Below are 57,671 nucleotides of genomic sequence, written 5' to 3' on the forward strand. Positions count from 1 at the left end.
CGCTCCCGCGTGGTGTTTAATAAACAGTGTTAGAACACTGTTTCTCACTCACGACCAGCCGCGGCAGACTCAGTAGCTGCGGGGGGTCCAGACGATGCCGTTTTCGGCGCGGGTGCGGGACGAGCCCACGATCAGCAGGCAGCGCATGTCCACTGTGGACGGGTCGAGGTCGCCGAGTGTGGTGATGCGGATGTCCTCCTCCGGGCCGCCCACGTCACGCGCCACCACGACCGGGGTCGAAGCAGCGCGGTGGCGGAGCAGCACGGCACGGGCGTCCGCGAGCTGGGTCGTCCGGGTCCGGGACGCCGGGTTGTACAGCGCCAGCACCAGGTCCGCCGCGCCCGCCGCGTCGAGGCGCTTTTCGATGATCTCCCACGGCTTCAGCCGATCCGACAGCGAGAGCACGCAGTAGTCGTGCCCCAGCGGCGCTCCCACCCGGGACGCCGCCGCCTGGGCCGCCGTCACACCGGGCACGATCCGGACGCGGACGCCCGTGCCGTGGCCCGCGGACACCTGCTCCAGCACCGCCGACGCCATCGCGAACACCCCCGGGTCCCCCGAGGACACGACCGCGACCCGGGCGCCGGAAGCAGCCAGGTCCAGCGCCTCGCGCGCCCGGTCCGCCTCGACCCGGTTGCCCGACGCGTGCCGCTGCTGGCCCGCCTTCTGCGGCACCCGCGCCACGTACGGCCCGTACCCGACGACGTGCTCGGCGGCCGAAAGTTCCGCAGCCGCTTCGGGCGTCAGCCACTCCGGACCCGCCGGGCCGAGGCCCACGACGACGACTTCGCCGCCCGCAGAAGGCGCGGGAACCGAGGCCGCGGGCGAAACCCGGGACGCATAACCCGGCGAAGGCAGCAGCGCCAGGGAGAAGTACGGCACCGTGGCGGGATCCACCGAACCCAGGGGCTCGATCCGCTGCTGCCCCCAGGTCGCGCGCTCGACGTACACGGCGTCGTCCAGCTTCCCGGCCTCCGCGAAGGCCTCGCGCACCGACGAGAACGTCCGGCCCAGCTTCAGGACCGCCGCCGCGTCGGTGTCCGCCAGGCGGCGGGCCAGCTCCGGGGCCGGGAGGGTGCCTGGGAGCACCGTCAGGACCTCGTCGCGCTGGACCAGCGGGCGGCCGACGACCGACGACGCCGCGCTCACCGACGTCACGCCGGGGACGACCACCGTCCCGAAGCGGTCGGCCAGCCGTTCGTGCATGTACATGTACGAGCCGTAGAAGAACGGGTCGCCTTCGCAGAGCAGGACCACGTCACGGCCCGCGTCGAGGTGCTCGGCCAGCCGCTTCGCGCTCAATTCGTAGAAGTCGGCGATCGCGCCTTCGTAACCGCCCGGGTGGTCGGTCGTCTCCGTCGTGACCGGGTAGACGAGCTTCTCCTCGATCTGCCCCTCGCGCAGGTACGGCTCCGCGACCGACCGCGCGATGCTGCGCCCGTGCCGCGCGCAGTGGTAGGCGATCACCGCCGCCTCGGAAATCAGGCGCGCTGCCTTGACCGTCATCAGTTCCGGGTCGCCGGGGCCGAGCCCGACGCCGTACAGCGTGCCGGTCATTCTTCGGCGCTCGCGAGTGCGTTGATCGCCGCGACGGCCATCGCGCTGCCACCCCGGCGCCCGTGTACCACCAGGTAGGGCGCGGGCGCCCGCTGGGCGAGCTCCACTTTGGACTCGGCCGCGCCGACGAACCCGACCGGGACGCCGATGATCGCCGCGGGCGCGCCGACGCCTTCGTCGAGGATCTCCAGCAGGCGGAACAGCGCCGTCGGCGCGTTGCCGATCGCCACCACCGAGCCGGGCAGCTTGTCGCGCCACAGTTCCAGCGCCGCCGCCGACCGCGTGGTGCCCATGCGCTCGGCGAGACCGGGCACCGAAGGGTCCGAAAGCGTGCAGAGCACCTCGTTGGCCGCGGGCAGCCGACGCCGGGTGACGCCGCTGGCGATCATCTGCGCGTCGCACAGGATCGGCGCGCCGGCTTCCAGCGCCGCGCGGCCCGACTCGACGACGTCGAGCGTGTAGCGCAGGTCGTCGACCAGATCGACCATGCCGCAGGCGTGGATCATCCGGACCGCGCATCCGGCCACGTCGTCGGGCAGGATCGCCAGGTCCGCCTCCTCGCGGATCGTGGCGAACGAGTGCCGGTAGATCTCGGCACCGTCCCGCAGGTAGTCGATCACAGATTTCCCTTCAGCTCGTCGAGCGGCACCCAGCGGCCGTCGATGCGGTAGCCCCCCGCTTCGGCGACAACGTCCACATGGGACTGCGACGGCTTCCCGCACCGCCGTTCGCAGCCCGAGAAGTGCGCGCGCAGGCCCGGCCGGAATACCGCGTCGGCCCGGACGTCGGCGCGCGACTTCGCGCAGCCCGGCCGGCCGATGCACGCGGTCGTCCCCCAGGCGGACTCGCCGAAGCCCAGCCGCGCGAAGACGTCGGCGGGCACGTCCGGCAGGACCACGGACTTCCACGGCGTGACCAGCACCGTCCCGAACTCCGCCAGGGCCCGCGCTTGCGCCGCGGACAGCTGCCCGAAGCGCGGCACAACCCCGGCGGCGAAGCCACCGTCCCGCTCGATCAGCCCCGCCGGGACTTCGAGCGAGGTCCGCGAAACCGGCGTCCCGCGCCAGGCCGGGTCGTCGAGTTCGGCGACGCGCCAGGCGGACCCGCGCGCCCGGCCGAACGCCAGCGCGACCTCGGCCAGCACCGCGACGGCGTCGGCGCGAGCCACCCGCCGTCCCGTGTCGCCGCCCGCGAACAGCAGCGTGCCCTCGGAGGGGCCCACCGCGAGCCAGCAGACGTCGGCGCCTTCGCCGGCGACGTCACCGCGGCCGTCGTCGAAGGCGAACAGGAACCGCCCGGGCAGCGACGCCAGTTCCGGCGTCGCGCACAGCACCTCGTCCAGCGCAGCCGCCAGGCCGCGGACGTCGGCGAGACCGCCGCGCACCCCGCTCAACGGCGACGCGAGGACGTTCCGGACCCGCTCGTGCGACGGCGACGGCAGCAGGCCGGCGTCGGTCAGCCGCGCGGCGAGGCCGGGCCGGGTGACGCCGCGCAGCTGGACGTTGCCGCGCGAGGTGAGGTGGAGGTCGCCGTCTCCGCACGCTTCGGCCGCTTCGGCCAGCGCGTGCAGCTGCGCTGCGGAAATCGTGCCGCCGGGCAGGCGCACCCGCGCGAGTGGGCCGTCGGCGGCGTCGTGGGGTGCGAAAACACCGGGGCACGCGTCGGCTCGCACACGTGCTGGGGTCGGCATGAGGTCACTGTAGCTGGCGGTTTTCCGGCTCTCGCGGCTCCGGACGCGGCCGGAGCCGGGCCGTTCCGGCGTCCAGGTCCACGTCACGCCGGGGTGGCGCGCCGTCGGCGTCCTGCTCGACGAGCATCGACACCGTTTCCCGGTGTTCCAGCTCACGCCGCTTGGTCCCGTAGAGGAACGCGGTGGTCTCTTCCAGGTAGGTCGAGGACAGCCGCGCCTTGAAGCGCGAGCCGTCCCTGCGCGGGCGCAGCTCGATCGCCGCCATGACCAGCAGGATCACCACGCCGCCCGGGAGGGCCAGGCCCAGCCAAGTTCCCATGCCCGGCGAACCGGGTGACCGGCGGTCAAGTTCCCGGCGCAGCAGAAGTCTCATTGAATGTAGTAGATGTGCTACATTCGATCGCATCAGTCAGATGGGGGTAACCGAGATGAGAGATCCTGACGATCCCGTCGTCCGCGTGCGCGGGCTGCGGATGCGGTACGGCGCGAACGACGTGCTCCACGGCGTCGAATTCGAGGCGTACCGCGGGGAGGTCGTCGGCCTGCTCGGGCCGAACGGCGCGGGCAAGACGACGACGATCGAGATCCTCGAGGGCTTCCGCATGCGATCGGCCGGCGAGGTGAGCGTGCTGGGCACCGACCCGGCACACGGCGGCGAGGACTGGCGGGCACGCCTGGGGGTCGTGCTCCAGTCCTGGCGGGACCACGGGAAGTGGCGCGTCCGCGAGCTGCTCGGCCACCTCGGCCGGTACTACGGGCCGTACTCGACGGCGTCGCACCCGCGGCCGTGGGACACCGACGAACTGATCGAAACGGTCGGGCTCACCGAGCACGCGCACAAGAAGCTCAAGCAGCTCTCCGGCGGCCAGCGGCGGCGGCTCGACGTCGCGATCGGCATCGTCGGCCGGCCCGAGGTGCTGTTCCTCGACGAGCCGACCGCGGGCTTCGACCCCGAGGCCCGGCGCGAGTTCCACGACCTGGTGCACCGGCTGTCCGACGAGCTGGACACCACGATCCTGCTGACCACGCACGACCTCGACGAGGCCGAGAAGCTGGCCGACCGGATCCTCGTCCTCAACGGCGGCCGGATCATCGCCGACGGCTCGGCCGACGAGCTCAGCCGGCGGATCTCCGGGGAGGCCGAGGTCCGCTGGAGCGTCGGCGGGCAGCGGTTCGTCCACTTGACGACCGAAGCGACGAAGTACGTGTACGACCTGTTCAAGCAGCACGGCGACGCCGTCGAAGACCTCGAAGTCCGGCGGGCGTCGCTGGAGGACACCTACATGACGCTGGTCCGCCGCGCGGAGACCGGCGGCGAAACGGAGCTCGGCCTCCAGGAAGCGGGTGCGCGATGAACCCCGTCGCGCTGCGGGCCGGGCTGGCCCGCGGCTGGATCGAGTTCAAGCAGACGTGGACCAACCTCGACGACGTGATCGGCCAGGTCGTCTTCGTCCTGCTCTTCCTCGGTACGTTGTTCTTCATGCGCAACGCCACGCTGCCCGGCACGTCGTTCTCGCTCGGCGCGGCGACCGTGCCCGGCGTGCTCGGCGCCGGCATCGTGTTCCAGGGCCTGACCGGCGCGGCCGGCTACCTGGCCGTCGACCGCGAGGACGGCACGCTCCTGCGGGCGAAGGCGACGCCGAACGGGATGCTCGGCTACCTGGTCGGGAAGACGACGGCGCTGTCGCTCGCCCAGCTCGCGGCCATGGCCGCGGTCCTGGTGCCGTGCCTGTTCGCCTTCTCCGCGCTGGCTCCCGACGGCGTCTGGTCGTACCTGCACCTGCTCGGGGTGCTGGTGATCGGCATGGCCGCGACGATGCCGATCGGCGCGGCGCTGGGGTCGCTGGCCACCAGCCCGCGGGCGATCGGGCTGATCACCCTGCCGGTCATGGGCATGGGCGCGATCTCGGGCATCTTCTACCCGATCACGGCGCTGCCGGGCTGGCTCCAGGACGTCGCGCAGGTGTTCCCGATGTACTGGCTGGGCCTCGGGATGCGCTCGGCACTGCTGCCGGACGCCGCCGTCGTCGTCGAGATCGGCCAGTCGTGGCGGCCGGTGGCGACGGTCGCGGTGCTCCTCGCCTGGGCGGTGCTCGGCTTCGCGCTGGCCCCGGTCCTGCTCCGCCGCATGGCGCGGCGCGAGGCGGGCTCGTCGGTGGCGCAGCGGCGGCAGAAGGCCATGCAGCGTGTGGGGTAGTGATGAGTGAGGTCGTCTACAACCGGATCGCGATGCTGCGCGCGGAGCGGTCCATTTCGCGGCGGCAGCTGGCCGAGGCGCTCGGCGTGCACTACCAGACGATCGGCTACCTGGAGCGCGGCGAGTACAGCCCTTCGCTGTACCTGGCGCTGCGGATCGCGGACTTCTTCGAGGTGTCCGTCGAGGTGCTGTTCTCGACGAAGCCGTTCCCGCGGCTGGGCGAGCGGTCCGCCTAGGGTTTGCGCAGGTCGGCTTCGGCGAGCGCGTCGACGACGGCGTCGCGGCGGGTCTCGCGGGTGGTCCGGTTGAGCTCGACGTGCAGGAACGGCGTCCCGGCGGCGGCCTGGCTCTGGACGTTCGTCGTCCCGGCCAGGCCGCGGCAGGGCTCGGCCCAGGCCCGGCAGACGCGGAACCCGGCGGCTTCGAGCCGGTCCGCCGCGCGGCGGGCCGCGTCCCCGACGTCCGCCGCCCCGGCCGAGAGCACGACGTCGGCTCCGGGCAGGGTGCGGTCGTTGAAGCCGTGCAGCTGGACCTGCGGCAGGCCGCGCCGGGCCAGCAGCGTGGTGACGACGTGGAAGACGGTCCGCGGGTCGTGCGCGGGATCCTCCCGCCGCCGGTGAGCGCCGTTGACCGCGAGGACGGCACCCGGCGTCCGCCGGTACAGGGCCAGGCCGACCAGCTCGGTCCGCAGGTCGGAGGCGGCGTGCGGCACCTCGACGACCAGGGACGGCGGCGCGGATCTGTCGATCGCGTAGAGCCCCCAGGCGCGTTCGGTACCGGGTTCCTGGACGATCGCGTCGCCGTCGGCGGAAAAGCCCAGGTCGGCGAGGCGGTGGGGCCGGCCGTCGAGCAGGGCGGCGAAGCCGGTCCGGGCGGTTTCGAGCTCGGCGGCCGTCGGGCGGCGGTACGGCTGCCGGGTCGACTGCGCGGCGGTGAAGCTCCGGAGAAGGGATTCCAAGCCGTCAGGTTACCCGGGGCAACGTCACCTTGACGCGCCTCGACCGGCACCGGAGAGTGGGTGCGATACCCACGCGTCGGCAGGTGGAGGAACCCGGTGAGAGTCCGGGGCGGTCCCGCCACTGTCATCGGGGAGCGATCCCCGGGAGCCAGGAACTCCGGCCGGCGCGCCCGTCGACCCGGGGCGCGGACCCCGAGGAGGAACCTCGTGATCCTGCTTCTGTCCACTTCGGACACCGACCTGCTCAGCGCCCGGTCGAGCGACCGGGAGTACCGGCTCGGCAACCCCGCCCGGCTCGACGTCGCCGAGCTGCCGGGCCTGCTCGACGGCGTGCGCATCGTGATCGCGCGGATCCTCGGCACCCCGCGCAGCTGGCAGGACGGCCTCGACACGCTGCGGGCGTCGGGCGCGCACGTCGTCGTCCTCGGTGGGGAGCAGACGCCGGACGCCGAGCTGATGAAGCTCTCCACCGTCCCGGCCGGCATCGCCGCCGAGGCCCACGCCTACCTCGCGCAGGGCGGCCCGGCCAACCTCACCCAGCTGCACCGGTTCCTCTCCGACACGCTGCTGCTCACCGGCGACGGCTTCGAGCCGCCCGCTCGGCAGCCCGCGTGGGGCGTCCTCGATCGGCCCGTCACCAGCAACGACGGCCCGGTCATCGGGATCCTGTACTACCGCGCGCACCACCTGTCCGGGAACACCGCGTTCGTGCACGCCCTCGCCGACGAGATCGAAGCCGCCGGCGGGCGCGCGTTGCCGATCCACTGCGCGTCGCTGCGTACGCGCGAGCCCGAGATGATGGCCGAGCTGGGGTCCGTGGACTCCCTGCTGGTCACGGTGCTCGCGGCCGGTGGCACGCGGCCGTCCGAGGTCGGCGCGGGCGGGGACGACGAGGCCTGGGACGTCGCCGAGATGGCCGCGCTCGACGTCCCGATCCTGCAGGCGCTGTGCCTGACCAGCGACCGCGAGACGTGGGCAGCCAACGACGATGGCCTTTCGCCGCTCGACGCCGGGAACCAGATGGCCGTCCCGGAGTTCGACGGGCGGCTCATCACGGTGCCGTTCTCGTTCAAGGAGCTCGACGAGGACGGCCTCCCCCGGTACGTGCCGGACGCCGAACGCGCGTCCCGCGTCGCCCGCATCGCGCTGGCGCACGCCCGGCTGCGGCACACGCCCACGTCGGAACGCCGCATCGCGCTGATGCTGTCCGCGTACCCGACGAAGCACTCTCGCGTCGGCAACGCGGTCGGCCTGGACACGCCCGCGTCGGCCGTCGAGCTGCTGCGGCGGATGCGCGACCTGGGCTACGACCTGGGGCCGGACGCCTTCCCGGGCGTCGACCCGACCGGCACCGACCAGCCCGACGGCGACGCGCTGATCCACGCGCTGATCGCCGCCGGCGGACAGGACCCGGAGTGGCTGACCGAGGAGCAGCTGGCCGGGAACCCGATCCGCGTCCCGGCCGCGCGGTACCAGGAGTGGTTCGACGCGCTCCCGGCCGAGCTGCGCGAGGGCGTCGAGGAGCACTGGGGCCCGGCGCCGGGCGAGCTGTACGTCGACAACGGCGACATCGTGCTGGCGTCGCTGCAGAGCGGCAACGTCATCATCATGATCCAGCCGCCGCGCGGGTTCGGCGAGAACCCGGTCGCGATCTACCACAACCCGGACCTGCCGCCGAGCCACCACTACCTGGCCGCCTACCGGTGGCTGGAGGAGGAGTACGGCGCGCACGCCGTCGTCCACCTGGGCAAGCACGGGTCCCTGGAGTGGCTGCCGGGCAAGACCGCAGGCCTTTCGGCGTCCTGCGCGCCGGACGCCGTGCTCGGGAACCTGCCGCTGGTGTACCCGTTCCTGATCAACGACCCCGGCGAAGGCGCGCAGGCCAAGCGGCGGGCGCACGCCACGATCGTCGACCACCTGATCCCGCCGATGGCGCGCGCGGAGTCCTACGGCGACATGGCGCGGCTGGAGCAGCTGCTCGACGAGCACGCGAACATCGCGGCGATGGACCCGGCGAAGCTGCCGGCCGTGCGCCAGCAGATCTGGACGCTGATCCAGGCCGCGAAGCTGGACCACGACCTCGGCGTCGAGGAACGCCCGCACGACGCGGAGTTCGACGACTTCCTGCTGCACATCGACGGCTGGCTCTGCGAGGTCAAGGACGCGCAGATCCGCGACGGGCTGCACATCCTCGGTGCGGCGCCGACCGGCGAGGCGCGCGTCAACCTGGTACTGGCGATGCTGCGCGCGTCGCAGATGTGGGGCGGCAAGCAGGGCGCGGTGCCGGGTCTGCGGTCGGCACTGGGGCTCAAGGAAGACGCCCCGATGTCCGAAGTGGACGCGGTCGAGAAGACGGCACGCGAGCTCGTCCAGACGATGGAAATGCGGGGCTGGGACGCGACCGCCGTCGAGTCGGTCGCCCCGGACGCGCAGGTGGCGAAGGTGCTTTCGTTCGCGGCCACGGAAATCGTGCCCCGGCTGGCGGGGACGACCGCCGAACTGGACGCCGTGCTGCACGCCCTCGACGGCGGGTACATCCCAGCGGGGCCGAGCGGGTCGCCGTTGCGCGGGCTGGTCAACGTGCTGCCGACCGGGCGGAACTTCTACACCGTCGACCCGAAGGCCATCCCGAGCCGGCTGGCCTGGGAAACCGGGCAGGCGCTGGCGGACTCGCTGCTGAAGCGCTATCGCGAGGACACCGGCGACTGGCCGCGGTCGGTCGGGCTCTCGGTGTGGGGCACGTCGGCGATGCGGACGTCCGGCGACGACGCGGCGGAAGTCCTGGCGCTGCTGGGCGTCCAGCCGGTGTGGGACGAGGCGTCCCGGCGCGTCACCGGCATCGAGGCGATCCCCCTGGAGGAGCTGGGCCGGCCGCGGATCGACGTCACGATCCGGATCAGCGGCTTCTTCCGGGACGCTTTCCCGCACGTGATCACGTTGATGGACGACGCCGTACGGCTGGTGGCCGCTTTGGACGAACCAGCCGAGGAGAACTTCGTCCGGGCACACGTCTCCGCGGATTTGGCCGCGCACGGCGATTCCCGGCGCGCGACGACCCGGATCTTCGGGTCGAAGCCGGGCGCGTACGGCGCGGGCCTGCTGCCGCTGATGGACAGCGGGAACTGGCGCGACGACAAGGACCTCGCGGAGGTGTACGCGGTGTGGGGCGGCTTCGCGTACGGCCGTGACCTGGACGGCCGCCCGGCGCGCGAGGACATGGAGAGTTCGTACAAGCGGATCGTGGTGGCAGCGAAGAACACCGACACGCGCGAGCACGACATCGCCGACTCCGACGACTACTTCCAGTACCACGGCGGGATGATCGCGACGGTCCGCGCCCTGACCGGCTCGGCCCCGGCGTCCTACGTGGGCGACAGCACCTCCCCGGACGCGGTCCGCACGCGGACCTTGGGCGAGGAGACGGCCCGGGTGTTCCGCGCCCGCGTGGTGAACCCGCGGTGGCTGGCGGCGATGCGGCGGCACGGCTACAAGGGCGCGTTCGAGCTGGCGGCGACGGTGGACTACCTGTTCGGCTTCGACGCCACGGCGGGTGTCGTCGGCGACTGGATGTACGAGAAGCTGACCGAGTCGTACGTGCTGGACGAGGTGAACCAGGAGTTCCTGCGGCAGGCCAATCCGTGGGCGTTGCGCGGGATCGTGGAGCGGCTGAACGAGGCGGCGGACCGGGGGCTGTGGGAGGAGCCGGATCCGGACCTGCTGGCGAAGATGCGCGAGGTGTACCTGTCGCTGGAGGGCGACCTCGAGTCGGAGTGAGGCTGCAGCCGGCGGGAAAGAGGGCCGCGGGTCTCCCCCGCGGCCCTCTTCGGCCTTGCTCAGGTGGCGGTGTGCTCAGTTGTGGACCGTGTTGCAGGCACCTTCGTGGCCGCCGCCGACGTAAGCCGTGGCGCAGTAGTACCCGGCGGTGACGTAGTCCTGGGGCCACCAGTACCAGTAGTGGTGGCCCGCGCTCGCGGTGAACCAGCCGCTGTCGGTGATGACGCCGCCGGGCCCGTTGATCTGCAGGTCGATACCGCCCGCACGGCTGATGTAGGTGTCGTTTTCCATGTGGTCGACGTAAAGCCCGCTGCCCTGGATGGTGAGGCAGACGCTGGGGTTGGAACCGGCGCAGCCGTGGGACGAAAACGGTCTCACGCCCGCCGGCTGACGCGGTGCGGCGCCCTCGAAGACTTCGAGCGTCCCGCCGGCCGTGGCGACTCGCTTGACGAGCACCGCACCGTCGGCGGCCTCCTGGCCCGGGCGGGCCTGCACCGCGGTGGCGGCGTTCGCGTTCCCGAACGTCGCCCCGGTCAGGGCGAGCGCGGCGATGCCGATGGCGGCCGCGGCCCGGCGTGCGAACACGGAAATGTTCTTCATTGACTCCCCAAATTTCTCGGCAGAAGATCGGCTCGTGTCGGCCGACATCCGTCAGCGTTTCAGCGCCCGGTTCCCGGCCGGTACCTCGCCGATACCCCGCCGGTACCCTGCGGCCTGCCCGAACGCGGATCGGTGACGGCGGGCTGCTCCCGCGGCCGGCCGGCAGCCCGGACGGAGAACGCGACCCCGCCTCGTCGCAGCTCGTCCCGTGGACAAATTTCGGATATTCTGGCGCTTTTCGCCCACGGAATCCCCCGAACCGACCTTCGTGCCTTGACTTCGTCAATGGTCTAGTCCAATGATCTGTCCACCTCGATCCCCACCGGGAGGACAGATCATGCGCAGGAGCAGACTGGCCGCCGCCGGGCTCGCCGCCGCCACCTTTGCCGCCACCGCCGTCAGCCTCGTGCTCGGCGCACCGTCGGCGACCGCGGCGTTGAGCAACAACTGGTACGCCGCGGCGCCGTACCTGATGCCCCAGAGCAACAACCCGCCCGACCCGGTCACCGTGATGAACGCGACCGGGCTCAAGGCCTTCCAGCTCGCGTTCATCCTCGCCCCGAACGGCGGCGGCTGCAGCCCGACCTGGGACGGCACGTCGGCGGTCTCCTCCGACACGGCGGTCGCGAACGTCATCTCGCGGATCCGCGGCGCGGGCGGCGACGTCTCGGTGTCCGTCGGCGGGTACGGCGGCACGAAACTCGGCCAGACCTGCGGCACGGTGGCCGCGACCGCCGCCGCCTACCAGCAGGTCATCACGAAGTACTCGCTCAAGGCGATCGACTTCGACCTCGAAGAACCCGAGTACGAAAACACCGCGGCGATCGCGAACGAACTCGGCGCGGCGAAGACGCTGCAGGCCGCCAACCCCGGCCTGTTCGTGTCGGTGACCATGCCGGGCACCGCGGCCGGCACCGGCTGGTTCGGCACGCAGCTGCTCGACCAGGCGAAGTCGATCGGCTTCACGCCGAACAACTTCTCGATCATGCCGTTCGACGGCGGCTTCAACGGCGGCTCGTCGCAGGTGTCGGCGCTGGAGGCGCTGCACGGCCTGCTCATGTCGCACATGGGCTGGGACAGCGCGACCGCGTACTCGCACGAGGGCTTCTCGGGCATGAACGGCAAGTCCGACGCGGCGGAGATGTTCTACACCTCGGACTTCCAGACGGTGTACGACTACGCGACCAGCCACGGTCTCGGCCGCTTCACGTTCTGGTCGGTCAACCGCGACCGCGCGTGCGTCGGCACCACGGACAACGGCGTCTGCAGCAACGTCCCGCAGAACGACTGGGACTTCACGAAGTTCAGCGTCCGGTTCGCCGGCGCGACCCCGCCGCAGACGACGCCGCCGGTGACGACGACCCCGACCACCCCGGGCGGCGGCACCTGCACCGCGGCGGAGTGGGACCGGACGAAGGTCTACGTCAAGGACAACGTCGTCTCGCACAACAGCCACAAGTGGACGGCCAAGTGGTGGACGCAGGGCGAAGAGCCCGGCACCACCGGCGAGTGGGGCGTCTGGCAGGACAACGGCGCCTGCTGAGGTTCAGAAGGTGAGGTGGGTGTTCTCGCGCTGGACCTCTGGCGTCAGCGCGGGAACCTCCACGACGTGCCGCCCGGCTTCGCGCAGCAGCTCGGTCCCCCGGGCGTCGACGAAGACGGGCGGCTCGCGCCACGCGAAGACGACCCGCGGGATCCCGGCGTCGAGGACCAGCCGGGTGCAGCTGCGCGGGTGCGAACTGCGGTGGCTGCACGGTTCCAGTGAGCTGTAGATGGTCGCGCCGGCCAGGCGCGGGTCGCCGGTGCACTTGGCGAGGGCGGCCTCCTCGGCGTGGTTGGCGGGGTCGCCTTCACCGGAGTGCCCGGTGGCGACGACCTCGCCGTCGGCGTCGGTGATCACGGCCCCGACCCGGAAGGTGTGGCTGGGCGGGCACAGCGCGGCGAGCGCGATGGCCTCCTTGAGGCGCTGGACGTCCCGGCCGGTCGGTTCGGCGGCGGCGCGGTATTCGAGGATCGCCATGCCCTGCAGTTCCTTCGCGCTGGCGAGGGTCAGGGGCCGCGGGTAGAGGCCGGGCCCGACGAACCGCGGCGCGTCCGGCTGCCCGACGAAGAACGGCGCGATCGCGAGCCGCAGTTCGTCGGCGAGCCCTTCGGTGAGGAACCGGGTGTGGATCCCACCGCCGCCCTCGACCAGCAGGGTGCCGATCCCGCGCGCCCCGAGGTCGTCGAGCACGCAGCCGAAGTCGGGCGGGTCCCCGGCGTCGACGACGGTGGCGACGTGCTTCAGCGCGTCGGCGGCCCCGGGTGGCGCGTAGACGATCTTTTCGGTGTCCCCGACGGTGAAGAACTGCGCGTCCGGGTCGAGGCCGCGGGTGGTGACGGTGACTTTGACGGGTTGTTCGGGCTTGCCCCGCGCCAGCCTGTCCCGCCGCAGCTGCGGGGACCGGACGAGCAGCCGCGGGTTGTCGGCCCGGACGGTCCCGGCCCCGACGAAGACGGCATCGGCCTCGGCACGCAACCTGTCCACGACGGCGAAGTCGTCCTCAGTGGACAGCACCAGCCGTTCGGGTGAGGTGTCGTCGAGGAAGCCGTCGAGCGACTGCGCGGCGGACAGCAGGACGTGCGGCCGGGAGATCACCGGACCCAGTATGCCGTAACGCCGCGGCCGATCCGGGCGTCCTACGACGTATCCCTGTCGAGCCCATCCCCCGGAGCTTTCTGAACATGACGACGCGAGGCTGGTACAAGGAGCGGACGCTCACGACGGTCGACACGGTCGGCCGGGAGGTGTCGGTGACCACCGGACTCACCCGCGACCCCGAAGGCCGCCTGGTCGCGGCCATCGCGATCAGCGACGGCCCGACGGCCATCTACCGCTACGCCGGCGACCCCGGAGAGGGCACCGAGCTGGTGACCAACGCGGCGGACACGGTGAAGGAGCTGCGAAAACTCGCCGACTTGCCACCGACGCGGTGATCGGTCTGTGCCGGGCCGCGGCTTTGCGGAAGCTCGCCGTTCTATCGCCGACGCCGTGATCGGTCTGTGCCGGGCCGCGGCGTTCTGGCTGCGGCCCGGCCTACCGGCAGCTTCTGGCCGCCGGCCGCGCCGCAGGCGGTCAGGCCGGCAGAACCGCGTACTGGCGGACGTAGAGGTCCGTGTACGTCACCGGGCCGCGGGGGCCGGGGACCTTGTCGAGGTTGATGCCGGTTTCCGGGACGGCGAGCAGCTTGAAGCCGTCGAGGAGGCGGGTCGGGGCGTTCCAGAAGACGCCGGTTCCGGTGTAGCCGTCGAAGAACGCGTCGGCGGCGGACTCGTCCTCGGTGGCGATGCCGGCGGCGAGGCCCGAGGTCTGCTCGTTGGCGATCTGGACGGCGTCGGCGAGCGAGCCGACCTTGGCCACCGTGACGGTCGCCTCGCGGTCGGAGTCCAGGGCCCACTCGTACCCGATGGGGTGCTCGTGCGGCGCGAGCGAGGGCGTGACCCCGCGCTCGGCGAGCGCCTCCGAGAGCGCGGGCCAAGCCTCGTCGTGGAGGTCTTCGTGGATGAGCAGCAGGTTGAGCCGGTTGCAGACGCCCAGCCGGTCGAGGCTCGCGTGGACGAGGTCCCGGGTCTTGGTGACGTCCGCGCCGCGGTCGACGTAGAGGACACCGCCGCCGTCGGCGTGGGCGAGCGTGCGCACGCCGTGGACGGCCGCCTCGGTGGCGAGGGCCCGGGTGCTGTCGCCGCTGCCCCGCAGGATGACCAGCGGCACGAGGCCGGGCAGCCGCACGAGCGCGGACGCGGCCTCCCGTTCGACCCGCGGCACGAGCTGGATGCAGTCGGCGTCGATGCCCGCCTCGCTGAGCGCGGGGGCGATGACGACGTCACGCAGCCGCTGGGCCGACCCGAGCGCGGCGGAGCCGGTCCGCAGGACACCACCGTTGCGCGACTTGACCAGCTGCGACGCCACGTCGACGGTCACGTTCGGCCGAGCCTCGTAGTTCGCCCCGATGACCCCGACGGGCCGCCGCCGCTCGACGAGCCGCAGCCCGCCGTCCAGGGTGGACACGTCGACGGAGCGTTCCTGGTGCGGCGCGCCGGCGAGCAGCCGCAGCTGTTCGGCCATGCCGGTCAGCCGCTCGGGGGTGATGGTGAGCCGGTCGAGCAGGCCCGCGCTCATCCCGTCGGCCGTGGCCCGTTCGACGTCGGCCCGGTTCGCCTCGAGGATCGCGTCCCGGTGCGCGAGCAGCCGCTCGGCCATCCCGGTGAGAGCGGCGTCAACGGCTTCGGCACGGGCGGCAGCAAGCGACGGAGCGGCGAGCTTTGCCGCCCGCGCGCACGCTTCCACGGCCTTCGCGACCTCGTCCATCGTTCGTCTCCCTCCGCGCGGACCAGCGAGCGCCCAGTCTGCCGCATGCACCACCCCACCCCGGCGACGCCCCTGACGGCGGCCTCTTAGGTCGCGACCGGCTCCAGCAGCCACAGCCCGCCGGCGAAGAGGCAGCTGACCGTCGCCACGGCGAAGACGAGCACCCACAGCACCGGCGGGACCGCGGTGAGGCGGCCCAGCTGGTCGGCGTCGGAGTCGCGGGCCTGGCCGCGGCGCCGCTTGGCCTGCAGTTCGACCACCGGCCGGACGCCGCCGAAGAGCAGGAACCACGTCAGCAGGTAGCTGAACGGCGCCTGCACCTCGACCGGCGCGACGAACGCGACCAGCGCGAGCACCACCGCGCTCGCCACCACGGTGAACACCCCGTAGGCGTTGCGCACCAGCACGAGTACGCCGAGCAGCAGCAGCGCGATCAGGACGAGCACCGTGCCGACCAGGTCGGCGCCCAGCAGGCTGGCGAACAGCAGCCCGAGCACCGAGGGTGCGAGGTACCCGGCCATCGCGGTGAACGCCATGCCCGGCCCCTCGGGCTTGCCGCGCGAGACGGTGACGCCCGAGGTGTCCGAGTGCAGCTTGATGCCCTGCAGACGCCGTCCGACCAGCAGCGCGGCCAGCGCGTGCCCGGCTTCGTGCACCATCGTGACGACGTTGCGCGCCCGGCGCCACGGCGTCCCGCCGACGAGCACGACCAGGAGCGCCACCCCGCCGGCGACCAGGGTGATCACCGCGGGGGTCTGGGCCTGTTCGAGCAGGGAACCGGCCGGCGAGGTGCCGGCGGCGGCCGCACGGAGGGTTTCCCCGGCCGGGCCGCCGAGCGCGAGAGGAACGGGCGAGCTCACCCGAACACCTCACCACAGGCGACATCTGGCTACTGTGAGTCCCCACCGGTTGGTGGTTTGCGGGTTCCGGTATCGGTCGATGCGGGCTCCTCTCGTTTCGGTGGACTCGGCGTGGCGGGGTGGGTTCGGAGGCATCGGGTGGCCCCGACGGCCGGCCGCGGTTGGCTCGCGGTGGGGGTGGCTCGCCACGGGGGTGACCGCGCCGCAGGGCCGGCCGCCGCGGGTTGGCCCGCGCAGGGCTGGCCGCAGCTGGGTTGGCCCGCGCGGGGTTGGCTCGCCGCTGGGCTGGCTCGCCACGGGATTCGCCCGCCACAGGGGTGACCGCGCCGCAGGGCTGGCCGCCGCCGGGTTGGCCCGCGCGGGGTCGGCTCGCCGCCGGGCTGGCTCGCCCGGACGCCTGCGGGCGCGAGACGGGCCGATCGGCAGCGCTGCCGCCTGCGCCGCCGGCGGCGCAGGGGCCTCACCGAGCGAGCTGCGCTTCCCCGGCAGCCAGCGACAGGCAGTCCAGCCCCGACCGGGGCCTCCCCTCCCCGGGCAACCGGCCCCGGGCTCTCACGTCATCGCGACTCCCGCATCCGGGCCTCGCCCTCCACGCGGAACAGGAACGACACCCAGCTCCGGAACGGTGCCCACGCCTCCGCGATCTCCGTCAGCTCCGCCTCTCCCGCGTCCGGGCAGTGGTAGGCGTCGCGCATGATCTCGTGGAGGCGGGTTTCGGCGCGGGGGAAGATGTCCGGGTGGCCGGCTCCGCGGATCAGGATCAGCTCCGCGCTGAACCGGCCGATGCCCGGCAGGCTTTGCAGCTGCTTCAGCGCCTCCTCGGCCGGCATGGCCCGCAGCGCTGCCGCCTCCAGCACGCCCTCGGCCGCCGCCTCGGCGATGGCGCGCAGGCGGGGCAGCTTCGGGCCCGGCAACCCCGGCAGGTAGTCCACCTTCGCCAACGCCGCCGGGGCCGGGAACGTCCTCAGGCTCGTTCCCCCCACGTCGACCTCCGTGCCGTGGCGCTCGGTCAGGCGACGGCGGAGGCGGACCGCCTGGGTCATCCAGATGCGGTGGCTCAGCACCGCCCAGCACGCCGCCTCGTACGGTGACGCGAACAAGACCGGGCGCAGGCCCGGGTGGATCACCTGCAGCAGCGACACCACCGGATCGCGGGCGCCCGCCCCGGCGAACGCGGTGCCGTCGATGTCCAGCGAACACATGCGCCGCACCTGCGCCACCACCGCCTCGGTGTGCTCGGGCGGGCCGTGGACCTCGACCGTGACCGCGCCGGGCGATCTCTGCCGCAGCACCGCTCCCACCGGCGTCCAGGCACCTTCGAGCGGGAACGCCACGCGGAGTGCGCCCGGCTCCGCCTCCGGTTGGCCGGCCGGGGCGAACCCGGTCAGGAACCGGGCCGCCGCGGCCAGGTCGAACTCTCCGCGGACCTCGATCTCGCCGCACCGGCGGGAAACCTCCGTCGTCGTCATCTTTTCCTCCTCGGATCGCCGTTCGGGATCTCGCCTGCGACGTTAGGAAGGACCACCGACAATTCCGGGGCTCGAACGCCTGATCCCGGTTTTCTTCACTCGATCGGGTGGCCGCCACCTTGACATACTGCCGGTATCCGAACCGGAGGGAGAGTCCGTGCCATCCAGCACCACCGCACTCCAGCGCCTCGGCGCCCTGCTCGAAACACCCGCGGCGGCCGGCGACGGCTACCTCGACCTGCTGGGTACCGCGAACCAGGCCGGGCCGCCGACCGGGCTCACGCAGCGCCTGATGCGCACGACGCTCCTGCCCCTGGTCTACGAGCAGTACTGGCGCCCAGCCCTCGGCCGGGCCCTGAAGGGACCGTTCGGGCCGAGCATGGCCGGAGAAATCCGGCTCGCGACGAAACTCCTCGAACTGCAACCCGGGTACACGGTCCTCGACGTGGCCTGCGGTACCGGGCGGTTCACCCGCGCGTTCGGTTCGGCCGTGAGCCCGGACGGCCTCGCGATCGGGCTCGACGGCGCTCGCGGCATGCTCGCCAAGGCCGTCGCCGAAGGCGGCCCCGACACCGTTGCCCACCTGCGGGCCGACGCCGTCCGCCTCCCGCTCAAGACGTCCACTGTGGACGGCGTCTGCTGCTTCGCCGCCCTCCACATGTTCGCCGAGCCGGAGACCGCGCTGGACTCCTTCGCGCGCGTCCTCAAGCCCGGCGGCCGGATCGTGCTGCTCACCAGCGCGCGGCGCGGCTGGCAACCCGCGCGAATCGCGGAGTCCGTCGGCGGGCTCCTGAGCGGCCAGAAGATGTTCGACCGCGGCGAAATCGCGGCGAGCCTGCAAGCACGCGGCTTCACGAAAATCACCGAACGGTACGCCGGCGTCACGCAGATCGTGGCGGGCCGGCTCGGCTGACCGGCCCGAACTGTCAGGGGTGCCGGTTAGCATCGCCCCATGACCCACGCCGAACCCGTCCCGCCCGACGACAGCTACCTGCGTTCCCTGGTCGAGGCCACCGCCGACGCCGTCGCGGCCGCCGAACCGCTGTCCTCGCCGCACGCCGGCGCGGACGAGGCGACGCGGGCCGAAGTGACCTCCGCGGTCGAGCGCGTTTCACCCGATCTGGTGGCGTTGAGCCAAGATCTGCACGCCCACCCCGAGGAGGGTTTCGCCGAGCACCGGTCGGTGCGCGCACTGGCCGATCTGCTGGAACGCCACGGACACGAACCGGAGATCGGCGTCGGCGGCCTCGAGACCGCGTTGCGGGTGAGCACGAAGGCGCAGGACGGCCCGCACATCGCCGTCCTGGCCGAGTACGACGCGCTGCCCGGGCTCGGGCACGCCTGCGGCCACAACGTCATCTGCACCACCGCCGCGGGCGGCTTCCTCGGCGCCGCCACCGTCGCGGCGCGGCTCGGCGGCCGCGTCAGCCTGATCGGCACTCCCGCCGAGGAGGGCGGAGGTGGCAAGGAGATCCTCGCCCGGGCCGGGGTGTTCGACGACGTCGACGCGGCGATCATGCTGCACCCGTTCAGCCACGACATCGCGCTGCACCCGTTCCTCGGCCGCCGTCAGCTGGAGATGGTCTTCCACGGCGTCGGCGCGCACGCGAGCGCCCAGCCGTTCATGGGCCGCAACGCGCTCGACGCCGCCGTCGCCGCGTACCAGGGCGTCTCGGCCCTGCGCCAGCAGCTCCCGCAGAGCGACCGCGTCCACGGCGTGTTCACCGACGGCGGTGCCCGCCCCAACGTCATCCCGGCCCGCGCCGCGCTGCTGTTCTACCTCCGGTCCCAGACCCCGGAGACGCTGCGCGACCTCGCCACCCGGATGACGTCGATCGCCGAGGGCGCGGCGGCGATGACCGGCTGCGGCGTCGAGCTGATCTGGGACGCCCAGGCGGCCTACCTGCCGATCCGGTTCAACACGGCGCTGGCCGGCCGCTGGACGGCCAACCAGGTGATCACCGGCCGCAAGCCGCTCCCGCCGGGCATCGTGCCGGAGTCGCTCACCGGCTCCACGGACCTCGGCAACATCTCCTACCGCGTCCCGTCGCTGCACCCGATGCTGGCGATCTCGGGGCCGACGGTGGCGTTGCACACCAAGGAATTCGCGGCCGCGGCCGGTTCGGGCACCGGTGACGCGGGCGTCCGCGACGGCGCGCTCGGCCTGGCCCTGACCGCCGCCGACTACCTCGGGGACGCCGGACTGCGGACGGCGGTGCACGACGAGTTCGAGGCGGCGGGAGGAGCACTGGACGTCCCGTCGTTCTTCGCCTGACGCCTGAGGATTCGCTGAGTTTTCTCAGCTGATTCTTCTCAGCAAAGCCTGAGGTGTTTCCACAGGCTGCTCACAACCACGGGCGCGAACCTTGAGCCATGACCGAGAACGAGAGTCGGCCCGGCCCCGCCTCACCCGGTGGGCACCAGCCGCACCACAGCACCCAGCAGTACGGGCCGTACGCGCAGTACGCCTACCAGCAGCAGGCCGCGCCGAACCCTCTGTTCACCCCGCAGCCGCCGCCCCCGCAGGCGCCCACGGCCCTGAAGACCAAGCCGCGCAAGGGCGGCCGGGTCGCGATGATCGTCAGCGCGACCGCACTCGGCGCCGCACTGGTCGGCGGCGTCGGCGGCGCGGCGATCGTCGGGCTCACGACGACCTCGGCGGACGGCGCCACGACGTCGGTGAGCACGCCGGCCGCGAACGGGCAGACGGTCGCCAACTCGACCACCGGTGACGTCAGCGCCGTCGCGGCGAAGGTGACGCCGAGCGTCGTCCAGATCAACGTGACGACCGCCCAAGGCGAAGCGATCGGCTCCGGCGTCATCCTCACCGCGGACGGCCGGGTCCTGACCAACGCCCACGTCGTCGACGGCGCCCAGAACGTCGTGATCACGACGTCCGACGGCAAGAAGTACCAGGCCAGCGTGGTCGGCGCGGACACCAAGGCGGACATCGCGGTGGTCCAGGCGCAGAACGCGAGCGGCTTGACGGCGGCGTCGCTGGGTGACTCGAGCAAGCTCGTCGTCGGCCAGGAAGTGGTCGCGATCGGCTCGCCGGGCGGCCTGCAGAACACCGTCACCACCGGCATCGTCAGCGCGCTGAACCGGAACCTGTCCGACATCGGGCAGGGCGAGCAGCAGCAGCGCTCGCCGTTCAGCCGTACGTCGAACCAGAGCAGCGACTCGCCCAGCTACACCGCGATCCAGACCGACGCCGCGATCAACCAGGGCAACTCCGGCGGCGCGCTGGTCGACGCGCAGGGCAACGTGATCGGCATCAACTCCGCGCTGTACAGCCCGGCGGCGTCGGCCAACGGCTCGGCGGGCAGCGTCGGGATCGGCTTCGCCATCCCGATCAACGACGCCAAGAAGATCGTCGACCAGATCGTGAACAACTAGGACGCGGACGGGCCGTGGTCGGGGCGGTCCGTCCCCCGCTTCGGGGAGCGGGAGAACACGCGAAGGCCGTTTCGAGAGTCTATCGGGGGCTCTCGAAACGGCCTTCGCGCTGCTCAGAGGCTGTAGGTGAGGGTGAAGAGGTGGTTCTTCTCCTCGTCGATCTCGATGCTCGCCGTCCCGGAGATCCCGGCCAGCTCGCCGAAGCCCGAGCCGGTGAGGATCTTCAGCGTCAGGCCGGTGTCGTCGGCCGAGTGGTGCAGGACAAAGCCACCCTTGTGGCCGTCGACCGAGACCTCGAGACGTTCGAAGGCGACGTACGCGCGCGAAGTCGCGTTGGACGCCGTCAGCATCTCGACGGTGCTCGTCCCCTCGACCGCGCCGCTGAACGTCTTGGCGATCGCCACCCGGGCGAACTCGGAGCCCCCGGCCTCGTCGGTCGCCTGCGGCTCCCACTTGTCGAGGACGAACGACGCGGTGGCAGTGCTGGTCATGACTGGTTTCCTTTCGCAGGTGGCGCCAGCCTGCCAGCCATACCTGACAGCTCGCGTCAGGTTTTTCAGCGCCTCCGGTTGCCGAACAGCCCGCGCGTGATCTCCCGGCCCAGCGCGCTCGCCGCGGACCGCATGAACGACTTCACGGCCGGGTTCTTCATGGCGGACTCGATGAACCCCGGCTCGTCCTTCCCCGGAGGCGGCGGCGCCGGAGCCGGAGCCTCGGGAGCAGCTTCCGGAGCCGGCGCGGCGGCGACCTTCGCGGCCAGCTTCTCGTAGGCCGACTCGCGGTCGATCGTCTCCCCGTACTTCGCGTGCAGGTCGGACGACACGACCGCGGCGGCGACGGCCTCGGCGCCGATCGAGCCCATCTTCGACCGCGGCGCCCGCAGCCGCGTCCACGCCACCGGCGTCGGCGCCCCGCGTTCCGACAGCACCGTCACGATGGCCTCGCCGATGCCCAGCGACGTCAACGCGGTGTCGAGCTCGTAGAACTTCGTCTTCGGGTAGGTCTTCACCGTCTTGGCCAGCGCCGCCTGGTCGTCCGGGGTGAACGCGCGCAGCGCGTGCTGAATCCGGGCGCCGAGCTGCGAAAGCACGTTGTTCGGGATGTCCGTGGGCAGCTGCGTGCAGAAGAACACGCCGACACCCTTCGAGCGGATCAGCTTCACAGTCTGCTCGATGCGCTCGAGGAACGCCTTCGACGCGTCGTTGAACAGCAGGTGGGCCTCGTCGAAGAAGAACACGAGCTTCGGCTGGTCGAGATCGCCCTCCTCGGGCAGCTCCTCGAACAGCTCGGCCAGCAGCCACATCAGGAACGTCGAGAACAACGCCGGCTTCGCCTGGAGGTTGTCCAGCTCGAGCAGCGTGACGACGCCCTTGCCGTCGGCCTGGCGCATGAGGTCGTGGACGTCCAGCTCCGGCTCACCGAAGAAGTCCTCACCACCCTGAGCCTCCAGGTTGGACAGCGACCGCAGGATCACGCCGGCCGTCGCCGCCGAGACCCCGCCGATGCCCTTGAGGTCCTCCTTGCCTTCGTCGCTGGTCAGGTGCGTGATCACCGACCGGAGGTCCTTCGTGTCCAGCAGCGCCAGGCCGCGCTGGTCGGCCCAGTGGAAGATCAGCCCGAGCGTCGACTCCTGCGTCTCGTTCAGCCCGAGCACCTTCGACAGCAGCACCGGCCCGAAACTCGTGATCGTCGCCCGGATCGGCGCGCCCTTCCCGCCGGTGCCCAGGGACAGGAACTGCACCGGAAACGCCGCCCCCGCCCAGTCGTCGCCGAGCTCCTGAGCCCGCTTCGCGACCTTGTCGTTCGCCTCCCCAGCCGCGGCCAGCCCGGACAGATCACCCTTGACGTCGGCGAGCACCACCGGCACCCCGGCCGCCGACAGCTGCTCCGAGATCAGCTGCAACGTCTTCGTCTTGCCCGTGCCGGTCGCCCCCGCCACCAGCCCGTGCCGGTTCAACGTCGCCAACGGCAACCGCACGGCCGCCGCCGCGTCCACCTGCCCGTCGACGACGACCGCACCCAGCTCCAGCGCGGCACCCTCACTCGCGTACCCAGCGGCGATCTCCCGCGCCGGCGGCTCCTGCTCGGTCACTCGCAGCTCCCCGATCGTGTGTCCTGGACCACACCGCGAGCGTAACGCGCCGTACGCGCAGGTAACGCCCTTCACATCCCCGTGTCGGGTTAGGGTCACCAGGTGACCGACCGCCTAGTCTGGATCGACTGCGAAATGACGGGGCTCGACCTCGGCAAGGAAGCGTTGATCGAAATCGCCGCCCTCGTCACCGACGCGGAACTGAACGTGCTCGGCGAAGGAGTCGACATCGTCATCCACGCCGACGAGGAAAAACTCGCCGGGATGCCCGAAGTCGTCCGCGAGATGCACGCCCACTCCGGCCTCACCGAAGAAGTCCGCCGCTCCACCGTGACCCTCGAAGAAGCCGAACGCCGCGTCCTCGACTACATCCGCGAGCACGTCCCCGAGTCGGGCACCGCCCCCCTCGCCGGCAACTCCATCGCCACCGACCGCGGCTTCATCGCCCGCGACATGCCGGCCCTCGACGCCCACCTGCACTACCGCATGGTCGACGTCTCCTCCGTCAAGGAACTCGTCCGCCGCTGGTACCCGCGCATCTACTACGCCAAGCCGGAGAAGGGCCTCGCCCACCGCGCCCTGGCCGACATCCGCGAGTCCATCGGCGAACTCGACTACTACCGGCGCGTCGCCTTCGTCCCCCAGCCCGGCCCGACCAGCGAAGAAGCCAAGGCCGCCGCCGCTGAAGTGCAGGAACACCACCAGAGGTGACCCCCTGAAAACCAGTCGAGGGCACCCGCTACGATTACTCCCAGCGAGGTGATCGCAAGCGGATCCCCTCGGCGATGGTGGGCGTAGCTCAGCTGGTAGAGCACCTGGTTGTGGTCCAGGAGGTCGCGGGTTCGAAACCCGTCGCTCACCCCAATTGCCCCAGGCTGGTCGGTTGCTTCGCAACCTTCCCTTGCCTGGGGTTTCGCCTTTTTGTGGGGGTCGAACCCCCACGCCCCCGCCGGGGGCTAGCCCCCGGACCCCCGTCCGTGTGGTCGGCCTGCGTTGCCGGGTGCGGGTTGGGGGGCGGGGTGGGGGGGGGTTGGGTTGGTCCGTTGGTGGTAACGCTCACGACTGGATGGCTCAGCGTGCGAGGTTCTCGGATGCGTTGCACCGTTTAGGGCGTGGAACGTTCAGCACCGAAGGTTCGGGGTCGTAAGAAGAAGCTGCGGTATGAGGACATCACCGTTGTCGATCGGTCGTTGCTCAAACGGGCGGTGGGGGCCGCCGCGCTGGGGAACGCCATGGAGTGGTTCGACTTCGGCGTGTATGCCTATATTGCCGACACCATTGCCGAGGTGTTCTTTCCGGCCAGTGTGTCGCCGGGGGTTCGGCTCATCGGGACCTTCGGGGCCTTCACCGCCGCCTTTTTGATGCGACCCCTTGGCGGCCTCGTGTTCGGGCCGCTGGGAGATCGGATCGGGCGGCAGAAGGTTCTCGCCGTCACCATGATCATGATGGCCATCGGCACCCTCTGTATCGGGTTGATTCCGTCGTACAGCTCGATCGGGGTCTGGTCACCCATCCTGCTGGTGGTTGCCCGGATGGTGCAGGGGTTCTCCACCGGTGGGGAGTACGGGGGCGCGACCACCTTCATCGCCGAGTACTCGCCCGACAAGCGGCGGGGATTCATGGGGTCCTGGCTCGAGTTCGGGACACTTTCGGGGTACGTGCTCGGGGCGTCCGTCGTCACCGGGATGAAGGCGTGGGTGCCGCACGAGACCCTGCTCGACTGGGGATGGCGGGTTCCGTTCCTCGTCGCCGGACCGCTCGGCGTCATCGGGCTCTACATGCGGCTCAAGCTCGAGGAGACGCCCGCGTTCCAGAAGCACGCCGAGGAGGCCGAGAAGCGGGGACGGTCCGGCGAGCCGTTCTGGAAGATGTTCACCGAGTACTGGCCGGCGCTGCTGATCTGCGTCGGGCTCGTGCTCGTGTTCAACGTCACCGACTACATGCTGCTTTCCTACATGCCGACGTACCTGTCCGAGCAGCTGCACCTCGACGCCACCCACGGGCTGCTGCTGATCATCGTCGTCATGGTCGTGATGATGCTGATCATCATGGTCGGCGGGCGCATCACCGACCACGTCGGGCGCAAGCCCGTCATGATGGCCGGCTGCATCGGGTTCCTCGTGCTGTCCTGGCCGCTGATGCTGCTCGTGCACGACGGCGGGCTCGTGCTCACCTTTCTCGGCCTGATGGGGCTCGGGTTGCTGCTGCTCTGCTTCGAGGTTTCGATGCCGGCGGCGCTGCCCGCGCTGTTCCCGACCGCCATCCGGTACGGCGCGCTGTCCATCGCGTTCAACATCTCGGTGTCGCTCTTCGGCGGCACGACACCGCTGGTCATGCAGTCGCTGATCTCCGCCACCGGGCACGACTTCTGGCCGGCCTGGTACCTGATGGCCGCCGGGGCGATCGGGGCCGTGGCCGTCTTCTTCAGCCGGGAGACCGCCAACAAGCCGCTGTGGGGGTCGGGGCCCGCGGTGGCGACGGAGGCCGAAGCGCGGGAACTCGTGCGCGACTCGGGCTAGTTCGGGGCCGTCCGCCACTCGTCCCAGGACAGCTGCCAGACGCTCCAGCCGTCGGTCGGCTCGAGCTTCGGGCCGCCGCTGTTCTGCACCGTGACGACGTCACCCTTTTTGGACGTGTCCATCAGCCACTTCGTGTTCTCGGTGGACAGGTTCAGGCAGCCGTGGCTGACGTTGCTGTGCCCCTGCTGCCGCACCGACCACGGCGCCGAGTGGTAGAAGATGCCGCTGTAGGACAGGCGGACGGCGTACTGGACGAAGGTGCTGTAGCCGCCGGGCGCGTCCTCGGGCACGCCGTAGGTGGCGGAGTTCATCGTGTAGCCGGTGTGCTCGCTCATCACGGTGTAGGTGCCGGCGGGCGTGTTGTGCCCCGGCTTGCCCATGGAGGTCGGCATGGTCCTGACCTCCTTGTCGTTGATCGTCACGGTCATCTGGTGGGTCTGGCCGTCGGCGACGGCGACGAGCTTGTCGCCGACGGTCGCGCTCGCGCCCTTGTCCTCCCGGCCGTAGCTGCCGTTGCCGAGCGCCTTGCCGTAGACGGCGGCGTCGACCTTGATCTTGGTGCCGCTCTTCCAGTAGTCCTTCGGCCGCCAGGTCACCTGCTTGTCGCCGAACCAGCGGAAGCCGCCCTCGGTGGCCGGCTCGGCGGTGACCTTCAGCGCCTTCTCGGCGGCGGCCTTGTCGGCGACGTTGCCGGTGAAGGTGAAGATCAGCGGCATCCCGACCCCGACCGTCTCGCCGTCGACGAGGTTCACGGAGACCCCGAGCTGCCGCGCGGGCTTGGCGGTGCTGAAGCTCGACTCGGCGGTGACGGGCTTGCCGTCGGAGCCGGTCGCGGTCGCGGTCAGCTTGTAGGTCTTGTTGTAACCGAGCGGCTCGGCGGAGTCCCACCCGGAGCCGTCGGCACGAGCCTTCCCGGCCACGACCTTGCCGTCGGCCCCGGTGAGGCTGACCTCGCCGACCTTCCCGTCCGCAACGGTGACACTCACCGGCTCCCCTGGCGCGACGTCCTTGGCGTCCTTACCGGGCGCAAAGGCGAGCACGGCAGGCTTCGGCGCGGGCTTGGCCACGCTGCTGGACGGAGCGGGTTGCCGCGGCGGTTCACCCGAAGGGCTACTGCTGCAGCCACCCACCGTGAGCCCGATCACCACAGCGGCCCCCAGCAGCCGCGCCCCCACGTTGGCCGAACCCCGCATGCCCACCCGCCTGTTTCGTCGTCGATGTCCAGCTCCAGTGTGCCCGACCAGCCCGGACACCGGCGCGGCAACACCGCAACCCGGGGAAGGGGACCCCCCTGAAACGGGCCTCCGAGGCGGGTGCTAATGTTTTCCACGTCGCCGAGGGAAACCTCCGGCAGACACCGGCGCCATTAGCTCAATTGGCAGAGCAGCTGGCTCTTAACCAGCGGGTTCGGGGTTCGAGTCCCTGATGGCGCACAGTCGGAAAGCAAAGCCCACCAACGGTGACCCAGGAACTGCAGGCAAACCGTTGGTGGGCTTTGCTCGTGTGTGCAGCCCGGGTGCAGTCGATGTGTCACCCCGGTTCAGTGACTGCACGTAACCAGCCGTGCCCGTGGCGAGCCACTGCGTTGCCGGGGCACCACGACCTTGTGGATCTTGGCCCCGCGCTGGTACCCGGCGCGCCGGACGAGTTCCGCCGTGGCATCCGCCGCCTGCTGCGCCAGGCAGGGCAGGACGCTGGTGTAGGTGTCCGCGGTGAGCACGATGCTGGAATGCCCGAGCAATGCCTGCACCACCCGCAGCTCGGAACCGGCCGCCAGCGACAGGGTCGCCGCACCATGCCGCAAGTCATGGAACCGGATCGGCGGCAGGCCGGCCTCGTCCACCACGACCCGGAAGGTGCGGGAGACGTAACTCGGGCTCCACGACCGGCCCTGATCATGAGAGAACACCCAATCACCGGCCGGATCATGCCGGGCGAGCCGGCGCAGTAGGGCGGTCGTTCCCCGGTCCAACGCGACGGTCCGGCAGCTGGCGTCGGTCTTCGGCAGGCACACGCCGCGGCCATCACGTTCAACCAGCTGCCGCACGACCGCCAGTGTCCGGTTCGCCAGATCGACATCGCACCACCGCAGACCGACCGCCTCTCCGCGTCGCAATCCCAGCAGGGCCGCCACGTGATACAGCGGGTATAGCTGATGATCGCAGACCTGCTCGAGGAATCTCGCGGTCTGCTCGGCCGTCCACACCGCGACAGCAGGACGTTCCCCGGTCCTGCTCCACAGCTCGACCCGGGCTTCGGTCCACACCACCGCTCGAAGCCGACGCGCCGAGGGCAACTCCACCACCGCGCCGGATTGTGCGTGATCAATCCACGCCGGATCGCGCTGTTGAGCGCGGCCCGCAGCACCTCACGAATCCGCTGCACCGTGGTCGACGACAACGGCCACGACCGCATCGCGTTCGCTCGCAACAGGGCCGTGAACGCCGCCTGCACCGTCCCAATCGTCAGCTCCGACAGCGCGAGCCCACCCAACCGAGGCTGCAGATAGTCACGGATCAGTTGCTCATACAGCCGCCGTATCGACGGTCGGAGGGCGTTCCTCTTCGCCAGCCACACATCCAGCCACTGGCCCACCGTCACCAGGGCCCGCCCGAGATCCACATCGTCACCCAGCCCCCGCGCACGTTCCGCCGCGGCTCGCGACGCAAACCCGCCGCGCTGCACCCGCCGACGACCACCGTCCCGGCCGACCGCCAGTTCAACCGCGAAATACCACCGCCCGTGACCACGCTCACCCAGCCGCGGACAACGCAACCTCACCGGCGACCATCATCCGGATTGACACAACCACACCTTTGAACACCCGCCCACCTGATCGCTTCGTCATTCTTCCTCCGGCCACAGAGCACACCAACGCATCAACGATGCGCGTGTCATGAGCGACTCTCTAGTTGGACGACGAGACGAACTGCGCGAAAGCGTCCAGCACCTGCGAGCCCGGACATCCGAGGCAAGGCGAAATGAGGTGTACCCGATACTGTCGGCCTACACCCACTCACTCGTTGCACCTGCTCGACCGGCCCAGGACGCACAGACTGTGTAATCGCCCGAGCTGCACACGGTGACTACTGTCGACGTTAGTTACGCATCAGAGCCGAGATCGCCACGCGCGATCTGGTTCGCAGGTCAGAGGCGGTCTGTCGTGACGGTCAGTCGTCACGGGTGCGGGCAAGCCCGGCTCTTCGGGGCGTCGTAGCCAAAGGGCGGATCGAAGACGCGAAAGGCGAGTTGCGGGTCAGCGAGCTGTTGATCACTGCCGGAGAATCGCCGCCAGCCGAAGATTTCTCACCTGGACCGTCGCACTTGCCTAGCATCAATCCTCGGCGATCCCAGCCTGGCCGGGTGCGGGATGCATCGAGTCGGCCACCAGGACAGCAGCCGACCCGGCGCATACCGCTGCTTCTCAAACGGTCCGGCAGCTCCGGAACGACGTCGTGGGCTTGGGGCGTGCCGGGGTCGTCGGGCGGCCGGGGCGCTGGCCCTTACGCGGCGGCCAGGACGGCCGGCGGTCGCCCAGTCGGCCGACCACACCTTGGAAATGACGGACCTTCTGCACTTGGTTCTCCTTGATCTTCAATATCCTGATCTTCCTGCTGGGGTTCTGGCAGGTCACGTCATCGTTGCAGGTGTGCGGCGCCGGGTATTCGCCGCGGTCGTGGGGCGAACATGGGTCGGACGTGGGCCGACGCGCTAGCCACCGGATGCGAAGTGGTGCGAGGATCTGGCATCGGTTCGGTCGCACCCAGTCGCCGAACAAATCTTCCCGATTGTCAAGAGGGGTAGATGGAAATCCGCCTTTTGGGCCCCTTGGTGGTCTGTGTCGACGGCCGCCAGGTCGTCATATCGTCGCCGATCGCCAAAGGCCTGCTCACTGTTCTCGTCCTCGCCCCGAACCGCACGATGCGCCACACCGAGATCGTGACCAGGCTCTGGCCGCATGACCGGGCTCCGCTCGATCGGGTCCGCGAGGCGCGGCGAGCGCTCGGCGAACGGCTGCCGGCGGTCAAGCCCAGGAACAAGAACCAGCAGTGCATGATCGACCTTTCGGATTGGTCAGTCGACTTCATCCGGTTCACGAGCGGACTGACGGAGGCGAAACGGCTCGAGGGTCACGACCGGGTGGAACGTCTGCGGAAGACCCTTGCCGAATGGCGGTCTGAGCCGCTCATGGAGGCGGATCTCGAGAAGTTCGACCTGAGTCGGGAACGCGAATACCTGGACGACCTGCACCGAGCGGCCTCTTGCGAACTCCTTCAAGCGATGTCGGACTGCGGCGATATGAAAGGGTTTCGGAACACGGCGCACGACATCGTCCGTCGTTGGCCTCATGACGTCCCGTTGCTGAGTCTGGCCACCGACGTCCTGGCCGATGCGGAATCTGGCGCCCGGGCAGGAACCTTCCTGGACAGGCACATCCAGGAGCACGGCGACCCGCACGGCCGCCTAGCCGAACTCCGGCCCCGGTTCGGGCCGCGGCCACCGACCTCGGCACCGCTCGCCGCGGTTCCGCATCAACTCCCCGGCTGCGACCCGGTGCTGGTCGGGCGGCAGGCGGAACTGGACGCCCTGAGCGAAGCACTCGTCTCGACCGACGACGGCGACACTCGTATCGCCGTGGTCTCCGGCATGGCGGGTGTGGGCAAAACCAGCCTGGTCCGCACTTGGGCCAAGGGTGTCGAGGACACCGCGTTCCCGGGAGGGACGTTGTACGCGGACCTCAACGGATTCGGTGCGCTCTTACCAGAAAACCCCGAGCAGATCCTGGCGAGGTTCCTCAGGGACCTCGACGTCGAGGCACCGACGAGCACTCTCGACGGGTTGATCACGACTTTCCGAACGGCGACCGCGGGCCGGGCGGTCCTCGTCGTGCTCGACAACGCCCGGGATTCCGCCCAGGCCAGGCCCTTGCTGCCTGGAGCCGGCTGCTCCGTCGTCGTCACCAGCCGGCTCCGGTTGGAGAGCCTGATCGCCCGAGAGGGAGCACGGCCGCTCGTTGTGCGGCCCTTGGCGCGGCCCGAAGGGGTCACCATGTTGTCCGGGTCACTGGGTGCGGACAGGATGCGCCACGCCGGGCACCTGGTCGGCGAAATCGCGGAGCTGGTGGGTGGGCTCCCTTTAGCCCTGGCCGTGGTGGCCGCGCGCCTGGCCAGGCACCCCGCCGACGCGGTTCGCTCCATCCGCGACGCACTCCGCGAGACCAAGACCAGGCTCGACGCACTTTCCCTGGGGCGCGAGCCGGACCTGGACGTCCGGGTCGCGTTGTCCTACTCCCACGACGGGCTGACCAGCGCGGCCGCCGAATTGTGGGCCGTGCTCGCGCTGCACCCCGGCCCGACGATCAGCCTGGACGCGGCCGCGGACCTGGTGGGCAGGACCTGTACCGCCGAGATCGCGGAGCTCGTCGCGGCACATCTGCTCGACGAGCCGGTCTATGAGCGGTACGCGATGCACGACCTCGTCCGTGACTACGGGCTCGAGCTCGCCGGCCTCCTTGAGCCACGTCGCATCGAGGAGGTCGCTTCGGCCGCCTTCGAGTACCTCCTTCACCACGCTTGGGCTTGCGACCGGGCGCTCGTGCCCGACCGGGAGCTGCCCATACCGACGCCGGCCAAGGGCGAGGTGGCGGTGCCGCCGAGTGCGCAGGACGCCATGAGCTGGCTGGATGCTGAGTATTCGACGATCACCGCTGCCCTGCGCGCAGCGGTCGAGAGCGGGGCCGACCAGTACACCTGGCTCTTGGCGATGACGCTGGTGACCTACCAGTGGCGCCGAAGCAAGTTCGCCGACGCCGACCGCTATCTGCGCGAAGCGGCCGAAGCGGCAGGGCGGGTCGCCGGCCCGGCTGACCAGGCAATGGTCTACCGCATGCTCGGTGGATCTCGCTGGAATATGAAGCAGTACACGCTGGCCGAAGGCGCGCAACGGCACGCCGTCCGGCTGAGCGAGCAGGCCGGCGATGAGCGCGGCCTCGCCTACGGACACCTCGGACTAGCGACCGTCTATTTGGCGCGCGGCGAGCACCCAAGTGCCCACTTCGAGTTCGAGAAGGCCCACATGCTGTTCCGACGGCTGGCCGACGAGACCGGCGAAGCCGACGCGCTCAGCGGCCTCGCGCGGGTCGCACTGGCCGAAGGCGAGCACGATCGTGCGGCGCAGGCATGTTCAGAAGCCCGGCAGCGGTTCGCCCAGGTCGGCGATGTGAACGCCGAAGCCGCCGTGATGGTGGTGCTCGGCGACGTGCACGCGGACCGCGGAGACCTGCCACGGGCCGCCGCGACCTATGACGTCGCGATCTCCGCCTACCGGTCCTTGACCCGGCGAAGCCACGAAGCTCGGACGTTGGTTCGCCTGGCCGAAGTTCTCCGGCTCGACGGCCGCCAAGACGAAGAGGAACAGGCCTTGCGCCGCGCCCGCGCGCTCTACGACGAACTCGGCGACACCGCTGCCTTCGAGCGGATCGACAACGTCCTGGCGAAGGCTCAGGAGGCGTTCCGATGACGCGCCAGCCAGTACCTGAGCACGGGGTCGGGTTCGCGGGCCGGCCGGGGTGGTTCAGCGGGGCCTGGGAGCAGCCTGGCCAGCTCTCGGGCGACTTCGTCCGCGCTCTGCGGGCGATCGGCGGGATCCCACTCGATCATGCGGAACCCCACCGCGCGCAACTCTGGCGTGAGCGCCGCGATGTCGGCGCTCAGCCGGTCCGGGAACGGCTGGCTCGGGCCGGGGAGCAGACCTGTCCTGTTGACATAGGGAAGATTCATGATCGCCAGTCTGAACAGTAGGCAACCCAGCGAAAACACATCCGACGCCTCAGTCGCCGGAGCGCCGTGCAGGACTTCCGGAGCGAGGTACCCGACGGTACCCCGAGGGTGGGCATCCACATCGCACCGAACGGTGCTGCCGAGATCGATGAGCCAGACCTGGCCGTCGGGAGCGATAAGCGTGTTCTCCGCCTTGATGTCCCGGTGGACCCACCCGCGCACATGCAACTCGCCGAGGGGGCCGCAGAGCTGGGCGATGATCGCAGCCGTACGTATGGACGAAACAGCACCCTCATTGTCCGCGAAATCCACGAGGTCGCGACCGCCGACATCCGGCATGACCAGATACTGCCGATTGGCGTGGTCACCGCCGGATCGAGCCCGGACCAGGCCCGGTACATCGTTCAACTGCTCCGCAACAGACGCCTCTTCGAGGATCTCGCTGCTGTATTCCTCGTACCCCGCCGTGCCTTCGAGGAACCGGGGCATCTGGATCTTGAGTACCAGCGCCGCCCCGGTCTCCAAGTCGCTGACCCGGTAGACCTCACCCGAGTTCCCATAACCGAGTACGCCGTCCACAACGTAGCGGCCGTCGACTACTTCGCCCGGATGAAACACCCCGGAATACTCTCACGGAAGAAGGAAGAAATGACGTCATGGCGCCCCCCGGCCGGGGTGTCCGGTGATTCCGGCCTGATCAAGGTCTCGGTCGGGATGCTCGGGCCAGCGCGGTATCGCTGCCCGGCGCGCGACGCACTGGCGGCCCGGCCGCGCTACCGGGCCGACACACCGGTGCCGCGCAAGCCAGAGGTGCTGGAGACCTTCGCGAATGGCCCGTTCATGGACGTGCTCGACCTCGTCGAGCACCAAGGAGCCACCGTCGAGGACGCCCTCGCGAGGGTTGCCAGGCGCTCGATGCACGATTCGGTACGGCAGTGGACCAACCATGCCGTCGACGGTTACCGCAAGGCGTTCCCGCCAGGTGAGGACGACGCGCTGAAGCCTCTGCGTGAGCGATGGGTCTACGAGACGGTGCTCACCCAGCCTGACCAGCGTGGAGCGCGGCAGTACCGGATCACCGTCTGGGGTCGCTGCTACCGATCCGCCGACGGCACCCTGCGTGAGGTGCGGCTGCCAGCGAACCGCCTCGACGGCCGGGCGAGGACCGACGCCGAGATCGCGGTCGCCGCGCTCGTCTTGGCGGCCGGCGGCCTGGGCACACCACCAGAGCACGTTACGATCCGTCAGTTCGGCATGCTCGACGGCCGTTCGGCCATCCTGTTCGACGGCTCGCGACAGGCCGCACTCGATCTGTACGCGGTGTCGGGCCGGACGGCGCTCGCCCAGCTCGTCGACGCCGGAGACCCCGTCGTCTACCGGCCGGGTGCTGCGTGTACGGATTGCCCGTTCGCCGCGGTGTGCCCGGAACTTCGCCGGACCCCGGGCCTCCTCGGCGTCCGAAACCGCCGGCGTCCCCGTCGGAGCTGGTCCGCCACTTCGGCGCGCAACCACGCCACCTGCCCGGCTCGTGACTACGGCCGCAGACAGCGTCTGCCCGTCGACCAGCAGGTCGAGCGCGGGCCGGCCGCCGAACGCGGGCGAGCCGTGCACCGGTACCTCGAGAACAGGCACGCTGGAACCGCGTGCCGTTGCGACACCCGGATCCCCGTGGACTGGGTACCTCCCGGTTTCAGCCTGACCGAAGAAGACCAGAAACTCGGCGCGGTGCTCCTTCGCCACCACGCGGTCGTTTGCCCGGTCCGCCACACGAGCAAGCCCGCGGACCTCCGGGTGGAACCCGACCTCGTCTTCGACGACACCGACGCCGACACGGTCGTCCTGGCCAAGCCCGACCTCCTCTATCACGACGGGACCGCCTGGGTCTGGCGCGAAGTCAAGACCTCCGCCTCGGGGCGCCGTGGGACACGACCATGGATCGAGCAGTACCCACAGCTCGCCCTCGCCACGGTCCTCGCCGCCCGCGCCGAATTCGGGCTGGGGATCGGCCGGGTCGAGCTGGAGGTGCTCCGTCCGGCGGGCGCCGACCTCTACACGCTCGACCCGAGAACGCCGGAGGTGCTCGCGCATGCCGAGGCCGTGGTACGCAAGTCCTTTAGCAGTTGGCAGAACGACGACAGCTTCGTCCCCGTGCCAGGACGCCACTGTTCCGGATGTGAAGTGGCCCAGTGGTGCACCGCAAAGGAAACGACCGAAGGTGCAGGATGACGGACGTGACGACCTTGCTCCACCACGTCGCCCGCGGCGTAAACGCTCTGTCCGATCGCGACAGTGCGGGGCCGTCGGTCCCGCCGTACCCGGACGAGAGCCAGTACGCGCTGGACTTGGTCGTCAGGGATTGCCTCGACCACGAACGCACGCCCCCGGCCGGAATACCGGAGCTCATCCGGTGGTGCACGGACCTCACGGCGCAGCACTGGCCCGCTCCATTCGGGCCTGCGTACGGAGGTCTCGCCCTAGTCGATCCGGTCCACCGCACCCGGACCCGGGCTTGCGCCGAGCTTGCCGGGCTGGCGGCCGTCGCCGACGAGATCATGACGGAGACGCTCGCCGATCTTTCCGACGGTGAGGCTGCAGAAAGGCTTCGATTCCTGCAGTCACATGTACTCGTCGGACCGGACACCCAGCGGAAGCTGTTCATGGAGAATCCCAGGGAAGCGCAGGTCGTGAAATTCGTCAAACCCCTCTACCGGCCGGCCTCGGCAGCGTGGATCGTCCGGGGCCGGGTCGCCCTGTGCGACTGTGGACTCCCCGCACGGACGGACGATCTTGCGGGTGAAGACGTGAGGTGGTGCGAGCGGGAGACCTGCCCACCAGGTGGCCGGACAGCGCAGCGATTCCCCGCTGCCCGAGTGCTTCTGCTCCATCCCGCACTCCGACTCTTTGTCACGTTACCATCCACATTGGACATTCGAGTTCTCGACGGCTTCACATCGACGGGAGTCCCGGTGCGGACGGTGGATCGCCCCACGCAACGCCGTGAAGTCTGCTTTCCCGGCAAGGATCCACTGACTTTTCGTAGCTACGACCGGCTTGTTCCGTCCGCGTTGGCCCTCGATGCCACAGCCGACGGCGTAGACGTCGCAGTGATCCCGGATGGTTCCGCGATGGCCGCGCCGGCTGCTCGTCAGGCCTTCGCGGACAACCTCCCGCCCGGTTCGCGGGTCGTTCTCGCAACCGAGAGCGAACTGCTGGCCGGCGCGCTCGAAAGGAACCCTGATGCGTGACCCCGGAGTCGTGCTCGCGCCTGTCTTGCGCGACCTCGAAGAAGCAGGCCTCCGCAAAGAGCAGGCGGCTTTGCTGTGCGATGTCGAACTGGGCCTGCTGCTCCACCAAAGAATGAATCCCGACGAGGCTGTGGGCGGGGCCTGGGTCTTGTTCTGCGGCATCCCGTACGCGCGTGGCCGTGGGCTCGCGAGCACCGAGGAGGCGATGACCGCACTTCGCTCGGCGCGCTTCACGCTCTGGACGGTGCGCCGGCGCACCGCCTGGCACGATGCCTTGGCCGCCTATCAAGAACTGGCCCGGAAGTTCCGAGCCTTCGACGTGCCGCGGCCGGACGTCCGGATCGTCCGGCTGCCAACCGAAGGCATCGCCGATGACCGGTTCGCCTCGTACGGCCGGCTGCTGGCCGCGGCGCCGCCGTTCGAGGGGCGCCCGGCGACCTTCGCCCGACGCGGGCCACACCGTTTCCAGGCCGGGCGGGCGACGGTACGCGTCGACCTGCCCGACACCGGGCACCTCCCCCGGCCTGCCGCTCACGACGTCGACCTCCGCCCGACGGGCAACGGCGAACCGATAACCGTGGTCTGGAACGACTTGATCACGACGGCGGAGAGCATGGACGCCGTCGAGTGCCACCACTGGGCGCGCCGTCTGCGTTCGGTCCGGCTCCGCACGAAGGGCGACTCGACCTTCCGCCCTGACGGCGCATTCACGATCGCGGGCATCGAGCATCTCCTCGGCATCGTCGGTGCGGGGAAGAGCACGCTGCGGGACGTGCTGACGGTGCACCTCGCCCGGCAAGGACGCCGGATCACCGTCGTGGTCGGGGATGTCGCCGAAACCCTGGCGCTGGTCAGGCTCTACAACGTGTACACCGGCGGCAAGGCGGCACCTGTCCTCGGCGCGTCCGGAAAGGAACGGCACGCGCAGCGCATGCACCGCAGGCTCACCGGTCGCGGTGAGGCGAACGTCCTCGCCCACGACGACGCCGGGTTCGGGTACCTCAGCACCTCGTGCACGGTGAACGCCCTCATCGGCGACCCGGACGACGTCCTCGCGTTCAACCAGGCGCCATGTACTCGCCTGCACCGTCGCACCGTTCGGTCCGACGCCAAACGGGAGTGGTCGACGGTGCCGGTGACGTGCCCGTACTGGGCGGGGTGCCCGCGGCACCGCGGTGCGCACGAGCTGGTCTCGGCCACCATCTGGGTTTCGACCCCGGCCGGTCTGGTGGACGCCTCGGTGCCGCGGCCGCAGAACGCCGAGAAGATCCGCTACCTCGAGGCCGCCTGCCGGCGCAGCGACTTGGTGATCATCGACGAAGCCGACCGCGTGCAGATGCAGCTCGACCGGATGTTCGCCCCCGCGGTCGCCCTCGTCGGCGGCTCGGACAGCAGGTCGCTGCTCGACGATCTGGTCAGCCACAAGAACCGGGAGTTGTTCGAGGGCGCCCGCACGCAGCTGTCCCACCACGACGTCGAGGACTGGACTGCTGCGGTGAACACGATCACGACGACGACCGACAGGTTGTACGCGATGCTGGTCGCCGACCGAGGCCTCCGCGACTGGGTACGCACGGGCTACTTCAGCGCCTGGACCTTGCAGCTCCGGTTGATCGAGGAACGCTACCCCGACGATATGGTCGACGCGAACGAGCCCCGTCGACAGCTCACGGAACTGCTCGACGACTTCCGTGACAACCCGTTCGGGGATCGCGCGGGAGCCACCAACCAGGAGCTCACGGCGCTGGTCAACGAACTGCTCACCACCGGGCGCCAGCCTGCGACCCGGCGGAAACTAAGCGACTTCCTGGTGAAGTTGTTCGACCTGCCCTCGAAGCTGTCCGAGTTGCAACTGGCCTACGACGAGGATCAAGGGCGACCCGGGCCGGCAGGACGCCGACACAAGCCAGCACCGGATCCCGCGGATTGGCTGGACGAGAAACGGCGCCAGTTCGAGTTTACCCTGCTGCTCTCTGCGCTAGAACCGAAGTTGGCCCTGATGAACGCGATGTGGCCGCGGGTGGAATCAGTTCTGAAACTGGGCTTCAACGACATGTACCAGCGGCCGCCGGACTACGGCCCGATCGTCCCGGAAGCGCCGATGGGGAACGTGCTGGGCTTCCAGTTCATCGTGGACGGACCGCCGAGGCACGGAGTTCAGAGCGGAGAGCTGCGCTACTTCCGGTGCAGCGGGATCGGACGGGAGCTGCTCCGTGCGCTGCCAGAGCTTCCCCTGGTGGACGGCCGTCCTGGTACCAACGTGCTCTTGATGTCGGGGAGCAGCTGGGCGGGCAGCTCCAGCCGCTACCACGTGCCGGTGCCCGTCGGCACCATCCTGCTCCCGGAGGAAGAACACGTCGAAGCCGTGGTCGACGGTACCGAAATGCGCTTCGAATTCCTCCGGAGCGGACGCGGCACCGAAGCGCTGCAGCTGTCCGGCGCCGGTCTCGACCAGCGACCGGACGTCCTGAGCCGGATGGTGACGCGTCTGGGTGAGCACGACCACGACGGCAGCATTTTGGAGCGTGAGCTTCGCCGCTGGCCGGATGCCCGGCGGAGGATCCTCCTGCTGGTCGGCAGCTATGAGGAAGCCGAACGGGCGGCCAACGCACTGCACACCCTGAGCCCGCGGTGGCGGGGGCGGGTACTGCGGCTCGTGTCGGACGACGTCGACGTCACCATCGGAAGCGACGACGAAATGCAGGCGCCTGTTCTGCGCCGCGGCGATGTCGACACCCTTCGCCACACCGATGCGGAAGTGCTCGTGGCACCGCTGCTCGCCGTCGAGCGCGGGCACAACATCCTGAACGACGACAAGGTCGCCGCCATCGGCAGCGTCTTCTTCCTGGCTCGGCCCAACCCCCGACCCGACGATCTGGGGCTCGCCGTCCACACGGTGAACGACTGGCTGGTGCGGTTCGCCGATACCGCCGAGTTCGCCGAACGGCTGAGCGAAGCGGCAGATCTGGACGAAGGTGCCCTCGCACTCCGCAAAGAGGCACGAAGTCGCTGGTACCGGGCCCTCGCCCGATCGCTCGCCTGGACCTCGCTGGGGTCTGACCGCGATTCGGTGACGTGGGACTTGCTGGTGCTCATCTGGCAGGTCATCGGCAGGCTGGTGCGCGGCGGGGTGCCCGCCCGGGTCGTGTTCGTCGACGCCGCGTTCGCCCCGGAAACAGCCGCGGGAAGGCCCGCCGACGAGACGCCCGAGACCAGCCTGCTGCACAACATCCACGCCGTGTTGACGCCCTACCTGACACCGGACTCCGCTGTGCCAGCCCACGACCGCTACATCGTCGACGCACTCTATCGGCCGCTCTGGGCGGCGCTGGACCGTCTCCTCAACGACAGGAACCCGGAATGCACTCCTTGATCACGCCATGCGCGTACGAGCCCGATCCCAGCGCCGGCCCGTGGGTTGAAGACTTCCACGTAACGACATTCGCCGAGCAGTGGCGAAGCGAGCTGACCGACCTGTGCGCGCTGGGCTGGCGCAGCCGGGATCCGTTCGCCGGGCTGCCCATCCGGAAACTCGACGGCCTTCTTCGCGCCGTGGCGCCGGGAGTACTCGCGACCGGACGCGGCGCCGCTGCCGACAGCACCGTGCCGTGGCTCTACGCACGCGAGCCGCTCCCGGCTGACGTCGTCCTCCCCGCGTTCCTGAGCTGGGTCGCCGCGCTCCGGCCCGAGACCGAGCACCAAGCCGCTACCCGCCGCGTGCTCGACGCCGTCCGGCAGAACGAACCGGAGTGGTCAACGTCTGCGGTGGACCTGTCCGGCACCGACATCTCCCCGGGCGGGACGGCGTCACCCCATCAACGGCTCTACGCACTGCTGCCGGAACTGCTGGCGCTGCGCCTGGCAGAACGTCCTTTCCGTGCCGAGGGGCAGGATACGGACATGTGGTTTCGGGCGGTCCGGCTCGAGCACGGGGCCGAGCTCGTGTCGTGGCCTCCTCAGGCATTCCGGAATAACGGCCAGGACCACCACTACTCGGCTCGGTTGCGGATCACGCTCCACACAGTCCCGTTCGCGCCCTCGTTCCGGGTGCACGTGTCGTCGGGAATCCGCCGGTGGGCGACCCGCACCCCGGTCTGGATTCCGCGCGGTCGCGGCGCCACTGTCCTGTTCGACCTGCCGTTCCCCTGGGACGAAGAGACCGGGAAGCGCCGTGTCCGGCTCGTCGGCAATGCGATGAAGTTCTCCCCTTCCGACGGGCGCTGTATGTGGCGAGGCCAGAGCCCCATGGAGATCATCGACGATCTCGACATCGTCCGGCGGTTCCCGAAACCCGACGACCTCATCGCGAACCCGCGCGCCTGGTTGGACGGACAAGGTGACGTCACCGCGGCGGTGGTCCACAGCACCATGATGGGAAAGCACACGATCGGTTCCGGCCTGATGCCCGGGGAACGGGCTCACCTCGACAAGTGGGTCGAGGCCGGGCTTCGTCCGTGGCTCCGCCGGGTGCCATCGCTGACCCGCGCGTTCCGCGTCACCAAGCCAGTCATGCTCCCGAAGGTGCCAAGAAAGGACACTGCTCGACGTGCGACGGTCGAAATGCGAGCGGTATCCGCACGGAGGGCCACGCTGCGCGCTGCGTTGGCGGGAGCGCCACTGCACGTCGACATCGTCACCGTCTACCCGGAGACCCGCGAGCATCTGCTGCGTCAGCTTGCCGAGTTGCTCGGGGTGACTGATCTCGGCGAAGGCAACCTACGCCGCTGGTCCGTGGATGGCCTCGACGTCGACCTCGTGCTGTCCGAGTCCGGTTCTCTCGCCACGGCGCTGAAAGCCCCGCCGGACGCGCAGGACAAAGGCACCGGAGCCGATGAGGCCCACCGCGCACGACGAGCGTCCGTCGCCGCGCGGTTTCCTCTTCGCACGGGACGGCCAGGCCTCGCCTTGGTCGAGATCCCCGGTCCCGATCGATTCACCAGCCCCGGAACAGACCCGAAGTTCGCCTTGCGCCTCGGGTTCGCGGACACCGGGCGGCTCTCCCAGTTCATCAAGATCGCCGAGGACGATGCCGACGATCAAGCGATCCGTGCCGACGCCGCGTGCCGAGACGGGCTCCGCCAGCTCGGCGCCTCGTCCGCGCCAGCGCACCGGGCAGGAACGGGAGTTCCGCAGCAACTCCAGTACGTCGCATTGTGGGTGGCGCGCAAACAGGCCACCGCACAGACGAAGCGCGCCAGTCGGCACCTCGTCGCGGTGCGAATCCGGCCCGCCGACCCGGAACATCCGGTCCGGGCCTGGGACGACCGAACGCAGGACTGGATTCCCTACGCTGATTTCCTCGTCTCGCTCGCGGCCGGCTCAGATGCCGAAACCAACGATCTGTGGCGGCCTCCGACGGCCGAGGACGAGCGCGCCGACGTGGAACGGCGCGTGCGCGCCATTCTCTTCCAGGTCCGGGACCGGCCGACACTCCTGATGGCAAACGCCGGAAACATGCGGGACTCGTGGCGGTGGCTGAGCAATCGCACCCTGGTGCGGGACATGCTCGGCTTCGCGAGAGAACCGGATCAACGATTGGGCACTTTCGGCGAGCACCTGCGGATTGTCCTGCTACGCGACCGCAACGGCAGGGACGAGGTCCCGCAGTGGTATGCGCCGGGGAAGGACAACGACACGCCCGGCTTCGGCACCGGTCTCTGGGCGTCGCCGGATGCTTTGCCGGACAATCGGGTATTCGCGAGCACGGCCGACGTTCCCAGCACCTTTCCCAAGATTGCCCGTGGGCTCCGCAAGCTCGGCCGGGAGCCTGGCCGGGCTCCCTCGGCCAGGGTGACGGCGTGGAACCCGCAGTACCTTGAATTGACCGTCCTGGGTTGCACATCGCAGGACACCCCAGTGACGTGGGCAGCGATCACCCACCAAATGAGGTTCCATGACGACTACGTCCCGCTGTCACGTCCACTGCCGCTGCATCTGGCAAAGCTCGCAGCAGAGCAGTACCTGAATCCGCAGTCTGCGGAAAGAGATTCGCCAGAATGACGACGTGTGGTTGTCGCCGGTCAGCACTGCGGCGACAACCACACAGGCAAAGTCGAATTGCTACCCTTTCTTAATTGCGGCGGGCACCTGGCCTCCGACACCACCTTGTCCATCAGGTGATGATCATGCAAGCACGCACACTTACCCTCGATACTGCCGTTCTCGGATAACTGAACCGCCGCGATCACCACGTTCCCGACCTCCATGCCGGACGCGAAAGGGTTACAGGCGCGAACTTCAGCGGCGAAAGCCGCGATTCGGGTCGCGCTGCTCGCCATCATAAAATGGTTCGAACAGGAAATCCAACTCGCCGGGCGCATTGGGGCCATTCTTCGCGGACAACAAGCCAATGTGGTCCATGTCTTCAAAAAGCGCATCGTAGAGGCTGTTGAAATCGTAGTCGTACCGCGTCTCCGGCAAGCCCTGAACAAAGCTATCGATCACGTCCGGGTCCTCGAACAGGACCTCCGCCTCCTGAATCATCAGGTCCAGAGCAATCTGCTCTGACATGTCTAGCGGACGTGGCTCAACCCCGTCTTGCAGGTCGTCGGCCAGGTCATCGAAGATACGTGCCATGCGACGAAAGAACTCGACTGGCTGCTTGCGCATGATGGCAGGCACAATTTCAGTAAAGGTCGACGAATGACCGGCGTTCAACTCTTCAGCATGGTCAAAATACTGGTCTGCAAGTATCGATCCCGCCGCGGCCAGCACCCTCGCAGTGCGGGGAGTCAGATCAGGCCGGACACAGTCCGCACACGCACCTTCCTCGCATATTTCGCAATCCTGGCAGTCGTCGACACAGTTTCCGCAATTGACGCACTCACCGGACGCGCAAGACGTGGTCGGGAACATCAGGATCCCATCAATGGGGTCGCCATGCAGGTGGTCCGCCAGCCGTGCCCGTCCCAGATGTGCGCTCTGAGCAGGCTTAATCGGTAGTTGACGCACCGCCGCGACGACACTCTCAGGCAGGCCGATCAACGACTCATCGAGACGTTCAACGTGATTGCGACGACCAAGCAGATGAGAGTTGAGAGCGTCCGCCAGACGCCGCGCAGCGGTAGCATTAGAGACGGTGGCCAAGGCAAGTAACTGAGGGTGACCAGGGAAGCCGGTGATCGCCATAATGCGGTGCTTGCTGGCCGTATGGTGAGGTAAAAATGCCTCGTACCGATCGTTGTCAAGGGACATGGAGGTCTCCGATAGCGCAGGCCGACTAAGCCTTCCGCCAGCACGCGCCAACAGAAAGCCCATCAACAAAGGTCATGGTATGCACTGATGGTCCGGGTGCTTCCGCAGACCTCGTGGCGCAAAGCCACGCTAGCACAGTTCACCCGCGTCCGCACCGAACTTGGTCGACGCCCATGACCGAGGCGAACCACGACCGACTGCTGTGATCAACCTCCACGATAGTAGGAGGCTCCGGCAGTAGAGGGGTTACCGGAGGTGGCGGGTGACGGGGCAGGTGTCCCAGCGGTTGGCGTGGCGGGCTGCTTGTATGAGGCATCGGACGGCGACGAAGGCGGCGGCGATGTGCAGGTAGAAGTCGACGATGACGCCGTCGTGGTCAGTGCAGCGGCCGAGTTGCCGTAGTTGTTCATCCACGAGGCGCCACCCAGGTCGGCGCACGAAGTCGGAACGCAAGCGCGAAGACGTTTCCGAGGCGAAAGGAACGTCAACCCCACGATGACGCCCACAATCACCGTCACAATCGCAACAGCGGGATCGCGGACCCGATCCGAGGTATTCATCGCGACCACCCAACTGAGCCGACCTGACCTGCGACTCCCGGGCAGGGCCCAAGAGATCCGCCGCAACGAGCAACTGCCGCCAGCCCCTCCACAGACCGGCCCAACCTCGGCGAACCTCGCGACAGAATCCGGCACGGGCGAGCCGAGACGAGCCCGAGAGCTCCGAAACAGGAGGACATCGAACGGTATTTGCCGACACTCGCGTTCAACGACAGACGGCCCCGAGCAAACGAAAAGGTCTTGTCCGGCATCACTCGGCACCACCTGACACCCCGAAACGCGTTCTCTTAACCAGCGGTTCGGGGTTCGAGTCCCTGATGGCGCACCCCCACTCCCCAGGCCTGATCGTCTTCGGCCTGGGGTTTTGTGGTTTCCGACGCTTCCGCTCTGTCCTTTGTGATCCCCTGCAGGTGCGAAGCGCGGGATGCCTCCCGGCGACGTTGGCGGAGGTCTCATCATGAGCCTATCGACGCGGACCGGAGCGCGTGCTGGCTCTCGGCGCTGAGAGCCAGCGTGACGGGGAAGGGCAGGGTGCGGCCTGACGAGCCAGACGGGCCCGTGGCACCGATACCGACCAGCCCGGCGATCGATTCCGGCCGCCTCCAAACGAACAAGTATCTCCTCGCATCCGTTTCATCCGGCGGAGTCGCCGAGACAATAGGCGGGACACGGTCTCCCCGCTCATTCACGAGAACCTGAGCGACGCCGCCGCGCGGCTGTCTTCCATGGCGCTCATGGGCCAGCGGGCTCGCCCGCCGCGCCCCGGGCTGGCCGGGGATCCGGAGTGGGCGGCCACGGTGACGTTGCGCGGGCTCAGTTCACTGCCGGTCGCCGTGGCCTGAGCGCCGCTTCGCTGGAACGCCTACGCGGCGACCGCCGACAGTCATGACGGGCTGAGCCGAGGCGCCCGCATCACCGGACGAGGCGGAAGAACCCGCGTATCTGCTCGACCAGCGACTCCGGTTGCTCCAGCGCGGCGAAATGGCCACCCCGTGGCAGTTCCTCGAACCAGCGCAGGTCGGTGAAACGCAGCTCGGCCTCCCGCCGTGACGGGCGGGTTATGTCGCGTGGGTAGACCGACAGGCCCGATGGCGCAGTCACGCGGTCGCGGAAGTGGGCGAAACTCTCCCAGTACAACCGGGCCGACGATGTGGCCGACGCGGTGAACCAGTAGACCGAGATCTCGTCGAGGATCTTCTGGCGCGACACCGCGGCCTCGGGATGGCCGTCGTGGTCTGTCCAGGCCCAGAACTTCTCCGCGATCCAGGCGGCCTGGCCCGCCGGGGAGTCGGTGAGGCCGTAGCCGAGCGTCTGCGGCCGGGTTGCCTGCAGCGCCGAGTAGCCGCGGCCGGTGCGCTGGAACTCCTTCTCGGCCGCGAGGTTCGCCAGCTCGGACGGGGTCGGGTCGTCGAACGTGCCCGCCGCCACCGAGCCCAGGTTCAGGTGGACGCCGGCGACCCGGCCCGGTGCCACCTCGCCCAGCGCGCCCGACACCGCCGAACCCCAGTCGCCGCCCTGGGCGCCGTACCGGTCGTAGCCCAGCGAACCCATCAACGTGTCCCAGGCCCGCGCGATGCGGGTGACACCCCAGCCGGTCGTCGACGGCTTGTCGCTCCAGCCGTAGCCGGGCAACGACGGCGCGACCACGTGGAACGCGTCCGCCGGGTCGCCGCCGTGGGTGCGCGGGTCGGTCAGGGGGCCGAGGACGTCCAGGAATTCGAGCACCGAACCCGGCCACCCGTGCGTGAGCACCAGCGGGAACGCGTCCGGCTCCGGCGAGCGGACGTGCAGGAAGTGGATACCGAGGCCGTCGACGGTGTCGCGGTACTGCGGGAAGACGTTCAGCCGCCCGGGGAAACCGAAGTCGTAGTCCTCGGCCCAGCTGCGGCAGAGTTCCTGCGTGTAGGCCAGCGGAATCCCCTGTGACCAGTCGTCCACCGGCTCGGGTTCGGGCCACCGGGTCCGGCGCAACCGGTCGCGCAGCTCCGCGATCTCCTCGTCGGTGATGCCGACCTCGAACGGCTCGGCGGTCACCGCAGGTCCCGGAAGAAGGCGGTGACGTCGTCGGCGAGCAGTCCGGGCTCTTCCCAGGCGGCGAAGTGGCCGCCGCGGGGCATCGTCGTGTACCTCGTCACGTGGTACGTGCGCTCGGCCCAGCTACGCGGGGGCTGCGCGAGGTCGGCCGGGAACAGCGCGACGGCGGTCGGGACCTCGACCCGCTCGACCCGGCGGGTCAGGTTCTCGCCGTATTCGTAGTACGGCTGGAACGACGAAGAAATGGTGTTGGTGAACCAGTAGAGCGACGCCTGCGTCAGGAGGAAGTCGTCGCTGAACCGCGACGACACGTCGCCGCCGCAGTCGCTCCACGCGCGGTACTTCTCGAGCATCCAGGCGAGCAACCCGGCCGGCGAGTCGGCCAGGCCGTAGGCCAAGGTGACCGGCCGGGTGCTCTGCTGGTGCTGGTAGGCACCTTCCTTCGCCGACCAGTCCGCCACCGCATCGAGGTGGGCGCGCTCCGCCGGGGTGAGGCTCTCGTCGTCGTAGGAGACCGGCCCGGCGACGGCGAGCAGGTGGATCCCGGCCAGGGCCTCGGGGTGGGCTTCGGCCAGCCGGGAGGTGATGCCCGCGCCGAGGTCGCCGCCGTGCGCGGCGTACCGGGAGAAGCCCAGTTCCTCGTGCATGAGCCGGTGCCACAGTTCGTGCGTCGGCAAGGGATCGGTGAGCGACGGACGTTGCGGCGAGAAGGCGAACCCGGGCAGCGACGGGACGATGACGGTGAACGAGTCCGCCGCGGAACCACCGTGCTCCGACGGCGTGGCCAGCCGCCGGGCGAAGGCGGTCAGCTCCAGGAACGAGCTGGGCCACCCGTTAATCAGGACGATCGGCAGGGCGTCCGGGGCTTCGCCGTCGAACCGCAGGTAGTGCACCGGCGTTCCCGCGATGTCCGCGAAATGGTGCGGCAGGGCGTTGATGGCGGCTTCGTGCGCCCGCCAGTCGTAGCCGGACGCCCAGTGGGCGACCAGGCGCCGCAGCTCCCCGGGATCGGTGCCCGCCGACCAGCCGGGCACCGGCCACGGGGCCGGCCACCGCGTGCCGGCCAGCCGGTTCCGCAGCTCGCCGAGTTCGGCGTCAGAGACCGTGAGCACGGACATGACCACCTCCTCGCCCGGCCGGCTCGACGGCTCTTTCGATGGTCGCCCGCACCGCCTCCCGGGACCGCGGGCCGGCGGCCAGCAACGCGTGCATGATCATCCCTTCGAGTAGTTCGTCCAGGTCCACGGCGGCTTCCGCGCCGACGAAGCGGGCCAGCACCGCCTGGCTGCTCCTCGTCCACGCCTCGGCCAGCACGCGCAGCTCCGGGTTGCGCAGGGCCGCCAGGTGCAGTTCGAAACCGAGGACCGCGCTGCGCCGGCGGGCCGGGCTCGCGTGGACGAGGTCGACGAGCACCGCGACGAACTCGTCACGGGTGCCGATGCCGTCGAAGAGCGACTCGAACGCCGCGTCCTGCAGCTCGACGAAACGCGCGAACGCCTGCGCCCGCAGCTCGGCCAGGCCGGCGAAGTGGTACGTGACCGACCCGAGCGGCACGTCGGCCCGGGCGGCCACCTGCCGGTGCGTCATCCCGGCCAGCCCGTGCTCCACCAGGACGTCCAGCGCGGCGTCGAGGATGCGGGTCCGGCGGCCGGGATCGTGCCGGCGGGGCCGGCGACGGGTGTCACCGGCGGGTGACCCGGGAAGAGTCATGAGAACGAATGTACACTCCGATAAGAACGGATGTACACATCGATCCACCCGGGCGAGGGAGCTGACACGTGGCACGTCTTCACGTCGGGTGCGCCATGTGGACCCACAAGGCGTGGCCCGGGCGGTTCCTGCCGCCGTCGCTGCCGGCCAAGGAACGGCTGCACGCCTACGCCGGCTGGTGCAACGCCGTCGAGGGCAACACCACCTTCTACGCCACGCCCGCGCGCGAAACCGTGGCGAGCTGGGCGCAGCAGACCAATGACGGCTTCCGGTTCGTCGTCAAGGTGCCCAAGGTCGTCACGCACGAACGGCGGTTCGCCGGGGTCGAGCGGGAGATGCGGGCGTTCCTCGACGCCGTCGAGCCGCTCGGGGACCGGGCCGTTCTGTGGACCCAGCTGCCCGGCTCCTTCGGGCCTTCGGACGTCGATTCGCTCGGCCGGTTCCTGCGGCGGCTGCCCGGCGGGCTGCGGCGGGCCGTGGAGGTGCGGCACCCCGAGTTCTTCACCGATGCCGGCTCGGCGTCGCTGGAGGACGCCCTGGCCGTCGCGGATGCCGAATGGGTGCCGTTCGACACCACCGTTTTCTTCGGGCGGCCGCCGTCCAGCCCGGCCGAGGAGGACGCCTGGGGCAAGAAGCCGCGGCTGCCGCGGCGGATGCGGGCGCTGACCGACCGGCCCGTCGTGCGCTACCTGGGGCGGGACTCCGTCGAGGAGACCGTTGCGGGGTGGCAGCCGTGGACGACCGTCGTCGCCGGGTGGCTGCGGGAGGGGCGGTCGCCGACCGTTTTCGTGCACACGCCCGACAACGACGACGCCCCGGCGCTGGCCCGGCGCTTCCACGACGACGTGCGTGCGCTCGTGCCCGGCCTCGACCCGCTGCCCGAGCCGGCGCCCGTCGAGCCCGCGACCCTGTTCTGAGCGGTCGGCGGCACCCGTCTCCTCCACGCTGAGGGACAAGGATCGCGCGCGCAGACACAAGCCGCGGGGTGCGGGCCGTCCCATACTTCCGGTCCAGGCCGGGCGTGGTGGTCCGGTGGAGCGAGGAGCAGCCATGAGCCGAACCGATTCCGCGCCGGACAGCACTTCCCTTGCCGAGAACGTTCTCGGCGTGCCGGGCATCGTCTTCCTGGTGCTGGCCGCGGTCGCGCCGCTGACCGGGATGGTGGTGATCGCGGCCATCGGCATCGCCGTCGGGAACGGGGGCGGGATGGTCGCCGCGTTCGTCGTCGCCACGGTCGTGCTGCTGCTGTTCGCGGTCGGCTACGCGCAGATGTCGAAGGTCCTCACCAGCGCGGGCGGGTTCTACGCCTTCGTGGTCAAGGGCCTGGGCCGGACCCTGGGCCTGGTCGCGGGGTTCGTCGCGATGCTCGGCTACAACTGCTTCGTCGCCGGGGCCATCGGGACCAGCGGGTTCTTCACCGGCACCGTGCTCAAGGACGTCTTCGGGCTGGACCTCGACTGGGTCGTCTGGAGCGCGGTCTCCGTCGTGCTGGTCTTCCTGCTCAGCCGCCGCGGCATCGACGTCAGCGCGAAGGTGCTGGGCGTCTCCCTCGTCCTCGAAGTGTCGATCCTGCTGGTCATGGACTTCGCCGTGCTGTTCCGGCACGGCTTCTCGTTCGACGTCTTCCGGCCGTCGGTGATGCTCCAGGGCGCCGGTGGGCTCGCGTTGCTGTTCGCCGCCAACGCCTTCATCGGGTTCGAGGCGACCGCGCTGTTCGGGGAGGAGGCGAAGAACCCGAAGCGGACGATCCCGCGGGCGACCTACCTCGCCATCGGGTTCATCGGGGTGTTCGCCGCCTTCACCACCTGGGCCGTGGTCACTGCGATCGGGGTGGCGCAGGCCCAGGACGTCGCCGCCGCGCACCTGTCCACCGGGGACCTGGTGTTCTCCGTGTCGCAGGACTACCTCGGCGGCGCGCTGACCAAGGTGATGATGCTGCTGCTCGTGGTCAGCCTGTTCGCCGCGCTGCTGGCCCTGCACAACTCGGCCACGCGCTACCTCTACGCCCTCGGGCGGGTCGGTGTCCTGCCGCGCGTGCTCGGCCGGACCCGCGCCCGCAACGGCGCCCCGCAGCACGCCGCGATCGTCCAGCTGGTCTTCGGGTCGGTGGTGGCGGTGGTGTTCCGGCTCGCCGGCCTCGACCCGGTCGCCGACCTGACGGCCAGCATGACCGGCTTCGGCACGCTCGGCATCCTCGCCCTGCAGCTGCTCGCGGCGCTGGCGATCCTGGTCCACTTCCGCCGGGCCCGCGACCCGCGGCTGGTGCGGACCCTGATCGCCCCCGGGCTGGGCGCGGTGGGCCTCGGGCTCATCGTGACACTGGCGATCCTCAACTTCCCGACTCTGGCCGGCTCCAGCAACGGGGTCGTCCCGCAGCTGCCGTGGCTGCTCCTGGTCGTCGCGCTGGGCGGGCTGGTGGTCGCGGTGTGGCTGCGCCGGCGCCGCCCGGCCGTGTACGACGCGCTGGACGCCGATCTGGAGGCTGCGACGGAAAAGGTGGACACCTCGCCCGCCGGGCATTGAACGGCCCGTTGTCGGTAGATTTGCGGAACCGGTTTCACCGCAAATGTGCCACGCTGGTGCGATGGGGAGAACGGGACCGCTCGGCTTTCTCGGCGCCGACGTGCTGGTGAAGGTGATCGGGGCGCTGTGCCTGCGGCCGCGGTTCGGGGATCGGCCGCGGAAACTCGACGAACAGGGCGACTGGACCGATTACCAGGACGAACGGTCCGAACGGCGTGGGCTGCCCATGGTGTGCCTCGTCCGGCCGGCCGAAAACGCGGACGTGCTCGCCGCCGTCGCGGAACGGCTGCGGAACGCCAAACCGCAGGGCAGCATCCGGTACGCGCGGCCCGACCTCGCCGGGCACGAAGGGCGGGACGAGGCCGGGCCCGCGACCGCCGATTCCGTCACCGTCGTGCGGGACGTCCTGCGGGAAGCGCGGAAAGAACTCGGGGACAGCGCCTCGACGCACACGAGCCGGCTGCCGTTCCCGCTGTTCGACCTCGTCTACTGGCTCATGCTGCAGGACTACGACGGCCGGGACGATCCCGACGGGGTGCTGCGGCGGGCCATCCGGCGGATCAGCCTGGCCGAACGGTTCAGCTCGTCGGCCGAAGACGCCGTCAAGCAGCTGCCCGAAAACCAGGGCATCTGGAAGGTCTTTTCGCTGCTCGTGCGCGGGCTGACCCTGCTGACCTTCCGGATCGCCGTCACCGGGCGGGTGCCCGTGCTGTCCGGGCGGTACCGGTGGTTCCTGCGGCAGCCCCACCTCGCGCCGGAGATGTCGGGCAGCTTCGTGCGGTTCGCCCGGCGGCTCACCGAGGGGCAGTGGCAGGAGGAGGCCCCCGAATACGTCTGCCGCCTGCTGCTCAACGCCTTCCTCGAGGACCTGCGGCGCGCCTACCGGCTGCGGCCGTGGCGGGTGTGGCGGCGGCGCCGGATGACCTACCCCGTCCTGCTGCTGGACGAGGTGAGCGTCGGCAACGGCGGGTACCGGCTGCTGGAGCTGGTCAACTCCGTCCGCAACCAGGTCGGGCGGTTCGACCCGCTGCTCGTGGTCAGCGCCAGTCCCGCGCCGCCGCCGGACGCGGAGCCGACCGCGCACCGGCCGCAGTTCCAGGCCGGGCAGGCGCGCGCCGCGTACGTGGCCTGGCAGAACCAGCTCGAACGCGACCGGCGGGAACGGCGGCCGACCGCCTGGTACCTGCCGATCGGCGTCCGGCCGCCCGTGGACGCCGACGAGCCGAAGGTCCGGCAGATGCTGCAGACCCTCGGCGGCGACTACCGGTTCCGCCGTCAGGTCCGGCCGCCGTGGTGGGCCAGCCGGTGGACGCGGATCGGCGTGCCGGTCGTGGTCGTCGCGCTGGCCGCCGCGTTCGTCGCCTACCGCTCCCACGACACCTACGCCGAGCACTGCGGCTCGGACAACCCCTGGCTGACCTGGACCGGCAGCGAGTGCGTCGGCACCACGGACGGCGCCCAGGACGTCTTCCAGCCCTCGGACGCGACGATCCGGCAGGTCGAAGCGGTCGTGCTGGACCAGAACCACCGCGCGGAACAGCTGCATCAGGCCCATCCGGAACGGCCGTACATCACCCTCGTGGCGCTGGAGGCGCTGACGTCGTCCAACAACCTCGCCGAGGGGCTGACCAGCGAACGCGAATCCCTGGAGGGTTTCGCGGTCGCGCAGCTGCGGCAGCTGAACGCACCGGGCTCGGCCGACCCGATCGTCCGGCTGCTCGTCGCCAACGCCGGGCGCAACATGCGCGAAGGCGAACGGGTGGCGAACGAGCTGCGGCGGCAGGCCGAGCAGGACAAGAGCATCGTCGGGGTGGTCGGGCTGGACCTGAGCAGCGCGCCGACGCAGCAGACCATCGCCGCGCTCACCAACGCCGGGCTGCCGATGGTCGCCTCGACGCTGTCCGCGGACCCCCTGGCCGACCTCAACCCGATGTACTTCCAGGTCACGCCGCAGAACCGGCGGGAGGCGGCGGTGGCGGCCGGGTTCGCCGAGCAGCTGCCGGGCCCGCGCGCGGTGCGCGTCTACTACTCCGACGACGACGCCGACGTGTACAGCACCAACCTCCGCGACGACGTCCTGAAGTCCTTCCGGGACAAGCACTTCCAGGCCGAAGCGCGGGCGTTCACCCCGGACGGCGGCCTCGGCGGGGCGGCTTCGCACGTGCGTTACGGGGAGCCGCTGCTGGGCAACGCGGGCGCGGCGGGCCGGGACACCTGTTCCTACGACGGTCTCGTGTTCTTCGCCGGCCGGGGCGTGCCCGACTTCGGCCAGTTCCTCGGCAGCGCGGCCCAGTGCGGCAGCCGGGCCACCGTGATCGGCGACGACGACGTCACGCGGTTCGTCGCCGACCAGGGCGAACGCCAGCGCAACCGCGCGCTGCCCTACTACTACCTCTCGTTCGCCACCTCGCCGGTCACCGAGCCCAGCGGCGCGGCCCTCGACTTCTACACGACGCTGGAGCAGACGCTGTTCCCGTTCGAGCGGACCCCGGAGGGCCGCTCGTACGACGGCCACGCGGCCCTGGCCTACGACGCCGCGCAGGTGATGATCGTCGCGACGGCGTACCTGCGCGAGACGGCGGCCGAAATCCCGGTGACGCCGGGCGCGATCTGGCGCGAGATCACCGCGATCCACACCTCGCGCCCGGGCGCCGGGCAGGTCAACAAGTACCTCGAAGGTGTCACCGGCACCATCGACTACGGCGGCGACATCGGCCGGAACGTGCCGCAGAACAAGCCGGTCGCGGTGATGGGCGTGTCCGGCGGCGAAGTCGACAAGTCGGTCCACGGCTTCTGCGGCGCGGCCGAGGGGCCCACGTCGGACACCTGGTGCCCGCCCGATCCGTGAGGGTCCGGGCGGGCACCGGGGGCTAGCCGAACGTCCACTGCTGGTTGCTGCCGCCGTTGCACGTCCACAGTTCCACCGGGGCGCCGTCGGCGGTGGACGCACCCGTCACGTCCAGGCACAGTCCGGATTGGACACCCGTGACCGTGCCGGTCGAGTTGACCGTCCACTGCTGGTTGGCCTGGCCGTTGCAGGGCCACGTCACCACCTTCGTGCCCGCACTGGTGCCCTGGCCCGAGGCGTCCAGGCACAGCGTCGCGCCGCCGAGGGTGGCCGTCAGCCTGCCATCCGCCGTGCGGGTCCAGGTCTGGCCCGCCTGGCTCGCGCAGCCGGCGATCTGCAGCTGCGTGCCCTGGGCCGAGTTCGGGGCGGCCAGGCACTTGCCCGCGCCGACCGCGTGCACCGGCCCGGTGCCCGTGTTGCTGCCGCCGGTGCCGTAGCCCGACGCGACGATGTTCGCCTGGACCGCGCTCTCCGTGGCGTCCGACGGGTAGCCCGACGTCATCACGCCTTCGTAGAAGGTGCCCGCCGACCCGATGCTGTTGTCACCGCCGGTGCCGAGGATGATCGCGCCTTCCTTGCGCATCGGGTTGTAGCCCGAGACGTTGGGGCGCACGCCGTCGTAGAACGTCGACACGTCCCCGGACTGCGCGTTGCCGCCGCGGATGGCCCAGCGGTTCGCGCCGCCCTTGACGATCGCCGTCAGGTAGCGGTGGCTGATGCTGGGGTCGTTGGCGTTGTAGTGCTGGTTGACCCCCGAGAACAGGCCGTTCTCCAGGTCCGCCATGATCCACGGGCCGTTCCCGGCGCCGTAACCCCAGACCTTGATGTTGCCGAAGTAGATGGCCTCCATCGTGCCGTTGCCGTTGTCGCGGCTGTTGCGTTCGGCGTTGCCGTAGTCGAAGCAGCAGCCGCCGTTGAAGTGCGTCCCGTCGAAGATCGCGTACATGCCCTCCGGCTGGTCACCGGTCGCGACGCCGTTGGTGTTGTTGTTGCGGTACCCCGTGCCGGGGGCCACGTAGACGCCGTACGCCTTCTGGCCGCCGACCGTGGTCGGGGCGGCGGCCGCGTTGGCCAGGTTGTCGTAGCCGCCCGCGGCCGGGCCCTGGAAGCCGCCCGGCGGCGCCTGGGTGAGGTGGTTGTTGCGGCCCGACTGGTCGTAGATGACCGTGATCAGGCAGGTCGTCCCGGCGCAGAAGCTGTCCTGCGCCGCCGCGTTCGCCACGCCGCCGGCGCTCAGCACGCCGATGTCCCGCGTCGTGTTGTCCGACGCGCGGCGCACTTGGTACAGCGAGCCGCTGTAGGCGCCGTACAGCGCCCGGGTCGTCGAATGCGCGGCGACGCAGGGCGTGCCGCCCGCCGCGTAGAGGTCGCACGGCCCCTGGGTGGCGGCCTGTGACGTCGTCGCCGTGCCGGCCACCGCTCCCGCGGCGATCACCACGGCCGGCCAGAGTCTTCTCCAGCGTGCCTTCATCGTCGAACTCCTTCGTCCGCCGCGGAGGGCGGCTAGCTCCGGGTCCACTTCTGCGCGTTCCCGCCGGTGCACGTCTGCAGCGTCACCGGGGTGCTGTTCGCCGTGCCGTTCCCGCTCGGGGTGAGGCACAGCCCCGACTGGACGCCGGTGATCGTGCCGTCCGCGGCCGCGGTCCACTGCTGGTTCGTGCCGCTGCCGCAGTCCCAGATGATCACCCGGGTGCCCGGGGTGGTGGCGGCGCCCTCGGCGTCGAGGCACTTGCTGCCGTACACCTGGATCTGCTTGCCGGAGGTCACCGTCCACTGCTGGTTGCTGCCGCCGTTGCAGTCCCACAGCGTCACCTGGGTGCCGTTGGTCTGGCTCACGTTCGGGACGTCGAGGCAGCGGCCGGCCGCGGTGTTGCGCAGCACCGACGTCGACCCGCCGCCCGAGCCGGCGACCGAGAGGTTGTCGAACTGCGCGGTCTCGCCCTGGGCCGTGCCGATCCCGACCTGGCCGGCCGGGAAGGTGCCGTCGGTGACCGTGCCGATCACGCTGCCGTCCACGGAGGCGGTGATGGTGCCGCCGGAAAAGCCGAGGGACAGCTTGTGCCAGCTGTTGGTGCCCAGCGCGGTCGTCGTGCCGCTGCGCAGCGTCGTGTTCTGCTGGCTGGTGTTGTTGCGCCGCAGCGACCAGGCCCCGGTGTCACTGACCCGCAGGTAGTAGGCGTTCAGCGCGCCCTGGTTGCCGGTGTCCTGGTTGCCGGCGTGCCCGAGTAGCTCGACGTAGCCGGACTTCTCGAGCAGCACGTCCGTGCTGAGCGTGTAGCTGCTCCAGGCCACGTTGCCCAGCAACGCGTACGGATCGGTCGTCTTCTTCCACGGGATGGCCTTCTGCGGGGCCGACTGGCGCACGCACGTCCCCGCGCGGCCGGCGCCGCACGCCGACGTCTCGAACGCGCCCTCCATGTCCATCAGGTACTTGGCTTCCTTGCCCTTCGCGTACCCCTCGAAGTCGTCGCTGTAGGGCAGGTTCAGGGAGCCCTGGGCCGGGCCGGCCGCGGTGCCCTTGCCCTGCCCGGTGGTCGTCGTGATCGTGTAGAGGTAGCCGGGCTGGACGGTCAGGGAGTACGCCCCGCCGGACGGCGTGACGTCGGTGCTGTGCACGAAGTGGTCGGCGGTGTTGTTCGAGTTCAGGTTGGTCGCCCACACGTGCACCTGGCCGGTGGACAGCCCCCCGGTGACGTTCAGGTTCAGCGTCTGGGCCGAGGTGGCGTCCATCGTCTCGATGACCGTGCTGTAGTCGGAGTTGTTCGGCGACTTCAGGGTGACGTAACTGCCGTTCGAGCGGTTGCCGCCGAGGTAGCCGCTGGAGGCGTCGAGGTACTTCCAGCCCGGCGCGGTGAACTGGGTCGTGTGCGCCAGCGCCCACGCGTCCTTGCCGACCGAGTAGTAGCCCGACCACGGCTGGTTGGCGAGGATCAGGCCGACGGTCGGCCACGGGATGTTCGGCGTGGTGGCGGCGATCAGGTCCCAGTTGAGGTACGCGGTCATCTTGCCGTCGAGGTAGACGCGGTTGATGCCGCGGGCCAGCGGCTTGGCGCCGTCGTTGTAGTCCTGGGAGCCGTTTTCGCTGGACCACAGCGTCTTGCCGGTCGCGGTGACGTTCGACGGCACCCCGCAGGACGTCTGCGCGCTGAGGTAGCCGCAGGTGTAGTGGGCGCTCAGGACGTCGGTCGCGTTGCGGTAGGCGGTGTTCGTCGAGATCGCGCTCGCCGGCCCCCAGTCCCCCGGCCACGAATCACCGGAGATGACCTTGACGCCGCTGTACCCGTTGGCGTTGAGGGCGTTGCGCATGGTGACCGTCCAGTCGGCACTCCACTGCTTCTCGTTCTGGACGGTCGTGAGGTAGTCGATGGTCAGGCCGTGCTGCTTCGCGCAGCCCAGCCACGACAGGTAGTAGTCGGTGAGGTCGTTCGAGAAGAACGTGCCGTTGCCGATCCAGCCGGGCGCGCCCCACGGCAGGCCGACCAGCTTGATCCCCGGGTTGCGCGCCTTGGCCTGCTCCATCAGCCACCACTCGTACCCGCGGTTGCAGTCGAGGTCGCCGCGGAAGTGGGCGTGGCTGGGTTCGGCGCCGCTGGTGGAGTTCGTGTCGCCGCCCATCTCCACCTTGAGGATCTGCAGGGCGGCGCCGTAGCCCGGTTTGAACAGGTAGTCGAGGATCTGGCCGCGCTGCGGCTCCGGGTAGTCGATCAGCAGGCGGCTGTTGCCGCCACCACCGCTGACCGCGCCGACGCCGTCGAAGGTGCGGCCCGCGGAGCTGCCGTTGAGCGTGATGGAGGTGGCCGCCTGGGCGGGCGCGGCGGCGGCCACGACACCGGCGGCCACGACCACCGTGGCGACGGCCGCCGTGCGCAGTCTCCGGAGCAGGGTTCCGGGCATGGGAGCTCTCTCTTCCGACGGAGGGGTCAGGGGGTTCAGCGGTAGCCGGCCGCGACGATGTTCGCCTGCACCGCGGTTTCGGTCGCGTCCGAGGGGTAGCCGGCGACCATGGCGCCTTCGTAGAACGTGCCCGCGCTCAGGTTCGCCCCGCCGCCGGGCTTGCAGCAGTCGCCGCCGCTGCCCAGCACGATCGCGCCCTGCTTCTTCATCGGGCTGTACCCGCCGGGCAGGCCGCCGTCCCACATCGTCGTGAGGCTGCCGGACTGGGCGTTGCTGCCCTTGAGCGCGAACCGGGAGGTGCCGTTGTTCTTCAGCATCGCGGTGACGAACTTGCTCGGCAGCGCCCGCTGGTTCGGGTTCCACTGCTGGCTGCCGCCCGGGTACAGGCCCCACTCGAGGTCGGCCTGCACCCACGGGCCGCCGCCGCTGCAGCCGCCGAACCAGCACTCGGTGCCGAAGTTGATCGCGTCCATCGCGCCGGCCGCGTCGGCCTTCCGCGTCGTTTCGCTGTTGCCGTAGTCGAAGCAGCAGCCGCTGTTGACGTGCGTGCCGCTGGTCACCATGTACATGCCTTCGGGGGCGCTGCCGGTCGGGACGCCGGTGAGGTGGCCGTCACGCCAGTAGCTGTTGCCCGGGTTGATGTACAGCGAATACGCCTTCGTGCCGCCGACCGTCAGCGACTCCGACGTCGCCTTCGCCGGGCTGCTCTGGTTCGAGCCCGGGACGACGCTGGACCCCTGGTACCACAGGTCGTTCCCGCGGCCCGACTGGTCGTAGACGACGGTGACGACGCAGGTGCTGCCCGCGCAGAAGGAGTCCTGCGCGGCGGCGTCGGCGTTGCCGCCCGCCGCCAGCACCCCGACGTTCTTGGTGGTGTTGTCGGAGGAACGCCGGACCTGGTAGAGGTTGCCCGCGTAGGTCCCGTACAGCGCCCGGACGGTGCTGTGCGCGGCGACGCACGGCGTACCGCCCGACGCGTAGATGTCGCACGGCGCGGTGCCGGACGGGGGCGGCGGCGTGGTCCCGCCGGTCCACTGCTGGTTGGTCCCGCCGTGGCAGGTCCACAGGATGACCGCGGTGCCGTTGGCCGTGCCGGCGCCGTTGACGTCCAGGCACAGTCCCGACTGGACACCGGTGATCGTCCCGTCGGCGCCCCGCCGCCACTGCTGGTTCGCCCCGCCGGTGCAGGACCAGCTGATCACCGCGGTGCCGGGGGCGGTCCGGTTGCCGTAGGCGTCGACGCACCGGGTGCCGTTCAGGGTCCGCAGCTCACCGGCGGTGGTGAACTCGAACGCCTGCCCGGCCTGGCCGCCGCAGTCCTGGATCTCCAGCACCGCCCCCGTGGTGTCGGTGTTGCCCCGGACGGTCAGGCAGCGCCCCGACGCCGCGCCCACCAGGGACGCCGGGGCCGCCGAAGCCGGCGT

41 protein-coding genes, 2 tRNA genes, 1 pseudogene and 1 riboswitch (1 of these 45 only partly in view) are annotated in these 57,671 nt (G+C 70.1%); of the genes and pseudogenes, 21 read left to right on the forward strand and 23 right to left on the reverse strand.

What is annotated here, in order from left to right:
• Nucleotides 1-69: 69 nt before the first annotated feature.
• The 4 genes from ABZW17_RS08050 to ABZW17_RS08065 are packed head-to-tail and all read right to left on the reverse strand — an operon-like array spanning nucleotide 70 to nucleotide 3,566.
• Nucleotides 70-1,557 (reverse strand): precorrin-2 C(20)-methyltransferase, encoded by a 1,488-nt coding sequence (locus ABZW17_RS08050; protein WP_354810902.1) that lies wholly within the window; start codon nucleotides 1,555-1,557, stop codon nucleotides 70-72.
• A complete protein-coding gene (locus ABZW17_RS08055; RefSeq protein ID WP_354810904.1) occupies nucleotides 1,554-2,177 on the reverse strand; it encodes a precorrin-8X methylmutase in 624 nt (207 codons plus the stop codon). Before ABZW17_RS08055 ends, ABZW17_RS08050 begins: the two co-directional genes overlap by 4 nt.
• Nucleotides 2,174-3,247, reverse strand: a complete 1,074-nt coding sequence (locus ABZW17_RS08060) for a precorrin-3B synthase (RefSeq protein WP_354810906.1) — start codon at nucleotides 3,245-3,247, stop codon at nucleotides 2,174-2,176. Before ABZW17_RS08060 ends, ABZW17_RS08055 begins: the two co-directional genes overlap by 4 nt.
• A gap of 4 nt (nucleotides 3,248-3,251) precedes the next feature.
• Nucleotides 3,252-3,566, reverse strand: coding sequence for a DUF6191 domain-containing protein (locus ABZW17_RS08065; RefSeq protein ID WP_354810908.1), 315 nt, complete (start codon nucleotides 3,564-3,566; stop codon nucleotides 3,252-3,254).
• 109 nt (nucleotides 3,567-3,675) lie between these two features.
• Between ABZW17_RS08065 and ABZW17_RS08070 the strand changes: the two genes are divergently transcribed.
• Genes ABZW17_RS08070 through ABZW17_RS08080 form a run of 3 tightly spaced genes read left to right on the forward strand, consistent with a single transcriptional unit; the run spans nucleotide 3,676 to nucleotide 5,680 of the window.
• Nucleotides 3,676-4,602 (forward strand): ABC transporter ATP-binding protein, encoded by a 927-nt coding sequence (locus tag ABZW17_RS08070; RefSeq protein ID WP_354810910.1) that lies wholly within the window; start codon nucleotides 3,676-3,678, stop codon nucleotides 4,600-4,602.
• Nucleotides 4,599-5,444, forward strand: coding sequence for an ABC transporter permease (locus ABZW17_RS08075; protein WP_354810912.1), 846 nt, complete (start codon nucleotides 4,599-4,601; stop codon nucleotides 5,442-5,444). The genes ABZW17_RS08070 and ABZW17_RS08075 overlap by 4 nt, the downstream gene beginning before the upstream one ends.
• Before the next feature lie 2 nt (nucleotides 5,445-5,446).
• Nucleotides 5,447-5,680 carry a helix-turn-helix transcriptional regulator gene (locus tag ABZW17_RS08080; RefSeq protein WP_354810914.1) on the forward strand — a complete coding sequence of 78 codons (234 nt, stop codon included), beginning with the start codon at nucleotides 5,447-5,449 and terminating at the stop codon, nucleotides 5,678-5,680.
• On the opposite strand, the gene ABZW17_RS08085 is transcribed toward ABZW17_RS08080, so the two are convergent.
• On the reverse strand, nucleotides 5,677-6,402 hold the full coding sequence (locus tag ABZW17_RS08085) for a hypothetical protein (protein WP_354810916.1): 726 nt from the start codon (nucleotides 6,400-6,402) through the stop codon (nucleotides 5,677-5,679). The two genes, ABZW17_RS08080 and ABZW17_RS08085, sit on opposite strands and share 4 nt — an antisense overlap.
• Nucleotides 6,403-6,488: 86 nt before the next feature.
• Nucleotides 6,489-6,560, forward strand: a riboswitch (cobalamin riboswitch).
• Nucleotides 6,561-6,609: 49 nt separating this feature from the next.
• Here ABZW17_RS08085 and cobN point away from each other — a divergent pair.
• Nucleotides 6,610-10,176: a cobaltochelatase subunit CobN gene (gene cobN / locus ABZW17_RS08090; RefSeq protein WP_354810918.1), complete on the forward strand. Its 3,567-nt coding sequence runs from the start codon at nucleotides 6,610-6,612 to the stop codon at nucleotides 10,174-10,176.
• Between the two features lie 75 nt (nucleotides 10,177-10,251).
• Here cobN and ABZW17_RS08095 read toward each other — a convergent pair whose 3' ends face one another.
• The gene (locus ABZW17_RS08095) at nucleotides 10,252-10,776 is read right to left on the reverse strand and encodes a hypothetical protein (RefSeq protein ID WP_354810920.1); all 525 of its coding nucleotides are present in this window, start codon (nucleotides 10,774-10,776) and stop codon (nucleotides 10,252-10,254) included.
• A 337-nt stretch (nucleotides 10,777-11,113) separates the two neighbouring features.
• On the opposite strand from ABZW17_RS08095, the gene ABZW17_RS08100 reads away from it, so the two are divergent.
• Nucleotides 11,114-12,319: a chitinase gene (locus ABZW17_RS08100; protein WP_354810922.1), complete on the forward strand. Its 1,206-nt coding sequence runs from the start codon at nucleotides 11,114-11,116 to the stop codon at nucleotides 12,317-12,319.
• A 3-nt stretch (nucleotides 12,320-12,322) separates the two neighbouring features.
• Here the strand turns inward: ABZW17_RS08100 and ABZW17_RS08105 are convergent, their stop codons facing one another.
• Nucleotides 12,323-13,414: a dihydrofolate reductase family protein gene (locus ABZW17_RS08105; protein WP_354810924.1), complete on the reverse strand. Its 1,092-nt coding sequence runs from the start codon at nucleotides 13,412-13,414 to the stop codon at nucleotides 12,323-12,325.
• An 86-nt stretch (nucleotides 13,415-13,500) separates the two neighbouring features.
• Here ABZW17_RS08105 and ABZW17_RS08110 point away from each other — a divergent pair, with 86 nt between their 5' ends.
• Nucleotides 13,501-13,752 carry a hypothetical protein gene (locus ABZW17_RS08110; RefSeq protein WP_354810926.1) on the forward strand — a complete coding sequence of 84 codons (252 nt, stop codon included), beginning with the start codon at nucleotides 13,501-13,503 and terminating at the stop codon, nucleotides 13,750-13,752.
• Nucleotides 13,753-13,891: 139 nt separating this feature from the next.
• On the opposite strand, the gene ABZW17_RS08115 is transcribed toward ABZW17_RS08110, so the two are convergent.
• The 3 genes from ABZW17_RS08115 to ABZW17_RS08125 form a co-directional block, all read right to left on the reverse strand.
• Nucleotides 13,892-15,124, reverse strand: a complete 1,233-nt coding sequence (locus ABZW17_RS08115; protein ID WP_354810928.1) for an aldehyde dehydrogenase family protein — start codon at nucleotides 15,122-15,124, stop codon at nucleotides 13,892-13,894.
• An 86-nt stretch (nucleotides 15,125-15,210) separates the two neighbouring features.
• Nucleotides 15,211-15,984 carry a M50 family metallopeptidase gene (locus ABZW17_RS08120; RefSeq protein WP_354810930.1) on the reverse strand — a complete coding sequence of 258 codons (774 nt, stop codon included), beginning with the start codon at nucleotides 15,982-15,984 and terminating at the stop codon, nucleotides 15,211-15,213.
• A gap of 557 nt (nucleotides 15,985-16,541) precedes the next feature.
• The gene (locus tag ABZW17_RS08125) at nucleotides 16,542-17,453 is read right to left on the reverse strand and encodes a DNA-3-methyladenine glycosylase 2 family protein (protein WP_354810932.1); all 912 of its coding nucleotides are present in this window, start codon (nucleotides 17,451-17,453) and stop codon (nucleotides 16,542-16,544) included.
• Between the two features lie 157 nt (nucleotides 17,454-17,610).
• Between ABZW17_RS08125 and ABZW17_RS08130 the strand changes: the two genes are divergently transcribed.
• The 3 genes from ABZW17_RS08130 to ABZW17_RS08140 all read left to right on the forward strand — a co-directional run bounded on the left by ABZW17_RS08130 (nucleotide 17,611) and on the right by ABZW17_RS08140 (nucleotide 20,849).
• On the forward strand, nucleotides 17,611-18,366 hold the full coding sequence (locus ABZW17_RS08130; RefSeq protein WP_354810934.1) for a methyltransferase domain-containing protein: 756 nt from the start codon (nucleotides 17,611-17,613) through the stop codon (nucleotides 18,364-18,366).
• A gap of 39 nt (nucleotides 18,367-18,405) precedes the next feature.
• The gene (locus ABZW17_RS08135) at nucleotides 18,406-19,728 is read left to right on the forward strand and encodes a M20 family metallopeptidase (protein WP_354810936.1); all 1,323 of its coding nucleotides are present in this window, start codon (nucleotides 18,406-18,408) and stop codon (nucleotides 19,726-19,728) included.
• A 98-nt stretch (nucleotides 19,729-19,826) separates the two neighbouring features.
• On the forward strand, nucleotides 19,827-20,849 hold the full coding sequence (locus ABZW17_RS08140) for a trypsin-like peptidase domain-containing protein (protein WP_354810938.1): 1,023 nt from the start codon (nucleotides 19,827-19,829) through the stop codon (nucleotides 20,847-20,849).
• 113 nt (nucleotides 20,850-20,962) lie between these two features.
• Here the strand turns inward: ABZW17_RS08140 and ABZW17_RS08145 are convergent, their stop codons facing one another.
• Nucleotides 20,963-21,340, reverse strand: a complete 378-nt coding sequence (locus tag ABZW17_RS08145) for a DUF3224 domain-containing protein (protein WP_354810940.1) — start codon at nucleotides 21,338-21,340, stop codon at nucleotides 20,963-20,965.
• Nucleotides 21,341-21,405: 65 nt separating this feature from the next.
• Nucleotides 21,406-22,941 carry a helicase HerA-like domain-containing protein gene (locus ABZW17_RS08150; RefSeq protein WP_354810942.1) on the reverse strand — a complete coding sequence of 512 codons (1,536 nt, stop codon included), beginning with the start codon at nucleotides 22,939-22,941 and terminating at the stop codon, nucleotides 21,406-21,408.
• 102 nt (nucleotides 22,942-23,043) lie between these two features.
• Here ABZW17_RS08150 and orn point away from each other — a divergent pair, with 102 nt between their 5' ends.
• From orn to proP, 3 genes are all read left to right on the forward strand, one after another.
• Complete coding sequence (orn, locus tag ABZW17_RS08155; protein ID WP_003060996.1) at nucleotides 23,044-23,652, forward strand: oligoribonuclease; 609 nt, start codon at nucleotides 23,044-23,046, stop codon at nucleotides 23,650-23,652.
• A gap of 77 nt (nucleotides 23,653-23,729) precedes the next feature.
• Nucleotides 23,730-23,805, forward strand: a tRNA-His gene (locus ABZW17_RS08160).
• Nucleotides 23,806-24,053: 248 nt separating this feature from the next.
• Complete coding sequence (proP, locus tag ABZW17_RS08165; protein WP_354810944.1) at nucleotides 24,054-25,460, forward strand: glycine betaine/L-proline transporter ProP; 1,407 nt, start codon at nucleotides 24,054-24,056, stop codon at nucleotides 25,458-25,460.
• Here the strand turns inward: proP and ABZW17_RS08170 are convergent.
• Complete coding sequence (locus ABZW17_RS08170) at nucleotides 25,457-26,653, reverse strand: Ig-like domain-containing protein (protein ID WP_354810946.1); 1,197 nt, start codon at nucleotides 26,651-26,653, stop codon at nucleotides 25,457-25,459. The two genes, proP and ABZW17_RS08170, sit on opposite strands and share 4 nt — an antisense overlap.
• A gap of 167 nt (nucleotides 26,654-26,820) precedes the next feature.
• Here ABZW17_RS08170 and ABZW17_RS08175 point away from each other — a divergent pair.
• Nucleotides 26,821-26,893, forward strand: a tRNA-Lys gene (locus ABZW17_RS08175).
• Between the two features lie 107 nt (nucleotides 26,894-27,000).
• Here the strand turns inward: ABZW17_RS08175 and ABZW17_RS08180 are convergent.
• The gene (locus ABZW17_RS08180; protein WP_354810948.1) at nucleotides 27,001-27,765 is read right to left on the reverse strand and encodes a site-specific integrase; all 765 of its coding nucleotides are present in this window, start codon (nucleotides 27,763-27,765) and stop codon (nucleotides 27,001-27,003) included.
• A gap of 1,499 nt (nucleotides 27,766-29,264) precedes the next feature.
• Between ABZW17_RS08180 and ABZW17_RS08185 the strand changes: the two genes are divergently transcribed.
• The gene (locus ABZW17_RS08185) at nucleotides 29,265-31,979 is read left to right on the forward strand and encodes a tetratricopeptide repeat protein (protein ID WP_354810950.1); all 2,715 of its coding nucleotides are present in this window, start codon (nucleotides 29,265-29,267) and stop codon (nucleotides 31,977-31,979) included.
• Here the strand turns inward: ABZW17_RS08185 and ABZW17_RS08190 are convergent.
• A complete protein-coding gene (locus ABZW17_RS08190) occupies nucleotides 31,961-32,857 on the reverse strand; it encodes a serine/threonine-protein kinase (protein WP_354810952.1) in 897 nt (298 codons plus the stop codon). The genes ABZW17_RS08185 and ABZW17_RS08190 overlap by 19 nt on opposite strands.
• Nucleotides 32,858-32,887: 30 nt before the next feature.
• Here ABZW17_RS08190 and ABZW17_RS08195 point away from each other — a divergent pair, with 30 nt between their 5' ends.
• From ABZW17_RS08195 to ABZW17_RS08210, 4 genes are read left to right on the forward strand one after another with little or no spacing between them, the layout of a single operon-like run.
• Complete coding sequence (locus tag ABZW17_RS08195) at nucleotides 32,888-34,465, forward strand: PD-(D/E)XK nuclease family protein (RefSeq protein WP_354810954.1); 1,578 nt, start codon at nucleotides 32,888-32,890, stop codon at nucleotides 34,463-34,465.
• Nucleotides 34,462-35,484, forward strand: coding sequence for a hypothetical protein (locus ABZW17_RS08200; protein ID WP_354810956.1), 1,023 nt, complete (start codon nucleotides 34,462-34,464; stop codon nucleotides 35,482-35,484). The genes ABZW17_RS08195 and ABZW17_RS08200 overlap by 4 nt, the downstream gene beginning before the upstream one ends.
• Nucleotides 35,477-38,857, forward strand: a complete 3,381-nt coding sequence (locus ABZW17_RS08205) for a hypothetical protein (RefSeq protein ID WP_354810958.1) — start codon at nucleotides 35,477-35,479, stop codon at nucleotides 38,855-38,857. Before ABZW17_RS08200 ends, ABZW17_RS08205 begins: the two co-directional genes overlap by 8 nt.
• On the forward strand, nucleotides 38,845-41,484 hold the full coding sequence (locus ABZW17_RS08210; RefSeq protein WP_354810960.1) for a DUF3962 domain-containing protein: 2,640 nt from the start codon (nucleotides 38,845-38,847) through the stop codon (nucleotides 41,482-41,484). Before ABZW17_RS08205 ends, ABZW17_RS08210 begins: the two co-directional genes overlap by 13 nt.
• A 237-nt stretch (nucleotides 41,485-41,721) precedes the next feature.
• Here ABZW17_RS08210 and ABZW17_RS08215 read toward each other — a convergent pair whose 3' ends face one another.
• The 5 genes and pseudogenes from ABZW17_RS08215 to ABZW17_RS08235 form a co-directional block, all read right to left on the reverse strand.
• Complete coding sequence (locus ABZW17_RS08215) at nucleotides 41,722-42,678, reverse strand: hypothetical protein (RefSeq protein WP_354810962.1); 957 nt, start codon at nucleotides 42,676-42,678, stop codon at nucleotides 41,722-41,724.
• A gap of 246 nt (nucleotides 42,679-42,924) precedes the next feature.
• Nucleotides 42,925-43,094: pseudogene (locus ABZW17_RS08220) on the reverse strand (IS5/IS1182 family transposase); the annotation flags it as partial.
• Nucleotides 43,095-44,150: 1,056 nt separating this feature from the next.
• On the reverse strand, nucleotides 44,151-45,272 hold the full coding sequence (locus tag ABZW17_RS08225; protein ID WP_354810964.1) for an epoxide hydrolase family protein: 1,122 nt from the start codon (nucleotides 45,270-45,272) through the stop codon (nucleotides 44,151-44,153).
• On the reverse strand, nucleotides 45,269-46,384 hold the full coding sequence (locus ABZW17_RS08230) for an epoxide hydrolase family protein (RefSeq protein WP_354811014.1): 1,116 nt from the start codon (nucleotides 46,382-46,384) through the stop codon (nucleotides 45,269-45,271). The genes ABZW17_RS08225 and ABZW17_RS08230 overlap by 4 nt, the downstream gene beginning before the upstream one ends.
• Nucleotides 46,368-46,982 (reverse strand): TetR family transcriptional regulator, encoded by a 615-nt coding sequence (locus tag ABZW17_RS08235; protein ID WP_354810966.1) that lies wholly within the window; start codon nucleotides 46,980-46,982, stop codon nucleotides 46,368-46,370. Before ABZW17_RS08235 ends, ABZW17_RS08230 begins: the two co-directional genes overlap by 17 nt.
• 95 nt (nucleotides 46,983-47,077) lie before the next feature.
• Between ABZW17_RS08235 and ABZW17_RS08240 the strand changes: the two genes are divergently transcribed.
• The 3 genes from ABZW17_RS08240 to ABZW17_RS08250 all read left to right on the forward strand — a co-directional run bounded on the left by ABZW17_RS08240 (nucleotide 47,078) and on the right by ABZW17_RS08250 (nucleotide 52,353).
• Nucleotides 47,078-47,899 carry a DUF72 domain-containing protein gene (locus tag ABZW17_RS08240; protein ID WP_354811016.1) on the forward strand — a complete coding sequence of 274 codons (822 nt, stop codon included), beginning with the start codon at nucleotides 47,078-47,080 and terminating at the stop codon, nucleotides 47,897-47,899.
• Between the two features lie 133 nt (nucleotides 47,900-48,032).
• Nucleotides 48,033-49,505 carry an APC family permease gene (locus ABZW17_RS08245; RefSeq protein ID WP_354810968.1) on the forward strand — a complete coding sequence of 491 codons (1,473 nt, stop codon included), beginning with the start codon at nucleotides 48,033-48,035 and terminating at the stop codon, nucleotides 49,503-49,505.
• Nucleotides 49,506-49,566: 61 nt separating this feature from the next.
• Nucleotides 49,567-52,353 (forward strand): hypothetical protein, encoded by a 2,787-nt coding sequence (locus tag ABZW17_RS08250; protein ID WP_354810970.1) that lies wholly within the window; start codon nucleotides 49,567-49,569, stop codon nucleotides 52,351-52,353.
• A gap of 22 nt (nucleotides 52,354-52,375) precedes the next feature.
• Here the strand turns inward: ABZW17_RS08250 and ABZW17_RS08255 are convergent, their stop codons facing one another.
• The 3 genes in view from ABZW17_RS08255 to ABZW17_RS08265 are tightly spaced (at most 35 nt apart) and all read right to left on the reverse strand, a layout consistent with a single transcriptional unit that may run on beyond the window.
• Nucleotides 52,376-53,824, reverse strand: coding sequence for an arabinofuranosidase catalytic domain-containing protein (locus tag ABZW17_RS08255; RefSeq protein WP_354810972.1), 1,449 nt, complete (start codon nucleotides 53,822-53,824; stop codon nucleotides 52,376-52,378).
• Nucleotides 53,825-53,856: 32 nt separating this feature from the next.
• On the reverse strand, nucleotides 53,857-56,247 hold the full coding sequence (locus tag ABZW17_RS08260) for a ricin-type beta-trefoil lectin domain protein (protein WP_354810974.1): 2,391 nt from the start codon (nucleotides 56,245-56,247) through the stop codon (nucleotides 53,857-53,859).
• Between the two features lie 35 nt (nucleotides 56,248-56,282).
• Nucleotides 56,283-57,671: the 3' portion of an arabinofuranosidase catalytic domain-containing protein gene (locus tag ABZW17_RS08265; protein ID WP_354810976.1), read on the reverse strand. It continues 54 nt past the right edge of the window; the window shows 1,389 of its 1,443 coding nt (coding positions 55-1,443); the start codon falls outside the window, past its right edge; the stop codon is at nucleotides 56,283-56,285.

It is taken from the genome of Amycolatopsis sp. NPDC004625 (assembly GCF_040609695.1).
In the GTDB taxonomy this organism is placed as follows: domain Bacteria; phylum Actinomycetota; class Actinomycetes; order Mycobacteriales; family Pseudonocardiaceae; genus Amycolatopsis.

Bases quoted from the DNA above. Each gene is read 5' to 3' on its own strand.
- ABZW17_RS08215 (WP_354810962.1), bottom strand. From the start codon at position 42,678: ATGTCCCTTGACAACGATCGGTACGAGGCATTTTTACCTCACCATACG.
- ABZW17_RS08185 (WP_354810950.1), top strand. From the start codon at position 29,265: ATGGAAATCCGCCTTTTGGGCCCCTTGGTGGTCTGTGTCGACGGCCGC.
- ABZW17_RS08125 (WP_354810932.1), bottom strand. From the start codon at position 17,453: ATGACGACGACGGAGGTTTCCCGCCGGTGCGGCGAGATCGAGGTCCGC.
- ABZW17_RS08140 (WP_354810938.1), top strand. From the start codon at position 19,827: ATGACCGAGAACGAGAGTCGGCCCGGCCCCGCCTCACCCGGTGGGCAC.
- ABZW17_RS08210 (WP_354810960.1), top strand. From the start codon at position 38,845: ATGCACTCCTTGATCACGCCATGCGCGTACGAGCCCGATCCCAGCGCC.
- ABZW17_RS08080 (WP_354810914.1), top strand. From the start codon at position 5,447: ATGAGTGAGGTCGTCTACAACCGGATCGCGATGCTGCGCGCGGAGCGG.
- ABZW17_RS08115 (WP_354810928.1), bottom strand. From the start codon at position 15,124: ATGGACGAGGTCGCGAAGGCCGTGGAAGCGTGCGCGCGGGCGGCAAAG.
- ABZW17_RS08065 (WP_354810908.1), bottom strand. From the start codon at position 3,566: ATGGGAACTTGGCTGGGCCTGGCCCTCCCGGGCGGCGTGGTGATCCTG.
- ABZW17_RS08050 (WP_354810902.1), bottom strand. From the start codon at position 1,557: ATGACCGGCACGCTGTACGGCGTCGGGCTCGGCCCCGGCGACCCGGAA.
- ABZW17_RS08135 (WP_354810936.1), top strand. From the start codon at position 18,406: ATGACCCACGCCGAACCCGTCCCGCCCGACGACAGCTACCTGCGTTCC.
- ABZW17_RS08100 (WP_354810922.1), top strand. From the start codon at position 11,114: ATGCGCAGGAGCAGACTGGCCGCCGCCGGGCTCGCCGCCGCCACCTTT.
- ABZW17_RS08200 (WP_354810956.1), top strand. From the start codon at position 34,462: ATGACGGACGTGACGACCTTGCTCCACCACGTCGCCCGCGGCGTAAAC.
- ABZW17_RS08170 (WP_354810946.1), bottom strand. From the start codon at position 26,653: ATGCGGGGTTCGGCCAACGTGGGGGCGCGGCTGCTGGGGGCCGCTGTG.
- ABZW17_RS08245 (WP_354810968.1), top strand. From the start codon at position 48,033: ATGAGCCGAACCGATTCCGCGCCGGACAGCACTTCCCTTGCCGAGAAC.
- ABZW17_RS08240 (WP_354811016.1), top strand. From the start codon at position 47,078: ATGTGGACCCACAAGGCGTGGCCCGGGCGGTTCCTGCCGCCGTCGCTG.
- ABZW17_RS08145 (WP_354810940.1), bottom strand. From the start codon at position 21,340: ATGACCAGCACTGCCACCGCGTCGTTCGTCCTCGACAAGTGGGAGCCG.
- ABZW17_RS08260 (WP_354810974.1), bottom strand. From the start codon at position 56,247: ATGCCCGGAACCCTGCTCCGGAGACTGCGCACGGCGGCCGTCGCCACG.
- ABZW17_RS08060 (WP_354810906.1), bottom strand. From the start codon at position 3,247: ATGCCGACCCCAGCACGTGTGCGAGCCGACGCGTGCCCCGGTGTTTTC.
- ABZW17_RS08255 (WP_354810972.1), bottom strand. From the start codon at position 53,824: ATGAAGGCACGCTGGAGAAGACTCTGGCCGGCCGTGGTGATCGCCGCG.
- ABZW17_RS08095 (WP_354810920.1), bottom strand. From the start codon at position 10,776: ATGAAGAACATTTCCGTGTTCGCACGCCGGGCCGCGGCCGCCATCGGC.
- ABZW17_RS08070 (WP_354810910.1), top strand. From the start codon at position 3,676: ATGAGAGATCCTGACGATCCCGTCGTCCGCGTGCGCGGGCTGCGGATG.
- ABZW17_RS08110 (WP_354810926.1), top strand. From the start codon at position 13,501: ATGACGACGCGAGGCTGGTACAAGGAGCGGACGCTCACGACGGTCGAC.
- ABZW17_RS08205 (WP_354810958.1), top strand. From the start codon at position 35,477: ATGCGTGACCCCGGAGTCGTGCTCGCGCCTGTCTTGCGCGACCTCGAA.
- ABZW17_RS08195 (WP_354810954.1), top strand. From the start codon at position 32,888: ATGACGTCATGGCGCCCCCCGGCCGGGGTGTCCGGTGATTCCGGCCTG.
- ABZW17_RS08250 (WP_354810970.1), top strand. From the start codon at position 49,567: ATGGGGAGAACGGGACCGCTCGGCTTTCTCGGCGCCGACGTGCTGGTG.
- ABZW17_RS08235 (WP_354810966.1), bottom strand. From the start codon at position 46,982: ATGACTCTTCCCGGGTCACCCGCCGGTGACACCCGTCGCCGGCCCCGC.
- ABZW17_RS08075 (WP_354810912.1), top strand. From the start codon at position 4,599: ATGAACCCCGTCGCGCTGCGGGCCGGGCTGGCCCGCGGCTGGATCGAG.